Origin of the sequence: Marinobacter sp. R17, from assembly GCF_003789045.1 — a bacterium.
GTDB classification, from domain to species: domain Bacteria; phylum Pseudomonadota; class Gammaproteobacteria; order Pseudomonadales; family Oleiphilaceae; genus Marinobacter_A; species Marinobacter_A mangrovi.
On the sequence record NZ_RHGZ01000012.1, the window covers coordinates 1 to 57,671 of the forward strand.

The following is a 57,671-nucleotide window of genomic DNA, read 5'->3' on the forward strand; positions in this document are numbered from 1 at the left end:
TACCAGCGTGCTGGAGGGGATGAACAATAAAATCAAGGTGATCAAGCGGATGGCGTACGGCTACCGGGATAACGACTACTTCTTCCTGAAAATCAAAGCCGCTTTTCCCGGTAAAGTGCGATGAACCTTTTTTTATCCCCGCCAGCAAGACGCCAACGCTGAAAAACAGTCGGCACATCCCCTGTTCAATCTCTGCTCACCTCCCTGGCAGCCCTTGCGCGCACCGCTTTTGCGCATGATCGACACCCCTTGTTCCACGCTGGTTCAGCCCTGCATTCGTTGCTCTCCAAAAATATACCCAGGGGGGTATATCACGGGATTGTCACTTCTCCGTAACGTTGTATCCAAGCCAACACTGAACCGGCGAGCCGTCAGAACAGCCGGTCAAGATTCAACGATGTTTTCGGGAGCAACACCGTGCTTACAACGTCACATACCAACTCCTACTACGCGGCGTCCGCGAACGACAAGACCGTTCGCCCGACCCTGCAGGGTCACATCAAGGCCGACATCTGCGTTATCGGCGCCGGCTTTACCGGCATGTCCACGGCCCTGCATATGGCCGAAAAAGGCTACAAGGTGGTGGTGCTGGAAGGCAGCCGTATCGGGTTCGGCGCTTCCGGCCGCAACGGCGGGCAGATCGTCAACAGCTACAGCCGCGACATCGACTTCATCGAACGCAACTACGGTGAAAAAGTCGGCGCGGAGATGGGCCGGATGGCCTTCGAAGGCGGCCGCATCCTGCGCCGTTTCGTCAAAGACTACAACATTCAATGCGACCTGAAAGAAGGCGGTATTTTCGCGGCCTGCAATGGCAAACAGTTCGATGAACTGGTCGAAAAGAAAAAGCTGTGGGAGGCCCACGGTCACGAACAACTCGAACTGCTGGACCAGAACGCCATTCGCGAGCACATCGGCTCCGATCGTTACACCGGCGGCCTGATCGACCACAGCGGCGGGCATTTTCATCCGTTGAACCTGGTACTGGGCGAAGCGGCGGCCGTCGAATCCCTGGGCGGCACGATCTACGAGAACTCCCCGGCCCTGCGGATTCGCGAGGGCGACAAGCCGGTGGTGCACACCGAGGAAGGCTGTGTGGAAGCCGACTACGTGCTGGTGGCCGGCAACGCCTACCTCAACGGTCTGCTGCCCGAGCTGGAGTCCAAGGCAATTCCGTGCGGCACCCAGATCATCACCACGGAGCGGCTGCCGGAAGCCGTCCAGAAGCGCCTGCTCCCGAAAGACAACTGCGTCGAGGACTGCAACTACCTCCTCGACTACTTCCGCCTGTCCGGCGATGGCCGGCTGATCTACGGCGGCGGCGTCACCTACGGTGCTCGTGAGCCGGGCAAGGTCGAATCCCTGATCGTTCCGAAGATGCTCAAGACGTTCCCGGAGCTGAAGAACGTGAACGTGGATTACGCCTGGACCGGCAATTTCCTGTTGACGTTGATGCGCCTGCCCCAGTTCGGCCGCATCGGCAGCAACGTCTATTACGCGCAAGGCTACAGCGGCCACGGCATCACCTGCACGCACCTGGCGGGCAAGGTGATCAGTGACGCGATCCAGGGCCAGGCGGAGCGGTTCGATATTTTCGCCGGCCTGCCCCAGTACAAATTCCCCGGCGGTCGGGCGATGCGAATCCCGCTGACCGCCATGGGCGCCTGGTTCTACAACCTGCGCGACCAGCTCGGCTTTTGATTTCTCCTGCTGATGAGGCCTGAAGCGTCTCTGCGCACTCAGGACTCCGTCAGAGGCTCCATAACAAAAACCGTGGCGCAAAGGCGCTGACCCGGTGAAATCGAATTGCCATAAACCCCGCGGTGACGGCTCTCATCGCGGCTCCATAAAAAAGCAAGAGACGGGTAATATAATGACTGATGACACGATGCGTACCCAAAGCGGGATCACACCGGGGGATGACGGCTTGACGGACAGCCCCGGTCAGAAAACGTTCTATTCCATAGTCGGCTACGGCGCCATCCTGGCCGCCTTCGCTTATATGTCCACGTGGCATGTCGAAGGCGATTCATACGGTGTTTTGAGTTTGCTGCCGTCCCTGTTGATTGTTCTCGTCGCCGTCAAAACCAAACGCCCCCTGGAATCCATCTTTGCCGGTATCATCGCCGGCTCCCTCCTGATCGACCCCACCAACCTGTTCAGCAGCCTGGGCGAATTGTCCATGAACGTGGTCCAGAACGAGACCATCGCCTGGATTGTGCTGGTCTGCGGCATGATGGGTGGGCTGATCAACATGCTGGAGCGCGGCGGCAGCGTCCTGAGTTTCGGCGACATGCTGGCCAAGCGCATCAAGACCAAGCGCGGCACGATGCTGACCACGTCATTCCTGGGCCTCGCGGTCTTTATCGACGACTACCTGAATTCCCTGGCGGTATCCGCGTCCATGAAGACGCTGACGGACCGCTTCAAGATTTCCCGTGAGAAACTGGCGTTCCTGGTGGATTCCACTGCCGCACCGGTCTGCATCCTGGTTCCGATTTCCACCTGGGCGGTTTACTTTGGCGCGCTGCTGGAAGAGAACGGCGCGGCCGCTGACGGCCAGGGCATGGCGCTCTACATCGAATCGATTCCCTACATGGCCTATGGCTGGGCCGCTTTGATCGTCGTTTTCCTGGTCGCCATGGGCATCCTCAAGGACTTCGGCCCGATGAAGAAGGCCGAGGAACGCGCCAGTAAAGGCCAACCGATTCCCGATGGCGTTGAAGATCTGGGTTTTGATACCAGCAACGTCCGTCGCACTTCGACGACTGTGGGCCTGATGAATTTCCTGCTGCCGATGGCCGTGCTGATCATCGCCAGCGTCTACTACGACATCGATCTGCTGCTGGGTGCCCTGGTGGCGTCCATCTTCACCATGGTGCTGTACTTCTGGCAACGCCTGATGACCTTCGGCGAGCTGACCGATTCCATGCTGGACGGTTTCAAGGTCATGCTGCATCCGATCGCCGTCGTCTGCGCCGGGTTCATGGTCAAGGCCATCAACGATGAGCTGGGCATGACCACCTACATTATCGACACCATCACGCCGTACCTGTCCCCGGAGCTGCTGCCGGCCCTGGTCTTCGCCACCATGGCGGCCGTTGTGTTCTCCACGGGCTCCAACTGGGGTGTGTTTGTGGTGTCCCTGCCGATCGTGATCCCGATGGCTCATGCCATGGACATGTCCATGCCGCTGACCGTGGGCGCCCTGCTCTCTGCCTCGGCTTTCGGTAGCCACGCCTGCTTCTTCAGTGACTCTACGGTGCTGTCATCCACCGGTTCGGGGTGCACACCGATGCAGCACGGTCTGACACAGATCCCGTACGCCATGATTGGCGCGAGCCTGGCGTTTGTGTCCTTCCTGGTGATGGGTTACGCCATCGCCTGACGTATCGCACTTGATCGCCGGGCCAGGCCTTCGCGCCTCGCCCGGCTTTTTTGTGTCTGGCTGAAGGGTGTTCCGGATGATTCCTATGGCGCGGCGGGCGATCAGGCTCTCTGAGTCCAAGCCCAACGGACGCCGTCGCTCACGTCGCCTGAGAGGGCGTGCAAGTAGTGGCGGTTTGAAGCCTCTCTCCCCTGGCGGGGTGCAGGCGGAAACAGCGAAGCATCGCTTCGCCCGCCGGAACGCCCACAGCCTCTGGATGTGGGCCGGGGCGCGGAGCGGAGGTTTGGAGAGAGGGGGTGCGGTGAGAGTCACGCAAGACATATTGGTAGCCTGAAATAACGAGCGCCTGCCGGCGCCCCCTCTCCCCAACCCTCTCCCTCAAGGGGAGAGGGAGTATCCGTTGTGCAAACCGGCAACTTTTGGAACACTTCCTCGGCTTCGAAGGGGCTGTCGGCAACGCCGTATATCCAAAAATGGGCACCTTCGGCGCCTCAGAAGCTAAAGCATCTGCTACATGTTCGAGTGGCTGCTCCAATGTAGCCGACGCTTTAGCTTCGGAGGGCCCGGTAGGGCCCCAGGATAGTGACGCCCAAGCTGATTCAATTCGGGACCGCCGCGGGATGCAGCAGACAAAAAAAGACCGGCTCAAAAGGCCGGTCGAAGTGGAGACAAGCTATGAATTGAAAAGAAACTTAGTGCTGCGCGCCCTGCTGGAGGAACGACGCCATCCAATGAGCCACCTGAAGCGAATCGGTGTGGGCGGACTCGTCATTCAGCCCCACCAGCGCCTCGTCAGCCGCAGCCGGCGGAATCGGGTCGTCGCGACGCGACAACAGCAACTGGGTTTCAAACTCGACGTTGAACTCCGGGTGCGCCTGCAGGGTCAGGATGCGGTTGTCGTACTGCAACGCCGCAAACGGGCAGAAGGAGGAATAGGCGATCACCTCGGCCTGCTTGGGCTTGCTGAGCACCTGGTCCTGGTGCACGGCGCTCAAGGTGAATTGCCCGCCAAGACCGTCCAGCTCCGGCACGTCTCTTTCAAGTTGATAGGTGTGCAGGCCAACACCCCAACCGTCCGGATACTGGTTCACGTCGGCGCCAAAGGCTTCCGCCACAATCTGATGCCCGAAGCAGATGCCGACCATCGGACGGCCGGTATCGTAAATCTCGAGGATCAGGTCTTTCAGGCGACTCATCCACGGTGTTTTTTCGTACACGTTGGATTTGGAACCGGTAATGATCCAGGCGTCGTGCGCATCGGCGGCGCCCGGGAAAATGTCGTCCCGGACATCGTAGGTGGTGAAGGTAAAATCGTAGCCGGCGTGACCGAACAGTTTTACGAACATGTCGGCGTAGGAGCCGTGCTTTTCGAGCAGGTCATCCGGGGTGATGCCCGTGGCTAGGATGCCGATTCTCAGACTCATCGGGTACTCCTGGCGTGCGGATCAGGCGCACGCGCTGTCTGGATAAAAATTCAGAGCAGGCCCAGGTAGGCCTCGTACTCCACATCGGAAATGCGTTCGTTCAAGCGACGACGCTCCTGGCGCTTGGCTTCCGCGTATACGCGGACAAATTCCTCGCCGAGGTATTCGCGCAGAATCTCGCTCTGGTCGAAACGATTGGTCGCGTCCTGCCATTCACAGGGCAGCGGGTATTCCGGGTTCTCTTCGGCGTAGGCGTCGCCTTCGACCGGTGCGTTGGGCTCGAGCTTATTGTCCATGCCGTAAAGTGCGCCTGCCAGCACGGAGGCCAGCACCAGATACGGGTTGGCATCGGCACCCGACACGCGGTGTTCGATCCGCCGCGCAACGTTGGGGCTTTCCGGTACACGTATCGCGACGGTCCGGTTCTCGTAGCCCCAACTGGCATGCGTCGGGGCATAGGCGCCGGGCATGAAGCGGCGATAGGAATTCAAGTGCGGCGCAAACACCAGCATGCTCTCGGGCATCAACTGCATCAGGCCCGCGACGGCATGACGCAGCAGGTCACTGCCTTGCTCCGTACCATTGTCGAAGACGTTGTTGCCGTCCTGATCGAGCAGGCTGAAATGCACGTGGAAACCGTTGCCGCTTTCCTCGGCATAGGGCTTCGCCATGAAGGTGGCGGAATAGCCATGGCGACGCGACACACCGCGCACCAGGCGCTTGAACAGGATCGCCTGATCGCCGGCGTTCAACGGATCGGCCACGTGGTTGAGGTTCACCTCGAACTGGCCGGGGCCCATTTCGGCAATGATGGTGTCCGCGCCAATGCCCTGTGCCTGGCAGGCTGCCCGGACATCAGCGAAGAACGCCTCGAACCCGTCCATCTCTTCAACGGCGTAGCCTTCGGTGTTCGACAGGCGCCGGCCCTTACCGTCCGCCAGCGCCGGCGGAATCGGACGCTGGGTGCTTTCGGATTCAGCATCCATGAGATAGAACTCAAGCTCGGTGGCCATGACCGGTGTCAGGCCCTGTTCAGCAAAGCGATCCACCATGCGCTTGAGCACCTGGCGTGGATCGGCTTCAAACGGTGAGCCGTCCGGGTTGAACATCATGGCCAGCATCTGGTCCCGGGGTGCTTCCGACCAGGGTACGGGTATCGGATCTTCCGTGACGGGCATGCAAACGCCATCGCTGTCGCCGGTTTCAAAGACCAGCCCGTTTTCCAGCACGTCGGCCCCCCAGAAATCGAAGCCAACCACGGAACGAGGCAGTTTGAGCCCTTCCTTGCGCGCCTTTTTCAGTCCGCTGGCGGGCATGCGTTTTCCGCGTAGATTGCCGTTCAGGTCCGTAATAAAGAGGTCCAGGTCACGGTGCTTGTCCTGATTCTTGTTAATGGTCATACGCTTCACTCTTGAACGCTTTTTCGAAAGTCAGACCTTCACGATATCCCATCGCCAGTGGCGTGTATCTATCACCCGGGGGGTATGTGAGGCCGTTCATGCCGCCGTTTTTCCCTCTCGGACACATATACCCTTAGGGGTATATCCCCCCAATCACGACATTCCCTATGGTTAACCTGGACCCTGACCCCGCCGCGTCCGAAATAACGCTGCGAGCACTCTCATCCCTCTGGAGGCTGTCATGCCGTACACAACAATAAGCCCAACATCCGGAAACGCGGTGCGCGAATTGGACGCCCGCCACCACCTGCACCCCTTTACCGATACCCAGGCCCTGAACCGAAAAGGAGCCCGGGTGATTACCCGCGCCGACGGCGTCTATGTCTGGGATGCGGATAACAACCAGCTGATCGACGGCATGGCGGGCCTGTGGTGCGTGAATATCGGCTATGGCCGCCAGGAGCTGATCGATGCTGCGTCCAGCCAGATGCAGGTGCTGCCCTACTACAACACCTTCTTCCAGAGCACCCACGAGCCGGTCACCCAACTGGCCGAGGCCATCGCCGACATCACGCCGGGTGACCTGAACCGCGTGTTTTTCGCCAACTCCGGTTCGGAAGCCATCGACACGGTGATCCGGATGGTGCGCCACTACTGGACGCTCGAGGGCAAGCGCTATCGCAAGCTGCTGATTGCCCGTGAGAACGCCTATCACGGCAGCACCCTGGCCGGCGCCAGCCTGGGCGGCATGGGACACATGCACCGTCAGTGCGCCCCGATGCTGCCGGGCATTCACCGCATTGGTCAGCCTTACTGGTATGGCGAAGCAGACGGCCTGTCCGAGGACGAATTCGGCCTGAAGCGCGCCCGCGAACTTGAGGAAAAAATCCTGGAAGTGGGCCCGGACAACGTCGCCGCCTTTATCGGCGAGCCGATCCAGGGCGCCGGCGGCGTGATCGTACCGCCCCGCACCTACTGGCCCGAGATTCAGCGGATCTGCCGCAAGTACGACGTGCTGCTAGTGGCGGACGAAGTGATCTGTGGGTTCGGCCGCACGGGGCAGTGGTTCGGTTGCCAGACCTATGATTTCCAACCGGACATCATGTCCATGGCCAAGGGCCTGTCCTCCGGCTACCTGCCGATTTCCGCTGTCGCCGTGGGCGACCGGATTGCGGACGTTCTGACTGAACACGGCGGCGACTTCAATCACGGATTCACCTATTCCGGCCATCCGGCCGCGGCGGCGGTAGCGCTGGAAAACATCCGGTTGCTTCGTGAGGAAGGTGTCATTGAGTCCGTCGCATCCGATACGGGCCCTTACCTGCAGGCTCGCCTCAGGGACGTCCTTGGCGAGCACCCGCTGTGCGGTCACATCGAAGGCATCGGTCTGATCGCCGGACTCGCGCTGGTGAAAGACCGCCAGACCCGCACCTTCTTTGACGAGGACGTGGGCACCCTTTGCCGCGACGAATGCACCGCCGCCGGTCTGATCGCCCGGGCCTGCGGCAATCGGATTGTGCTCTCTCCGCCTCTGGTGATCCGTCGCGAGGAAATTGACGAGATGGTGGATCGCTTACGTATTGCACTGGACAGGACTTATGAGCGGGTCAGCAACCTGTCCGCGGCATGATCCTTGCGGTGGACCGGGCTGGTGCCGGTCCACCAACTGGCTTAGCCTTATAGAATCCTCGAAGAAGCCCGTGCCGTAGCGAGCCATCCTTGGGCATCGCTTTCAACGGATGACATTCCGTGGTGCGCTGAAAGAACAAAAAGGATGGTGATGAGAGATCGCGTTAATCAGATACAGGCCAATGAGAGCTGGCAGAAGAACCTGGCGGTCCTCATCGAGCACCAGCGACTACGCAGCTTTCCCTCGATGCTGGAGGCCTTCCTCTCGACCCTGTGTTTCTTCGACACCATCCTGCTGCTGACCTACAAGAAGTCGCTGCGACCTATTCTGGTCCACCCATCCGATCCCGAAGAGCAAAGCGACACACTGCGCCAGTACATCAACCACGCCTATGTGCTCGACCCGCTGTTCCACGCGATCAAGAACGGTGCGGCACCCGGCATCGTGCGGCTGGCCGAGATCATGCCGGATTCCTTCAAGAGCACGGAGTATTACCAGACCTGCTACCAGAACTTCGGCCTGGTGGACGAGATCAATCTGCTGATTCGCCTGGACGACAAGGTGACCTGCGCCATTACGCTGGGGCGCCGGGCGTCGCTCGAAAGCATTTCCCGCACCGAACTGAACGCCCTGCAGGATTTCTATCCGGTCATCAGTGCACTGGTGCGCCAGTTCTGGCAGGCCCAGTCCGGGGAATTCCTGCAATATGGACGCTCGGACGGGCCCATGAAACGGGCCCTGCGCACCTTCGCCAGCGGCGTCCTGACCCAGCGCGAGCGGGAGATCACCGACCTGATCCTGCGGGGGTTTTCATCCCAGGCGATCGCCGACCGCCTGACCATCAGCGTCGGCACAGTGAAGGTGCACCGCAAGAACATCCATGCGCGGTTGAACACCTCCACCCAGGCGGAAATCTTCACTCAGTTCATCAATCACCTGAGCCATCTGGAAGACAATTCCTAGCGGAACCGAGCGACGGGATCAAAGACTGATCCAGACGGTTTTTATGTCCGTGTACTTCTCGAGGGCATGCAGGGATTTGTCCCGGCCGAAGCCCGACGCCTTCATCCCGCCGAACGGCATGGTGCTGTCCCCCCCACCCCAACCGTTGACCCAGACCATACCGCTCTGGATTTTCCGGCTGACGCGGTGCGCCCGGGACAGGTTGCCGGTCCAGACGGAGGCGCCCAGGCCGTAGCGATTGTCGTTGGCCAGATGAATCGCTTCGGCCTCGTCACTGAACTCGCCCACGGCCAGCACCGGTCCGAAGATTTCTTCCTGTACAAACCGCATGCCGTTGTGGGCATCGCCAATGATGGTGGGCTGAACGAAATAGCCCTGCCCCGGCACCGCCTCGGGGACGCCGCCGGTCAGTACCCGGCCGCCCTCATCGATCGCCGACTGGACATAGCGGGCCACGGTTTCCAGCTGGGTTTTATCAACCAGCGCGCCCATACGGGTTTCCGGATCCAGCGGGTCCCGGGGTTGGTAGGCTTTGGCCGCTTCCAACAGGGCTTCGGTGAAACGCTCCCGGATGGACGACTGAACGTAAAGCCGCGAGCAGGCGATGCAGACTTCGCCCTGGTTGGAGAAGATCGCGGCGGCTGCGGTACCGGCGGCCTTCTCGATGTCCTCACAGTCCTCAAACACCAGCATCGGTGACTTGCCGCCCGCCTCGATCCAGACCCGCTTGAGGTTGGACTGGCCGGCGTATTCCATCAACAGACCACCGACCCGGCTGGAGCCGGTGAATGCGAGCACGTTGACATCGTTATGCAGCGCCAGCGCCTTGCCGGCCGTGTGGCCATACCCGGGCAGCACGTTGAAGACGCCGTCGGGAATGCCTGCTTCTTTGGCCAGTTCCGCCAGGCGCAGAACGCTCAGGGCGCTTTTCTCCGACGGTTTGAGAATGACCGAATTGCCCGCCGCCAGAGCTGGCGCGATCTTCCACATGGCCATCATCAGCGGGTAATTCCAGGGGGTGATGGCGGCGACCACACCAGCCGGTTCGTGGCTGATCAGACCCAGCGTGTCGCTGCCGGTGGGTGAAATCTCGCCGTACAGCTTGTCGATGGACTCGGCGGTCCAGCGCAGGCAATCGATGGAGTCCGGCACGTCGATGGCGACCATCTCGCTGATCGGCTTGCCCATGTCCAGGCTGTCCAGAACCGCCAGTTCGTCGCCATGTTGCTCAACCAGATCCGCGAAGCGCAGCAGGGCCCGCTTGCGGTCGCCCGGCGACAGATCCGACCACGCGCCGGAAACGAACGCCTTGCGGGCCGCATCGACGGCCAGGTCCACGTCGGCCGTATCACAGCTGGCAATGTCCGCCAGCCTGGTTTCCGTGGCCGGATTGATCGACGGGAAGGTCTCGCCGGACACGGCGTCCTGGAATTGACCACCGATAAAGGCCTGTCCGTGCAGGGGCACCGACTCGCTCAGGGCTTTCCATTCCGCGCTGGTTTTCATGGTCTTCTCCCGACATTGATTGACTTTGCATCAAGCCTAACCGGCCGGGACATTTCGGCTCTATATCCCCCAGTGGGTATACGGTCAGAGCCAGCCTTTTTTCTTGAAATACAGGTACGGGGCAATACCGGCCATGACCATCAGACCCAGCGCCCAGGGATAGCCGCCCAGCCAGTGCAGTTCCGGCATCACGTCGAAGTTCATGCCGTAAATGCTGGCCACCAGGGTCGGCGGCAGGAAGACGACTGCGGCGATCGAGAAGATCTTGATGATCTGGTTTTGCTCGATGTTGATGAAGCCCTGGGTGGAGTCCATCAGGAAGTTGATCTTGTCGAACAGGAAGGTGGTGTGAGACATCAGGGTTTCGATGTCGCGCATGATTTCACGCAGGGTATCGGCATGCTCGGAGGCGCTGCGCAAATGCCGCAGCAGAAAGGAGATGTCCCGTTGGGAATCCATCAGGCACAGCCGGATCTTGCCATTGCTGTCCTCCAGACGGGCCAGTTTGCCAATGGCTTCGTCCAGCTCCGCTTCCTCGTCTTCAAGCACCATGTAGGAGACGTCCTCCAGCTGACGGTGCAGGTCTTCCAGCGAATCCGCATGGTTCTCCATCTTCTGCTCGAACAGCGTCACCAGGAGCTCCTCCGGTGAGTTGGCCTCAACCTGACCCCGCCGGGCGCGCATGCGGATCAGCCGGAAGTCTGCCACGTCGTCTTCGCGAATGGTGATCAGTCGACGGCTCTGGAGAATGCAGGCGACGGAAATGGTGTCGTGGCGGCCTTCGGTCTGGGTCAGGAACAGGGAGTGCACGTGAATGCCGGCCTGATCCACAAAACAGCGGGCGGAGGCCTCGATTTCCTCCACTTCATCGAACTCTGGCACATCGGTGTGCAAAAGTCGCTGCAGCAGGTTGCGCTCGTCCTCGTCCGGCGTATGCACGTCGATCCAGTCGGCCTTCTCCAGCGCCGAGTCCGCCTCGTCCGGCGCCACATCCATCTCCCGGATCAACCCGTTATCAATCCTGAAAAATCGCAGCATTCGACAGTTACCTCTCTGATATCTCGGGGCGCTGGATTGAACGCACCGGCATTTTCCCTGTCCGGTATCTTAGGACAAATCGCTAATAACCCAAGTCCGGGATGCCGTGTAGGATGACTTTCATAAGGCTCGACACAATGAATTAGCAAGCCCCGGGAATCCATCACACATGACTTACGCTCGCATCACTGGCACCGGTTCGTACCTGCCGGACAATGTTGTTACCAACAAAGACCTGGAAAAGAAGGTCGACACCAGTGACCAGTGGATTCGTGAACGGACCGGCATCGAGCAGCGCCACATTGCCCTGGACCACCAGACCACGGTGGACCTGGCGGAGCAGGCGTCGCTGAGAGCGATTGAAGCCGCGGGGATTGATCCGCAGGAGATCGATCTCATTGTTTTCGCCACCTCCACCCCGGACAAGATCTTCCCCAGCAGCGCCTGCATTCTCCAGGCCCGCCTGGGCATCCAGGGTTGCCCGGCATTTGATATCCAGGCGGTCTGCAGCGGTTTCGTCTATGCCCTGGCGACCGCTGACAAGTTCGTCAAGACGGGCGCCAGCAAGAAAGCCCTGGTGATCGGCGCGGAAATCTTCTCCCGGATCATCGACTGGGATGATCGCGCCACCTGCGTCCTGTTCGGTGATGGCGCCGGCGCCGTCGTTCTCGAAGCGAGCGAGGAAACCGGCATTCTCTCCACCCACATCCACGCCGATGGCCGTTACGAAGAACTGCTGCATGTCCCCTGCGGTATCGCGTCGGACTTCGAGCGGGTCAAGGCCGGCCGCGCCTTTGTCGAGATGAAGGGCAACGAAGTCTTCAAGATGGCGGTCAACACCCTCGGCAAGATTGTCGACGAAACGTTGGAAGCCAACCAGATGGAGAAGTCGGACATCGATTGGCTGGTGCCTCATCAGGCCAACCTGCGCATCATTTCGGCTACGGCCAAGAAGCTGAACATGTCCATGGATCAGGTGGTGGTCACCGTCAACGAGCACGGGAATACGTCCGCCGCGTCGATTCCGCTGGCATTGGATGCGGCGGTTCGGGATGGCCGGATCCGGAAGAATGAAGTGGTGCTGCTCGAGGCCTTCGGCGGCGGGTTCACCTGGGGCGCGGCGCTGCTGCGTTTTTAAGGGTAACTTTTCAATGTAGCCGACGCTTTCGCTTCGTAGGCGCCGCAGGTGCCCGGTTTGAGATTCGCTTGAAGTCCGAGGCCGTCCTTCGGACGGCTCCGAAGCTAAAGAGGGTGTTGCAAAAGCGTCGCGAGCGATAGCCAAACAAGGCGAAAATCAACGAAAGAGCGCAGTTTACGGGTTGTAAATGAGCATCTTGATCGGACTCGCGCACGAGGCGATTTTCAACGCCGTATGGCTGAGCGCAGTAGCTTTTGCAACACCCTCTAAAGCGTCGGCTACATCACTCCCCTGAATCGGCGATGACTATTCATCCCTGTCACAAACAGAAAGGGGCGCGAAAATCGCGCCCCTTTTTCGTTTCAGCCCGGCCTACAAGGCATCCCGGGAGTAATCCCCGTCCACCAACCGCAGTAACGCCAGCGGGTTGCTGTCCCGCACTGCATCGGGCAGCGCTGCGTCCGGCATGTTCTGATAGCAGACCGGGCGCAGGTAGCGCTCGATGGCCAGGCTACCAACCGACGTGCCGCGGGCGTCGGTGGTCGCCGGATAAGGACCGCCATGGACCATGGTGTCGTTCACTTCGACCCCGGTCGGATAGCCATTGAACAGCAACCGACCGACCTTCTGTTCCAGCACCGAGAGCAGCTCCCGCTGGTCGCGCAGGTCCGCGCCACCGGCCGCAAACACCGTTGCAGTGAGCTGGCCGTTCAGGGCGCGGGCGGCAGCAACCAGTTCCTCGTCGCTGTCGACCTCGACCACGACCGTCGCCGGGCCGAATACCTCTTCCAGCAACGGTGACGCTTCGCCGCCCTGCGTTGACAGCAGCAAACTCTTGTCGGCGGTAAACAGCCGCGCACCCGCCTCACCGTCTTCCGATGGCCCCGCAGCGATCTCATCAATGCCGCCCAGGCTCACCAGGTGTTCCAGACCCTTGCCGTAGTTCGAAAGAATGCCCGCATTCAGCATCGTCTGGGCCGGCTGCTCGCGCAGCGCCGACGCCAATTTGTCGATAAAACGGGATGAGGCTTCGGAACGGCGCATCAGAATCAGACCCGGATTCGTGCAGAACTGACCGCAACCGAGGGTAACCGAACCCGCCAGGCCTTTGGCCATGTCGTCACCCTGCCCGGCCAGCGCGCTTTCCAGCATAAACATGGGGTTGATGCTCGACATCTCGGCAAAGACAGGGATGGGCTCGGGCCGGGCGTGGGCCAGATCGAACAGGGCGCGGCCGCCTTTCTGGGAGCCGGTGAAACCCACGGCCTTGATCAGCGGTTCCTGCACCAGTTGAGCCCCAACCCGATCCCCGTAGATCATGTTGAACACGCCTTTGGGCATGCCCTGGCTTTCCACGGCACGCTCAATGGCATTGGCCACGTATTCGGACGTCACCATATGCCCGGGATGAGCTTTCACCACCACCGGACAGCCCGCGGCCAGCGCCGATGCGGTGTCACCACCGGCCACCGAGAAGGCGAACGGGAAATTGCTGGCCCCAAATACCGCCACCGGTCCCAGCGCGGTTTTCATCTGGCGGATGTCCGGCTTGGGCGGTTGAGCGTCTGGCTGCCCCCGGTTGATCCGGGCGCCGAAGAAATCGCCGCGGCGCACGACCCGGGCAAACAGGCGCAACTGGTTGCTGGTTCGCGAGCGCTCGCCCTTGAGGCGGGCTTCCGGCAGCGCCGTCTCCCGCATGACTTCGGCGATCACATCGTCGCCCAAACCATCGATTTCATCGGCGATGGCCTCCAGGAAATCGGCCCGGCTGTTGGGATCGGTTTTCCGATAAATACCGAAGGCCTGGTCGGCGGCCTTCGCCGCTGAAGAGACTTCTTCAGGGGTCGCTTCGTAGAACGTCGCGGGAGAGGCCTCACCCGTTGAAGCCGAGAGACTCTGCATCGTGGATGATCCTGCGGCAACGCGCCGGCCGCCGACATACTGTTGACCAAGAATCTGCGTCATTGGATTCCTCCTGTTAAAAAGTGGCGATCAACCTAGAGTTCGCTGACCGCAACGGACTCCGCCCGGATGTGGACAAGCGGGTTGCGTAGCGTCGGGCCAAAATCCGCCACTTCGATCTCGAAAATGTCGCCGTCCCGGGTGATCACGTCATCGGCGCAACTGAGAGTTGCCGTGCCGAAGAAATGCACGTGAACGTCTCCCGGACGACGGAATTGCGGGTACTTGAAATGATGCGCTTCCAGGTTGGCGATGCTGTGGCACATGTTGGCCTCGCCGGAGAGGAATGGCTTTTCCCAAAGCACCTGGCCATTGCGGTGAATCCGGGACATACCCTGAACGTCCGATGGCAACTCGCCCAGCCGCAGTGCCGGACCGAATGAGCAGGCCCGCAACTTGGAATGAGCCAGATACAGGTAGTTCTGGCGCTCGGTCACGTGATCGGAAAACTCATTGCCGAGCACAAATCCCAGTCGCCGAGGCGTGCCGTTGGTATCGATCACGTAGATACCGGCGATTTCCGGTTCTTCGCCGCCATCCAGGGCAAAGCCGGGCTGCCCCAGCGCTTCGCCGGGAGCGACCACAATGCTGCCGTCGCCCTTGTAGAACCATTCCGGCTGCACGCCGGCCTGGCCGGATTCCGGTTTGCCGCCCTCCAACCCCATGCGGAACATGCGCATGGAATCGGTCAGGGTTTCCGGCTCGTCGAGCTGTCGATGCATCTTGTCGCGGCCTTCGGCACTGCCAAGATGGGTCAGGCCGGTGCCGCTCACCAGCAGATGAGCAGGGTCCGGATGGTCGATCGGCGTCAGCAGCCGCCCTTCGTCGGCCAGCGCATTGAGGTCGACGCGGTCCTGTCCGGGCCAGTCGGCCACCAGTACCTGCAGCGGCGTCCCCCGTTGCAGCGCCTCCAGCGCCAGTGCATAGACGCTTTTGGCGCCGTCCAGCACACGGCCTGTACTGTCGTCTCCGGTGCCGGCAATGACCAGCCGGCGTCCCGCCTCATCCTGGGCCTGGAAAAGTTGCATAACGTGCTCCTGATTCAATCCGTCAAACGAGAGGCTCAATGGGAATGGGACGGCACCTTGGCGCCGCGCTGCCCCACGAGGAAGTCGAAATCACAGCCTTCGTCCGCCTGCAGCACGTGGTCGATGTAGAGCTGCAGGTAGCCGCCGTCGCTGGCCAGCACCCTGGAGGTGCCGGGATGCACGTCTTCCATGCGGGCCGCCAGCTCGGCTTCGCTGATGTCCAGGTGCAGGCGACCGGACTCGCAATCCAGTTCGATCCAGTCGCCATCGCGCACGGCCGCGAGCGGCCCACCGTCGGCAGCCTCGGGCGCGACATGCAGGACGACTGTCCCGTAGGCCGTGCCGCTCATGCGGGCATCGGAAATGCGCACCATGTCCGTCACGCCCTGCTCCAGCAGCTTGGCGGGCAGCCCCATGTTGCCGACCTCGGCCATGCCGGGATAACCCTTGGGCCCGCAATTGCGCATGACCAGCACGCTGTTGGCGTCTACATCCAGTTCCGGATCGTTGATCCGCGCCTTGTAATGGTCGAAGTTGTCGAACACCACCGCCCGGCCCCGGTGTTTCATCAGTTCCGGCGTCGCCGCCGAGGGCTTCAGGACGGCACCACGGGGTGCCAGGTTGCCGCGCAGGACGCAAATGCCGCCGTCATCGCAAAGCGGGTTATCCAGCGGACGGATCACTTCGTCGTTGTAAAGCGGTGCGTCCTTGACGTTGTCCCACAGCGTCTGGCCGTTGGCCGTCAGCGCATCCGGATGTGGCAGCCGGTTGGCTTCGCCCAGGCGACGCAGCACTGCAGGCAGGCCGCCGGCGTAGTAGAACTCTTCCATCAGGAACCGGCCTGAGGGCTGCAAATCCACGATGGTCGGCGTGCCCCGGCCGATCCGGGTCCAGTCTTCCATGGACAGGTCGACACCGATCCGACCCGCGATGGCCTTCAGGTGGACCACAGCGTTCGTCGAGCCGCCGATGGCGGCGTTCACGCGGATCGCGTTCTCGAAGGCTTCCCGGGTCAGGATTTTCGACAGTCGCAGGTCTTCATGGACCATCTCCACAATTCGGTTACCGGACATCTGAGCCAGCACATAGCGCCGGGAATCCACCGCCGGGATGGCGGCGTTATGCGGTAGTGAGGTGCCCAGGGATTCGGCGATGCTCGCCATGGTCGACGCGGTGCCCATGGTGTTGCAAGTGCCGGCGGAGCGGGACATATCCGCCTCGGCCGACATGAAATCATGGATCGAGATCTGGCCGGCCTTGACCTGCTCGGACAGTTGCCAGACGGCCGTGCCGGAGCCGATGTCCTGGCCCTTGTGCTTGCCGTTCAGCATCGGGCCGCCACTGACGACGATGGTGGGCAGATCACAGCTTGCTGCACCCATCAGCAATGCCGGGGTGGTTTTGTCACATCCGACCAGCAGCACGACGCCGTCTACCGGGTTGCCTCGCAGGGATTCTTCCACATCCATGCTGGCCAGGTTGCGGGTCAGCATGGCCGTCGGCCGAAGGTTGGATTCGCCGTTGGAGAATACCGGGAACTCCACCGGGAAGCCGCCGGCCTCCAGGACGCCCTGACGGACCTTGTCGGCGATCCGCCGGAAATGGGCGTTGCACGGGGTCAGTTCGGACCAGGTGTTGCAGATGCCGATTACCGGCCGGCCATCGAACATGTGCTTGGGGAACCCCTGGTTCTTCATCCAGCTTCGGTACATGAAGCCGTTCTTGTCGGCCGTGCCGAACCACGCTTCCGAACGCAGCGGACGCTTTTTATCAGACATCGGATAATGCTCCTAAAGACAGATTCGGGACTCGTTCAGGACGTCAGTGTCCGGTCAGGCCCGGCTGCGACGGGTCTGTTTCCAACGGTCGAACAGCACGGCCAGCAGCAGGATGGCGCCGCGCACGAGGTATTGGTAAAAGGTCGGGACGTTGAGCAGGCCCATGGCGTTCTGCACGCTGCCCATAATCAGCACGCCCACCAGCACGCCGGTAATAGAGGCCACGCCGCCGGAAAGGGACACCCCGCCCAGTACACAGGCCGAGATCACGGCGAGCTCAAGACCCAGGGACGTGTTGGGATCGCCCAGCCCCATGCGGGAGGTCAGCAGCACCCCGGCCACGCCGGCTACCACGCCCTGCAGGGCAAAGACGGTGATTTTCAGGCGGCGTACGTTGACGCCCGCGAGGTTGGCCGCTTCCGCATTGCCGCCGGTGGCCAGCACATTGCGGCCGAAGGCGGTCATGTTGAGCAGCACGCCAAAGATCAGGAAACAGACGATCATGGTCCAGACCGGCACCGTCAGCCCCAGGAAGGAGGCGCTGCCCAGGTCGAAGAAGGACGGCACGGTGATCATGACCGCGTCACCGCCGGAGGTGATATAGGCCAGCCCGCGCACAAACTCCATCGCCGCCAGGGTGGCGATCAGCGAATTGACTCCGAACTGGGCCACCACAAAGCCGTTGAAGGCCCCAACCGCGGCGCCGGCGGCGACACCGGACATCACACCGATAAAGACACTGCCGGAGGTGGAGGTCATGACCGCGGCCACCACGCCGGTAAAGGCCACGATGGAGGCCACCGACAGGTCCACTTCACCCAGCGCCAGCACCATCATCATGGTTGTGGCGATGGTGCCGATCAGGGTGACGGATAACAGCAGGCCGACGATGTTCCGGCCGGTCAGGAAGTCGGGCACCATCACGGAGAGCCCGATGAAGAGCAGGATAAAGACGGCAATCAGTCCGGACGTATCGAGCAGGTTGCGCACGATCCGGGTCAGCCCGCCGCGGCTGGCCGAGAAGTCTGGAGTGGACTGTGCCTGAGCCAGTTTTTCCGTAGACATGGTTGTTCTCTCTTGTTTTGGTTCAGGCCGGCAACGCCAGGCCCAACAAACGTTCGGGGGTGGCCTGGTCACGCGGGACCACATCAATCACGCGCCCGTCCCGCATCACACCAATGCGATCGCAGATCGAGCTGACCTCCGCCAGGTCGCTGGAAATGACCACCACACTCTTGCCCTGCTCCGCCAGATCGTAGAGCAGCGAGTAGATGTCTCGCCGGGCCCCCACGTCGATGCCGCGCGTCGGCTCGTCCATGACGAACACGTCGATCTCCTCGGCCAGCCAGCGGGCCAGGATGGCTTTCTGCTGGTTGCCGCCGGACAGCGTGCCGATGCGGGTTTCCGGGCCTGGCGTCTTGATGCGCAGGCGCCGGATGTAGTCGTGGGCGTTGCGGGCTTCCTGGGCGGTGTTGCGGAACAGCTTCCAGCGGGAGAAAAAGCGCCGGCAGCTGATGTTGATGTTGTCGCCGACGCTGGCGATGGCAAAAATGCCCTGGGTCTTACGATCCTCCGGGCACATGGCGATGCCGGACTGGATCGCTTCCCGGGGACTGGTAAACAGGCAGTCACGCCCTTTGTAGCGCACCGACCCGGCCTCGGCCTTTTCGGCCCCGCAGACCAGTCGAAGCAGCTCACTGCGGCCGGCGCCCACCAATCCGAAGAGACCAAAAACCTCGCCCTGGCGGACATCAAAGCTGGCCGGCTCGCTGACGCCGGGCCCTTTCAGGCCTTTCACTTCGAGTTGGACCGGGCCGTGTTCGCGCTCCCGGTAACCGTAAACATCCTCTATCTCGCGACCGACCATCTCGCTGACCAGGATGTCGTGGTCGATATGCTCAAGCGTGGGGTGCGTGCTGATGTGTTTGCCGTCCCGGAACACCGTAATGGCGTCGCACATTTCAAAGACCTCATCCATTCGATGGGTCACATAAAGCACGACTTTGCCTTCATCCCGCAGCCGTTTGACAATGCGCTTGAGGTTGCGGATTTCCTGGACCGACAGACTGCTGGTCGGCTCATCGAAGGCAATAATACGGGCGTTGCGCAACAGGGCCCGGCCAATCTCGATCATCTGCTGCTGGCCGATGGACAGGTCGCGTACCCGTGTGGACGGGTCGATGCCCTCCTCGCCCAGCTCCCGCAACACGCCCAGTGCGCTCTCGCGCAACGAACGCCGGTCGACAAAGCCCTTGCGGACGGGCAACTGGCCCAGCAACAGATTTTCCGCCACGGACAGGTTGGGCGACAGGGTCAGCTCCTGGTAGATGATGGCGATGCCCTGGTCCAGCGCTTCCCGTTCATTAGCGAACACGTGACGCTCGCCGTTGATCCAGAGTGCGCCGGAAGTGACCCGGTTGACGCCGCTGAGCACCTTGAGCAAGGTCGATTTACCGGCCCCGTTCTCCCCCATCAGGGCGTGAACTTCGCCCGCCTGCGCACCAAAGGACACATCGTCGAGCGCACGCACGCCGGGAAACTCCACGGAGATGCCGTCAAACCGGAGATATGGGTCAGACATGATTGAACTCCCGAAAACCTCTGAACGGTCGGGCGCCCGGGTTGCGGCAGACACCCGACATCCGCTTAAAGCCCCAGCTCGTCGCGGACCTGTTGCCAGTTGTCACGCGTCATCAGCTTGCCGGTGGTCTGGGTATTCGCCGGCGGCTTCTCACCTTCGGTAATCCAGTTATAGAGGTTTTTGGCACTCTGGCGGCCATGCATCGTGGAGCTGACCGCGATGGTGCCGTAAAAGCCGGTGGGCTTTTCACGGGAGAACTCGGCAAAGGCCGCGCCGGACCCGTTGATACCAACGCCAATCACGTCATCGGCCGTCAGGCCATACTGCTCGCTGGCGCGGACGCCGCCCAGCACGCTTTCTTCGTTCAGCGCGTAAATCACCCAGTGCTTGTACTTGCTCTGCTTGGAGAACACCGGGGAAGCCGCGGCAAAGGCGCTGCTGGTATCGGTGTTCTGCTGGGGGGCGTCAAAGATGTTGTCTTTCTTGAAACCCGCATCCATCAGGGCGTCCGTCGCACCGTCCGTACGCTCCTTGGCGGTCGGCAGCTCGTAGTTACTGATGCGCAGCGCGGCGACATCGTCCATATCCCAACCCCGGGCCTTGATCTGCTTGGCGATGGTGTTGCCCACCTGCTGGCCGATCTTGTAACCGGACATGCCCAGGTGGGGCACGTCTTTCATCGGCTCACCATCGGCATTGACGAAGCGGTCATCGACGGTGACGACTTTCATATCGTACTGCTCGGCACGACGCTTGATCACCGGTCCCAGACGCACGTCCGGCGGGCAGATCACAAAGCCCTGGGCGCCCTGTGAATGGAGGTTGTCGATCGCGGAAAGAACTTCCTGGCCGTCCACGCCGGACAGCTTCACGACTTCGAATCCGTCTTTTTTGCCAAGTTCGGTCGCGGCGCTCTGTTCATTGATGAACCATGCCTGTTCCGGCTTCTTGACGATAAATCCAATGGTGGTGTCCTCCTGCGCCGCATGAGCGGACATCAGGGGGAGGCAGGCAAAACTGGCGCTGATAGCCAGCGTTTTCAGCTTACGAAGAGATCGCATTCAATGTCTCCTGAGTGCCTCGAAGGCACGGTTTGTTGTTGTTGCGCACACGTTCTGTGTCCTGAAGACAGTTCCACCTTAGGGCGACCAGCGATATCCTACAAATCCCAATTTTGGCTACTTTTGATACCACTTTTGATATCAATATAGGCGCACAGACACAGCCCCTTCAGAACAGCGCGCGGAATGAAAAGGCCACCGCCCGCGAGATGCCGACGATGGCCTTTCAAAACACCTCTTTTCATCAACGGGCCGAGAAGGTATACACCGTGCGCGTGTGGTAGGTGTCACCCGGTTCCAGGATGGTTGACGGGAAGTCTTTCTGGTTCGGGGAGTCCGGGAAATGCTGGGTTTCCAGCGCGAAGCCATTGCGACGGCCGTAGGCCCGACCCGACTTGCCAGTCAGGGTGCCGTCCAGGAAATTTCCGGAATAGAACTGGATACCCGGCTCGGTGGTGGCGATCTCCAGTATCCGACCGCTGTCCGGCTCGGTCACCCGTGCCGCCAGGACCAGCTCGCCGTCACGGCCATCCGGGCGGTTCAACACGAAGTTGTGGTCATATCCGGGGCCGTATTCGAGTTGGGTATTGTCGTCGTTGATCCGCTTTCCGATCGCTGTGGCTTCACGAAAATCAAACGGCGTGCCTTTCACCGGCCGGATTTCACCCGTGGGAATCAACGTCTTGTCCACGGGCGTGAACGCGTCGGCATTGATCATCAGACGATGGTCCAGAATGCTGCCGCTGCCCTCGCCTTCCAGGTTGAAATAGGAATGCTGGGTCAGGTTCACCGGCGTGGCCTTGGTGGTCGTGGCGTTGTACTCGACCGACAGCGTGTCCTGGTCACTCAGCGTATAGGTCACCGTGACGTCCAGTTTGCCCGGATAGCCTTCCTCCCCATCCGCGCTGGTGTAGCTTAGAATCACGCCCGTCCCGGTGTCATTGGAGAACGGCTTCGCATCCCACAGCACCTGGTTGAACCCCTTGTTGCCCCCATGCAGGTGATTGGGACCGTTGTTTTTCGCCAGGGTGTAGGTTTTGCCATCCAGGGTGAACTCACCGCCGGCGATCCGGTTGCCATAGCGGCCGATCAATGCCCCGAAATAGGGGTTGGAGGTCTGGTAAGCCCTGGACAGGTACCCGTCCAGGGAATCAAAACCCAGCACGATGTCATCGACATCGCCGTCACTGTCAGGGGTGCGCAGTGACACGATGATACCGCCGTAGTTGGTCACGGCCATTTCGATACCGTGGGCATTGGAAAACCGGTACAGCCGGGCCTCACGGCCATCCGGTAAGGTGCCGAAGACGGATGTCTTCACGGCGTCCGTCATTGAGGCCGGATTGTCGGCGGCCAGGGCCGGGCCACTGATCGCGGCGGCTAGAACCCAGGGTGCGGATGCGATCATCCATTTCATGTCGTAGCTCCTGCTTTCAGAATTGTTGTTGTTTGAAAAAGTGGACGCGAACGCCCGACATCACGTTAGACTAGGGATTGATACCCGACTAATACCTTTTTTCGGGTGAACCAATAACAAATCCAATATCGTTCAAGACAGGACACGGCTTATGGCCACACTCGCCAGCGATTGGTTCCTGCGTGCTCGACTCAAATTGCGCCACTTGCAACTGTTTCTCGCACTGGATGAACATCGCAACCTGCATCGGGCAGCCGAAAGCCTGTCCATGAACCAGCCCGCCGCCTCGAAACTCCTCAATGACCTGGAAGACCAGATCGGCGTGGTGCTGTTCGATCGCCACCCGCGTGGGATGACGCCCAACTGGTATGGCGAAATCATGGTGCGCCACGCCCGCAGCATCGTGTCGCAGCTCACCCACACGGGGGAGGAAATCAATGCCATGCGGGAGGGCAACGCGGGTATGGTCGCCGTCGGCGCGGTAATGGCCCCGGCGGTCACGATCCTGACCAGTGCCGTGGAACGGGTTCATCGGGACCTGCCCGGCCTCAAGGTGCGCGTCGATGTGGACGTGAGTAAGCGGCTGGTTCCACGGATGATCGAGGGCGAGTTTGATTTTGTGATCAGCCGGATTCCGGAAGGCTTCACCGCGGAGCGGTTCATCTTTGAGGAAATCGGCGAGGAGGATATCTGCATCGTCTGCCGGGAGGGGCACCCGGCGATGGGCGAGGCGCCGGTATCGCTGGACACGCTGACCGACTACCCCTGGTCCCTGCAACCACCGGGCGCACTGCTTCGTAAGCGTGTCGACAACCTGTTCCTGCACTATGGCGTGCAGCCGCCCAAGTACATCGTCGATTCGCCGGACTTCCTGGTATCCCTGGCGCTGGTCGACAAATCCGACACGCTGACGGTGACCACCCGCCAGGTGGCCGAAATGCTCTGTGCCCCGCAGCGCTTCAGTATTCTGCCGTTTGGCGAACCCATCCGGGTCCAGCCCTACGGCCTGGTGAGCCTGAGGGACAAGCGCCTGTCACCGGGTGCCTCGGCCCTTATGAAGACACTGAGGGAGATCATTCGCGAGGAGGCCTGATCCTCTCAGCAAGACGCGGCCGGTTCAGTCCGCCTCCCAGTGGAACGGGTCGACGATGACGCGACGCCCGAGCAGGAAGGCATCCGACACATGCCGCAGCGGGCTGACATCCACATCATGACGCCCGCTTTCGATCAATTCGGCGAAGTGCCGGTAAAGTCCGGGGTATTCCTGTTCGGGTGCCTCGAACTGCAACGTGCCATCGACAAAGAGCTGGCTTCCGCCTTTCGAAAGCATCAGTGTGCCCTCCTCCGTTTCGACCCGGATATCCCAGCTCTGGGGCCCTTTCTGGCGGAAGTCGAAGGCCGCATTCACCGGGTATCCGCCAGCGCTGGCAAAGCTCAAGTCCGCAGCAATGGGAGAATGCCGGTTGTCCGGCACCGCCAGGACACCTTCGCGGAAGAAAAACGCGTCGTCCAGGATGGCCGTGGCGATCGACAGCGCGTTGATGCCAGGATCAAAGACGCCCATGCCGCCGGGTTGCCAGATCCAGTCCTGGCCCGGATGCCAGACGCAGACGTCCTCTTTCCATTCGATATCCACGCCCACGATCCGACGCCCCTGAAGCCACTCCCGGGCCGGTTCGACGGCCGGCGCATGACGGGAATGCCAGGAGGCAAACAGCGTTCGACCGGCTTCCAGGGCCTGACGTTCAAGCTCGTAAACCTCGGCCAGCGTTGCACCGGGTGGCTTTTCCAGCAGGACATGCTTGCCCCGGGCCAATGCTTCGCTGGCCAACGAATAGCGAACGGTCGGCGGCACACACAGGGCCACGGCATCGATCTCCGGCATCGACTCCAGCATGGCCGTCATAGACGCGAAGTGCGGCAGGGAATCCGACGTGCTGGATGGGCTGGCTACGGCCACCAGCTCATAGGCCGGATTGGTGTTGAGGGCGGGCAGATGTTGGTCACGCGCGATCTTGCCAAAGCCCACGATTCCAATCTTTATAGCGGACATAGTGTTGTTATCCCGTCATTAAAAGCAGATGCCCTCACCTTAACCGGACACGTGAATAGCTTCTAATAGCGATTTTCGGCACCTTCGATACGCCTTTTGATATTGCAGACGCACTCATCCGACGTGTTGCTTGAAGAACGGCAACAGTCGTTGCTTCCAGAGCCGCTGCAGCACCTGAATCCAGCGCGGTTTTTGATAGAGGCGCTGCTCCTCCGCCGTGGGCTTCTCGCCGGTCATCCTGACCTTGTATTTCAGAAGGTGGGACATGTCGCTGCGCCGCATCGGCGACAGCAGAAGCCGACCAATACCCCGCCCCCGGACCGCGCCGGCAAAATCGATTAGCACGACCCGGTCCTTGCTGAGGATAATGTTGTTCCCGCGCACGTCATTATGGGTAACCGACATACCGTGCAGCGATTTCATGACGCCCATCAACTGCGCAAAGCAGAAGGGATCGCCAGCGGCCATGTGCTCGCTGAGCAGCTCGCCGGGGACGTATTCCATCATCAGCGCCAGCGTGCCCATGCAGCCCACCACTTTGGGGGAATGCGGCCAGTCTTTCAGGAATTCCAGTATACGGGCCTCGCGCCGAATCAGCAGACGCGCAAGCAATGCCCGCCAACTGCCGCGGTAACGACTGTAATCCTTGCAGATAACCGGCTGCCCATCGTGCATGTAGACGAACACATCGGCCTTGAGAAAGCCCTTGCCGTGCTGGATAGGCACCGTCTTCCCTGGATGATTCGGATGTTCTGGTGTCTGTCTCGGAGTGGAGTCGCTGGAAGCCATGACCGTCCCGTGCCTTGCCAATATGATTAGCAATCTATTCATTTGACACGAGTTTGACAATATGAAAAAACCGAACCAGGACGGCGGTTTACAGAGCAAGGCAATAAAAAAGCAGGATCAGACAACGAGGGTCGGTAAGGCGTAGGTCCCTGGCAGCGTCTTTTTTATGACTTCATTGGCAGGTCAGTGAAAACCGAAGTTATTTGCCCGTGTAATGGAGTTAACTGTCGTCCCGACGCCGCAACAGGTATCCTAGCGCGTTTTGGGGACCCGTATCCCCGACCGAACCTATTCAACGAACATCCGGTAACCGCCTGACTGAAACTGCTCCATGCCGCTTAAATCGATCCTGACCAGACGTTCCCGCCATATCCTTCTGGCCATCGCCGCCCTGTGTATCACGGTTGGCCTGATGTGGCAGTCTGAACCCACCAGCGCTGTCTCTATCCCCATCCAGCAGGTTGAGCTGCCAGCCGATCAGAGCGCTGACAATACGGCCCCACCGGCACCGGACGCGGCCGAGGATGCGAAGGCGGCCGCTGACGCATCAACAAAGGACACGGAGAACAGCGCACTGAGTCGGGCGACCGAGCCTCACCCGGTGGCCTACGAGATCCAATCCGGCGATACGCTGAGTGAAATCTTCGAGGATCACGGCATCTCCGCCAATACCCTGCACAAGCTGCTGGAAGCGGATGCCGAATTCCTGTCCCTGGAAACCATCCAGCCGGGCACAACCCTGACCTTCACGTTCGATGAGAAAAACCAGCTGCAAAAGCTTGATTTGCAAATGGATGTTGCCCGTACGGCGTCGTATTCCCGCACTGAGGATGGCGGCTTCGAGCACGAGGAAATCACCAAGCCGTTGCACTGGGAAAGCAACCGGGTCAGCGGTGATATCCACGGCAGTTTCTATGCCTCGGGTCTCAAGGCAGGCCTGGATAAAGCGCAGGTGGCCAAAGTCAGCCAACTGCTCAAGAGCAAACTCAACTTCCGCCGGGACCTGCGCGCGGGCGATACCTTCTCGGTGATCGTCGGCCATGAGCACACCGACTCCCAGGCCACGGGCAACACCCGGATCGAAGCCATCGAGCTGCACCGGGGTTCCAGAATCTATTACGCCTTCCTTTATTCGGACGGCAACTACTACGACGAAACCGGTGACAGCGTGACGCCGGCCTTCCTGCGCTGGCCCACCAAGCGCCATTATCGGGTGACGTCGCCATTCAATCCCAAACGACTGCACCCGATCACGGGCCGTCGGGCACCGCATAACGGCGTGGATCTGGGCGCGCCATCAGGCACGCCCGTCATGAGCACCGGCGACGGTATCGTCTCGCGAATCGGCAACCACCCGTACGCCGGCAAATACGTCGAAATCGAGCACAGCGGTACTTACAAGACCCGTTACCTGCATCTGAGCAAGATTCTGGTCCGTCGGGGCGAAGCCGTTAAACGGGGTGAGAAGATTGCCCTGTCCGGCGCGACCGGCCGGGTGACAGGCCCGCACCTGCACTTCGAACTGCACGTCCGGCACCATCCGGTCAACCCGCTGACCGCCAAGATTCCGACTTCAGCCCGGGTTCCCGCGGATCGGATCGCCGCTTTCCGGCAGCATATTCGTCCGCTGCTGGCGCGACTGAATGTGCCCAGCCACCTGCCTGCCAAGGCCTCTGGCAATCCGCAAGGCGACAATGGGCCGACGCAGGCCAATAACAGCGATTGGACGCAACAATGCTTGCGTCCCGGACAATGCCGATTCAACTGAGCGGCAGGTACCCGCGGTTGAAAAAAAGGGGCGTCATGAAGACGCCCCTTTTTTCGTTTAACCGCCGTGCTTTGTCAGTGTGCCGTAGAGGGTGTCTTTGAGCTGAGCCCGCTCCATCTTCATCTGGTTAAAGTGCTCGTCGTCGGTGGGAACCTCTCGGAATTCAAGTCCACGTATTGACTTGTCCAACTTGTCGTAGTGGTCGCTCATTTCCTTGAACGTGGCGTCTGATTGCCGTAATTCGCGGATGAGTTCCTTGTACTGGGGAAAATCCACGTTTAAAGCGTGATCACTAATCGACATGTTGCCCCTCCTCTAGGAAGTGTCGGTGAGCCCATACAGGTGAGAATTCGAAAACAGCGGCCAAACAGGTTGGCCGCCTTCTTCCGCAATACTTTCCAAACCCTCAATCAAGCATAGCATTCCTGCCGCCGCGCCGTGGCGCAGCCCGTTTTCCGGCTTTGACGACCGGCACCGGCCCCGAGTTCCCGCCATTCATGACTTGCAAAACGCGAAATTTCAGACAGGCTGAGAGTATGGCCTCAAGGCGCTCCAAAGACCCCGACCACAAGGAGAACAGCCGGCCCGATGCCCTGGTTCGAGTACCTCCTGCCCTATGATTTCTCGCCGCTGACCGTCGCCGCCTACCTGGGTGCGCTCATTGTCTACGGTCTGGCCTTACCACGCCTGCCTGAAGCCGAACGGCCCGACCCCTGGCGGATAACCGCCTTCCTGGTGGGTCTTTTGGCGTGTTATGTCGTGATGCAGACCCGGTTCGATTACTACGCCCAGTACACGTTTTTCATTCATCGGGGGCAGCACCTGGCCCTGCATCATGTCGGGCCCTTCCTGATCGCGTTGTCCAACCCGTTGCCGGTGCTGCGCTACTGGCGGCACCGTCTTCCCGCAGGACAATCGCGCCTCGCTGTGCCCCTGGCCTGGATCTATCGCGCGCTCCAGCAACCGGCCGTCGCCACCGTGTTGTTCGTCGGTCTCATCTACTTCTGGTTATGGCCGGCCGTCCACTTCGATGCCATGCTCAATCGCCAGCTCTACTGGACCATGAACTGGAGCATGCTGCTTGACGGTTTGCTGTTCTGGTGGCTGATGCTCGACCCTCGCCCGCCGGCCCGGGGCCGCACGCTGGGTCACGGCACCCGCATCCTGATGATGGCCCTGGTGGCCCTGCCGCAGCTGGTGCTGGGAGCCGTGATCGTCTTCGCCCACGAATCGCTTTACGACATCTACGACGTGTGCGGTCGCGCCTGGCCCATTGCCCCACGCACGGATCAGCTGCTGGGCGGCTTGCTGACCTGGATCCCGCCCGCCATGATGAGCATTATCGGCATTCTGTTGATGTTGCAACGGATCATGAATGACGGTCGCCCACAACAAAAACAGGCCGACCTGGCACACTCGTCCAACGGAGGCATGGCATCATGAGCGAATCCCGGCATACAACAACGCTCGCCGCTTTCCTGCTAGGCCTGGCAATGCTGTTATCCGGATGCTCCGGCGAAAAGCCCCACTGGAACGGCAAGGACATCAGCGGCGTGATGCCGGACCTCGAGTTCGAGCTCCGTAGCGTGCAGGGTGACACCGTCACCCCGGGCGATTCAGCCGGCCAGGTCCGAATCCTGTTCTTTGGCTACACCTCCTGCCCCGACGTCTGCCCGACCACACTGGCCTATCTGCATCAGGTGCTGGAGAAAATGCCGGCCGAAGCCCGGGACGATGTCACGGCCCTGTTCATCAGCGTGGATCCCAAGCGGGACACTCCGGAACGCCTGGGGAGCTATGTGTCGTATTTTGACAGCCACATTGTCGGCCTGACCGGCTCGGAAGACACGTTGCGCAAGCTGGCCAAGCGCTACCGCACCACATTCGGCTATGGGGACGCTGACAACGACGGCAACTACGCCGTGTCCCACAGCAGCGCAATCTACGTCTTCGATGGAAAAGGCAGGATCCGCCTGCTACTGAAGCAGGATATGCCCCAGCAGCAGGCGGCGGAGGATCTCACCCGGCTGGCGCGTCAGGATCTCTCCTGATCGCAAAGGGACCGCAACGCATCGGCGGCGATGGAGAACGATTTCACCCGGGCGGCATGATCGTAGATCTGCCCGGTCACAATCACCTCGTCGACGCCGGTCCTGGCCACAAACGCTTCCAGACCGGCCGCCACGGTGGCCGGTGAACCAGCCGCGGACTCCGCCAGCGCGTTCTCGACCTGTTTGCGCTCGAATACGCTGCCCACCTGCTCCGGATCGTCCACCGGTGGCTTCAGCGGCCCGGGCGTGCCTCGCCGCAGCGCGATAAATTGCTGCTCCATGGACGTCATCAGGCGACGGCCCTCGTCGTCGGTGTCGGCGGCAAACACGTTGAAACCGGCGGCGGCGTATGGCGCGTCCAGATATTGCGACGGCTCGAATCGCTCACGATAGACTCGCAGCGCATCCCCCAGCATATCCGGGGCGAAATGGGAGGCGAAAGCAAACGGCAGCCCCAGCGCCGCCGCCAACTGAGCGCTGTAGAGACTGGAACCAAGCAGCCAGACGGGTACGTTCAGCCCCATACCGGGAACCGCCCTTACCTTCTGACCGGGTTGCTCGGGTTGGAAATAGTGCAGGAGCTCCTGGACATCCCGTGGGAACTGATTGGCGCCGTCAATCTGGTCCCGGCGCAGTGCCATCATGGTGGCTCCATCCGTGCCGGGCGCCCGGCCGAGCCCGAGATCCACCCGATCCGGGTACAGGGAAGCCAATGTGCCGAATTGCTCGGCAATCACCAGCGGCGCGTGGTTGGGCAACATCACCCCGCCGGCAGCGACACGGATCGTCCGGGTGCCCTCGGCGACGAACCCCAGTGCCACGGCGGTCGCCGCGCTGGCAATACCGGTCATGTTGTGGTGCTCGGCCATCCAGAAGCGTTTATAGCCCTGCCGTTCGGCATGCTGTGCGAGATCGCGGGAATTTCGCAAGGCACGGCCGGCATCGCTGCCTTGAGCGATGGGCGAAAGATCGAGCACGGAGAATGCGCGCATGTACACTCCTATTGATCAATGGATACAGCGCCGGCTCTACCGACTGACCATGAGGTTAACCTGCGGCAGCGGCAGGCTGGTTGCCTGATTCTGCTGAAGCCTTGCGCTGCCGCATGTCATGACGGGATGGGGCTTCAGGAACCCAGGATATGACTGAACAGGCTGGTCAGGATGATCAGCCCGGCGATCCAGCCAATCGCCGCCGGCCAGAAACTGGTCGTCGACTGGTGGTGCTCCCGGCCTTCCGTGTCTTCGGAGGGTGTGGCACCCGGTCCGCGATGCAGAGGGTCATCGAATGGATCGTTGGTCGTCTGGATCTCATTCGAGGTCGACTCATCAAGCTCGCTCCACCCGAACCACTGGGACAGGAACGCCCTGACCGGCTGAGGCAGGGAGCCATCGTCCAGGTAGGGCTTGAGGCGGGGATACAGCGCCTCACTGGCCGCCTCGCGTATGCCGTCCCGATCAGCCGGCGGCTCGGTCAGGATAGCCCGCCAGATGTTGGCGTCCGAGCGCCGATAGCTGTCGTTGAGCATGGCTTCGACCTGGATCACGATCTCGCGCACCACCTGCTGGTCCCTTGCGCTGAGTGCAGGCGTGGGGCCGGATGCCGGTGCGGTGTGCGCCGCCTGGTGCTCCGGTTCCGGTGTAGGCTCTGCCACGGCGAAGCCACCCTCACGAAGGGCCTGGCGATAGGCTTCGTCCAGATCGGAAAGCGATTCCCCGCTGGCGAATTTTCGCTGCGACGCGTAGGCCTTTTCGATGCGTTCGCGGTTGTTGGTCGGTGAAATACCCAGGACTTCCCAACACGTCATAAATTCAAACTCCGGCAAAATTTGGTCGAAGTCGAGAGACAGCCGCCGCCGACTTCACTATCATGAAATACTTGTAATCTAAAACAGAATAAAGCTGCGAAACCTACTGCAGCATCAAGCGCTCGGCAAAGTATTTCTAACGATGACAAAATCTACCTTACTCAGATGGCATCAGGGCCTGCTGGTCCTTTTGGCCAGCGTGGCCGTCAACGTCTACGCACAGGATAACACGACCTACTCCACCATCCCGTCCGGATCCACAGACAGCAGTATGTCCGGCGGGTTCGACCAGGGCTACGATTTCGTCCTTGAACAGCCTATTCCGGAGGTGCTTTCCACCACCAAGCTGCGCCAGCCGAAATCCCGGGTCCCCGGCACCACCACGGTGATCCAGGGCGAGCTGATTCGCGACCTGGGCATTCTCAACATCTGGGAAGTTTTCCGCCTGGTCCCGGGTATGACCGTAGGCTTTGTGCAAAGTAACCGTCCGGTGGTCAGTTACCACGGCACCGTCGCCGATGAACAGCGGCGCCTGCAGGTCCAGATCGATGGCCGGACGGCCTACCAGCCCAACCTGGCGGATGTGGACTGGCATGCCATGCCCGTGCCCCTGGAAAACATTGAGCGGATCGAAGTGACCCGTGGTCCGAATGCCGCTGCCTACGGCATCAATGCCTTCCTGGCGACGATCAATATCATCACCAAATCGCCCCAGGATACGCACGGGGTCAATCTGCGAGTGCGTGCCGGTGACCACGGTTACAAGCAGGCCTATGGTTCGGTTGGCGACCAGGTCGGCCATTATGACTGGCGACTGTCCTACAGCCGTCGCGAGTCGGAAGGCTTCGACTACCGTTTCTACAATCCGGACGATACGTCGGTAAAGGAAGGTGAACGCAAGACCTTCAACGACAGCTACCGGTTCAACACACTCAACTACGATTCGATCCTGAATATCGATCCCGACAATGCCCTCGATATCCGGCTGGGTTACAGCGACGTCTATGACGAGGAAGACGCCCAGCAGTACGGTGAGGAATTCGGCATCCAGGGCATCCCGGCCGAGACCGGTGACGACTACTACCTGCAGGCCAAGTGGACCCACACCCTGAGCGATCGGCATTTCTTCCACGTCCAGGCCAGCTACCAGGATTATAATCGTCGCCAGCGCTGGCGCAGTTGTATCCCGGCCGGAACCAACGTTGGCGGGACCGTGCTGCCGCTGGAGCTCTGTGCCAATTCAAACCAGGACATCGACGAGAACCGGCTTGAATTCGAGATTCAGGACACCTTCGCCCTGAACGACAACCTGCGTTTCGTCAACGGTGGTGGCTACCGGGAAGACCGGTTCGATTCGGACACCTATTTCAATGGCGAAGGCAGCAACTACCAGACGCTGCTGTTCTCCAACATCGAATACACCCCCATCCACTGGGTGACCTTCAACGCCGGCGCCAGTTGGGAACAGACAACCGCGCTGGATGACGACTTCATCTCACCCCGGTTTGCCATCAACTTCCAGTTGACCGAAAACCAGACGCTGCGATTTGTCTTCTCCAAGGCCGTTCGAACGCCGGATGCCTTTGAACAGGGCGCCGATTGGGGCTACCGCGCAACCGACGTCACTCCCGAGGCCGCTTACGGATTCCTTGAGGGCCAGCGCCTGCTCGACTTCCAGGCCCCGGGCGATCTCCACGAAGAAACCATCATTTCCCGCGAAATCAGTTACTTCATCCAGCATCGGATGGGAATGGGACTCTTCTCCACGGAGGTGAAGTTCTTCCACGACAGCCTCCGGGACATCATCAGCGGCGTCATCTCCGCCGATGGCAGCTGGGATCTGTGCAACTGCGTTGCCCTCGACCAACAGGGGATCGAGATCGAAAGCTCGCTGGAATACCAGCAAAGCCAGTTCCGGCTGACTTACGCCTACATGGACCAGAACTCGGAATACCGCGGGCCGCCCCCTCCCCTGGGTGAAAACCAGGAAAAACGCTACATCCGTCTGCAAAACCGGCTAACAGCGGAAAATTCGGGCAGCTTTGCCTGGATCCAGCGCTTTCCTCGATCCGTGACCACATCCGCGGCATACTACATCGCCTCCGATCTGGGCGAGTATCTCTATGACCGGATCGATGCAAGGGTCGCCAAATCCTTCTATTTACCGCACTCGACGGTCGAGTTAGCGGCCATCATGCACTATTATCCGCATGACGACCCAATCATGTATCCCGACAACCAGTATGAGAATCAGACCCAGTTCTTTTTCGAGGCGTCCGTTAAATTCTGACGCCGTGCAGTTCAGGTAAAGGCCTATGGCACCAGGGATGGATGCCGTCCGCAGGGGCGGCAGTTAATCGGATGTTTTTCAGACGACGGCTGTCCATCGTCCGGCGCCTCCGGAACGTGGCCCAGCGGGTACTGTGCCCGCTGCTGGCCGTGCTGTGGCTCTCGCCTGTCTGGGCCCAGGGGCCGCTTTACGCGGCCAGCGACAGCCCATCCCATGTCGTGTTCCTGGCCGGCTCCGAGAATATTTCTTTCAACCTGGTGTTTCGCAAGCGTCTTGAGGACGCCCTGCCCAAAGGCATCAAGCTCGCCCGCTATACCACCGACGCAGCCATCAAGAGCCCGGACTCGCTGATCATCACCCTCGGGGCCTCCAGCCTCAACGACGTTGTCCAGCAGAACCCCCGCTCGCCGGTCCTGGCGCTGATGGTGACGGAAAGCCAGTTCGCTCAGTATCAGACGATTGAAGAGCAAACCATCACCGCGCTCTACCTGAATCCGCCCCTCAAACGGCAGGCCCTGCTGGGGCAACAGATCCTGCCTCAGGCCACTCAGGTGGCCCTGTTGGCCAGGGCCGGCGACGAGCAACAATTCCGGGAACTGGCCGAAGAACTGGCCCGTTACGGACTGGAGCTGCGTGTCTTTACGGTGGATAACCCGCAAAGCCTGGTATCGACGCTGAGCCGGGCGCTCAATTTTGGTGACTTCCTGCTGGGCACGCCCGACCCCGAGATCTATAACCGGCAGACCATCAAACACATCCTGCTGACCACCTATCGCCATAATCGAATCCTGATCGGTCCGGAACGGGCCTTCGTGCAAGCCGGCGCCCTGGCGTCGACCTATGCCCCCACCGATACGATTGTCACAGATACGGCGCAGATTATTTTGGAGTACGTGCGTTCAGGACAGCTCCCCCGGGCCCATTATCCGGACGATTTTGCGGTGCTGTTCAATGAACAGGTCGCGCGCTCCCTGAATATTCCTCTTCCCGACCGGGATTCGGTTCTGCAGGCGCTGAAGCGTCTCGAGTCATCATCGACAGGAGTGGGTAATGAGTAACCGGCAACGCCCGCTGAATCGCCAATTACTGTTGCTGGGCACCGTACCGGCAATACTCATGTTCCTTGTGCTGCTGATATTCTTCACTTCGGTACGCCTGGAAGATGTGCGTCGGGATCTGTTCCGCTCGACCCAGGTCATCGCCGATAACCTGGCGCCGGCGGTTGAATACGCCGTCGTCTCCGGCAACCACAAAGCGTTGCAGCAAATTCTGGAACGGACGCTGCGCCGCAGTGACGTCGCCTGGATCCGAGTGAAGGATATCGGTGACACGGTTGTCGGCCTGGAGACCGGTAAAGGCGTATTCCCCGACACCGGTGACTTCTTTGTCTTCAATGCCGATATCCTGCAACAGCCGCTGGAAATGGACAGCGAAAGTGACCTGGACTGGTTCGAACCGGGGCTCTCCAGCAATTCCGGCGCGCTGCGGGTGGGGTCGGTGTCCGTCGCCGTTTCCGGCTCGCGACTGACGGCCCAGCGCCAGGAAATCATATTCACGTCCTTCGCCGTGGCGGTCTCGGTCCTGATCGTCACACTACTGATCATCAACCAGATCGCCCATCGGATTTCCCGGCCGATCCAGAACCTCAGCGGCAACGTCAAAAAGTTAATGGACGGGCACTATGAACAGCCCGACCGTTCCTCTCACGCCGCCCGCGAGATACAGGACCTGGAGCAGAATCTCAGTGCCCTGGCCTATCATCTGGAACATCTGCGCTCGTCCCGGGAAAAGACACTGAAAGCCTCCGAGCAGGCCCGTGAGCGGGCGGAGTCGGCAAGCCACGCCAAGTCCGAATTCCTGGCGATGATGAGCCACGAGTTGCGCACACCGCTGAACGGGGTTCTGGGCATGCTGGAACTGGTGGCCGAGGAGCCCATGACGGCCCGCCAGAAGGACTACATGCAGACCGCGCGACGAGCCACGGAAGATCTGCTGACCGTTATCAGCGATATCCTGGATTATTCCCGGGTGGAACGCGGCACGCTGACGCTCGAGCACCGCAGCTTTGACCTGCGCCAGCTGATCGAGAACTGCGTCGCCACTCACCGCCATGACTGCGAAAGCAAAGGCCTGGAGCTGGACTTGCGGTTTATCGGCAACTGGTCGGACCACCCTCGCGTGCGCGGCGATTCCGGGCGACTGCGCCAGGTTCTCGCCGGCTTGCTGGAAAACGCCATCAAGTTCACCGAACAAGGACACGTGGGCGTGCGCAGCGAATGGCTGGCCATGGAGGGCAACTCCATCTACCTGAGCTGTGAGGTGCGGGACTCCGGCTCCGGTATTCCTTCCGAGTATCTGACCGGTATTTTCAACAGTTTCGAGCAGGTGGACAGTTCCGCGTCCCGCCGCTATGGCGGCACCGGGATGGGGCTGGCGCTGATACAACGCCTGATTGAACTGATGGGCGGGCACATCCGGGTGGATTCGAGCCTCGGATCAGGCTCGGCGTTCTATTTCGAGCTGCCGTTCGAGTGCGCCGGAGCCGCGGAGCTGGAGAGTTCGACAGACTATCCGGCCGCCAACCGGACCATCACCGCAACTCCGCCAGAAACGCCGGCCGAACCGGCTCGCGCGGGTCAGAACGCGCCGCTGGCGTTGGTGGTGGAAGACAACGAGGTCAACCAGCGGGTGGCCTGCGCCCTTCTCCGTCGCTTCGGTTTCGAAACCATCAGTGCGGAAAACGGCGAGGTGGCAGTCAAGCTGGTCACCGAGAGCAACCACACCTACGACATCATCCTGATGGATTGCCAGATGCCGGTGATGGACGGTTATGAAGCGACCCGCTGCATCCGGGCCTGGGAGACGGCCCACGGGCACGATCCGTTGCCGATCATCGCCCTGACAGCGGATGCCCTGCCTGGAACCGACCGGGCCTGCCATACGGCCGGTATGAACGACTACCTCGCCAAACCGGTCCGAAAGGAGAAACTGCGCAACGTGATCAATCGCTGGATCCGGTTGCCGGAAACCGGTGCCGATCTGCCATAAGCTGGCCGGCACCGGGTCTCTAAAAACGCTCTATCCGACGATGCGTTCCGGCTCGCGCATGGTGACGAACTCTTCCGCCGACGTGGGGTGAATGCCCACAGTACTGTCGAACACCGCCTTGGTCGCTCCGGCCTTGATCGCCACCGCAATCCCCTGCAGCATTTCACCCGCCTCGGGGCCGACCATATGGGCTGCAACGACCCGGTCCGACGCATCGTCGACGATCAGCTTCATCAGGCAACGCTCATCGCGACCGGACAACGTGTGCTTCATGGGCCGGAATTCTGTGCGGTAGATTCGCAGGCGACCGTACTGCTCCCGGGCTTCGGCTTCGGTGGGGCCCACCGTGCCGATATTAGGCTGGCAGAAAACCGCCGTCGGGATGGCCGAATAGTCCATGGTGCCCTCGCCGTCTCCAAACAGCCGACGGGACAGTACCATGCCCTGGCCGATGGCCACCGGCGTCAGCTGCGGCGTTCCGATGACGTCGCCCAGTGCCGTGATGGACGGCACGGCGGTCTGGAAATGCTCGTCCACGTCAATGTGTCCGGAGTCGGTCAGCTGCACACCCAGTGTGTCCAGCCCCAGACCATCGACCAGCGCCCGGCGCCCGGTCGCGGCCATGACCAGGCCGGTATTCAGGCGGGAGCCGTCACTCAGGTCCAGACGATAGTGGACCCCTTCCGGTTTCACCGCATCGATGTTGACGCCGAAACGCACATCGATGCCTTTCTTGCGCAATTCGGCTGCGGTGAATTCGCGAATGTCGTCATCAAACCCGCGCAGGAACAGGCTGCCCCGATACAGCAGCGTGGTCCTGACACCCAATCCAGCGAGAATGCCGGCGAACTCGACGGCGATGTAGCCGCCGCCCCAGATCACCGCCTCGCCGGGCAACTGCGGCAGGTAGAACATGTCATTGGAAGTCACCACGTGTTCCTTGCCGGGAATCTCCGGCACCACCGGCCAGCTTCCCGTCGCAACGGTGATGTGCCTGGCGCTGATGCGGCGATCGCCGACCGACAGGGTATGGGCATCCTCAAAACGCGCACTGCCGTTGATGATGGTGACACCGGCATTTTCCAGCAGCCGCTGGTAGATGCCGTTCAGCCGGTGAATCTCGGCATTCTTGTTGGCCACCAGGGTTGGCCAGTCGAATTTGACCTGATCTTCGGGAATGGTCCAGCCGTAACCGGCCGCGTCGGCCATGTCTTCACCGACGTGGGAGCCGTAGACGAAGAGTTTCTTGGGAACACAGCCCACATTGACGCAGGTCCCTCCCAGATAGCGGGATTCGACGATGGCGACACGAGCGCCGCGCTGGGCGGACATGCGGGCCAGACGGACACCGCCGGACCCGGCCCCGATGACCACCAGATCAAACTCATAATGCTCCGACACAATGACTCCTCGACTGTCGATGTTCAGTATGCTTTCAGGCTGACGTCCCGGTAGAGGACGTACTCCGTCAGGTCGCCCATCCGGACTTCGCCCAGGTTGCGGAAACCCAGGGACTCGTAGAACGGCAGATATCGGCTATTGCCCGTGTCGAGCACCAGCCCCTGCCCGCGGGGGTTATCCTCACACAATCGTTCTACCGCCTCCAATAGAAGACGTCCATAACCACGATTCTGATACTGGGGATGCACGCCCATCAGCGGCAACTGATGTATCTGCTCGCCGGGCAGGCAGGCACGAATCTGCTCATGGTAATCGATGTAGCGGCGGGTTGAGGCGAAGCCTGCGGTCAGCATCATCCGCAGGCGCCAGGACAACTGGCGGGTCAGGTCCAGGCGCATTTCCGGGTCGCCCAGGAAAGCCACCGCCACCAGGGTGTCGTCCGTCATCAGGCCGATGGCGTCCTGATCCATTTCGAAGTAAAGGTCGATAAGCTCGCGCACCGTGGCCCTGACCCGCCGGTCATAGCCCGGTTTGCGTTCGTCGAACAGATAGTGAAACGTGGGTTCGTTCCGGTAAGCCTTGTAGAGAATGGATCGGGCTTCATTAACCGCGGTCCGGTCCAGCCGCACGACGGTCGGCTCGGCCCGCGGATCCATTTCGCTTGCGGTGGCTGTCTCCATGGTTCACCTCGCCCCTGTGTGGTGCTTCACACCGGGCGACGCGATCACCCGGATCAGATTTCGAACGAAAGCCGGACGCTGACAATACCCGGCTTGTCCTCCCGGTCGATCGCTGCCTGGTCGATGACGATGCCGTGCTCACGGGTCAATTGTTCAAGCCAGTTCGAGACCTGGTTGAACGGCGCGTCTTCCAGCCAGACCCGCATGCCATCCTCACCACTGGGCTCAAAGCGCTGCAGGGAGAGGCCGGCTTTTCCCGCGCTGGCCGTCACGGTCGACATCAAAGAGCGCACGTCCGTGATCTGAGTGGCTCCGGCTGGCCGTTCACCGGCCGCCGCCATGCCCCGGACCTCATCTTCATTCTGTTGCATCCAGGCCAGCAGATCCGCCGCGGACTGGCGCTCGGACAGTGCGTCATCGTGATAGGCCGCCACCGGCCGCCAGATAAGGAAATAGATCAGAAACAGCGCAACTGCAACCATCAGGATCTGGAGAGCCAACTGATCACGCCTGGGCAGATGATCGTACTGGGTAATCAATTTCTGCACGGAGGGACTTTTCTTGAGCTGATTCAACATGTCAGGACCCTCCACTGACGGTCAGGCGCGCGCGGGCGCCGCTGCTGTCGTTCACCACCGAGCCGATCCGGGCTTCCAGCCCCCGGTCGCCAATCGCACTGCGCAACGCGCTCAGGCGGTCGTAATTGTCGGCACGCAGCTCGACCACCAGCTCGCCCCGCTGACGGCTGTAATTGACGGAATCGAACTGCAGGTTCTGGCCGCCGCCCAGCTTGTCGTATTCGGCGCCCGCCTGCGCCATCAATGACAGGAAATCCGCCTGCGGGCCCTGCTGACGCGCCACCCGAAGGCGACCTTCCAATACGCGACGCACATTGGCGGCAGTCGCGCGGGTGTCCTGCGGAAACACCTCATGGTAGAGCGACATGGCCTGGTTCTCGAGATCGGCGGCCTGCTGGTGATGGTAATAGCCCAGCCCCAGTTCGACGCCCACCTGCAGCGCCAACCATAGCCCGGCCACGATGGCCGCCGGACGCCAGACGCGCCAGACGCCACCGCTCTTATCGGCGTTCTCGAAGGTGCCCTGACACAGGTTGATGGGCTCGCAAAGCGCGTTGTGCTGGGCATGGGCCAGTAACTCCAGCGGCGTCATCTGCAGCACTTCACGGGTGACGCGCAGCCGATCTTCCGTTTCGATCGGCCGGATGTTGTCGGCGTATCGCGCGAAGTCTTCTTCACGGCCATAGAGGGTCACCGGGATTTCCGCGACCACCTCATCCTTGTCTGGCTGAGCCAGGGTATAGGAGAAGATACTCAGGTTCTCGGTCTTCATGCGGAACCATTCGCCCCGGGAGCCAGCCACCAATGTGTCCTCGCCCGCAAGGCAGATACACCAGCGGGATTCGCTCACCGGCAGCAGTGCTGCATCCGGATACAGTGCCTCCAGATCCGCACCCTGGAAGGCATCGAACAGTTCGTGCCAGATCGCCATGCGCTGCTGGTCGATAGCCGCGACGCGGAAGCCCTCTTCGCTGCGCTTGCCCAGGGCCAGATGGACCGAATCGATGTCCTGGGCGATCTGCTCTTCCACGGCGAACGGCAACGCCTGACGGACATAACGGGCCTGTTTGGCCGGTATCTCGGCAAAGCAGAACAGCACGTCGTCCCCGGGCAGCAGGCCCACCAGCAGCACATGCTCAAGATCATTCTGGGTCAGGGTCTGCTCGATCACCGATCGGTCGTCATCCTGGCCGCTGGCCTGGAACACGCCGCTGGCATCGATCAGCGCCCAGTCGAAGCGCTGGCCGTCCATATCGCCATGCAACGCACTGAAGGGCGCAGCCGGTTGAACGTAGAGTCGATATGACATGAATCCGTAGTTCCTTGTTGTTTTCCGGAAGCGGCTGGCCGTAGACGCCTGACTCAGTCAGATAGGCCGAGCGCGTCGGCGGCGTCCCTGGCCTCCTGACTCTGGCTGTCGCCCGAAACCTGATAGCGCTCCTTGGTAATCAGCTGCGTCTGGCTTTCGTCCCGACGGACCGTGAACATCTCGCCCTGGGGGTTCCGGTAAATGGTCGTCACCAACCGGAACACCCGATCATTGAACGTGATGCGCGAGGCGACATCAAAAAAATTCGTACTGACCCCCAGCCCATTGCTGTTCAGCCCCAGTCCGGCAAACGCCGGCAGCGCCAGGAAATCCTGGACGGTCTCAAACGGCTCGTCCTCGCGCTGTTCGACCACCGTTTCCACCTGCGCGGCCGTAAGATTTTCGTTCAGCGCCTGTAATACGGGCGCTGGTGCCATATTAACATTGATTGTCGTGCCCGATACCGGCAAAGCCGCCACATACGGCAACAGTTTACGATAGGCCTCTTCGGTCATGCCGTTGATCAGTCGCAATTCCGAAACACTGGCGAACGGCTGGTTGGCAGCCCGGTAGGGTGGGTCCATGCCAAGATAAACGCCGTCCTCGGCACCGTAGGCATTGACCGTTTCATCATTATCGTCGATCCAGTCGATCAGGGCTTCCACGTGTACCGAAGAAATATCGAGAACCAAAAGCAGTCTAGCCAACCGGTCCCGGGTCAACTCATTGACCGCGCCGGTGGCATCCACCAGATTATTGAGGTTGATGCGCCCGCCCAGATCGTTGATCTGCACTTCGACCACGCCGTTTTCTTCATACGGCAGCACGGCCGAGTATTTGGCCCAGACTTCATCGGGGCTGTCGACGTGGGCGCCGTCCTCCTCGTCGTCTTCAAAATCCTTGGACAGGATCTGCTCCGCGAAGGCTTCCGCGCCGAAGGCGATACTCTTGCCCTGACTCTGGGCCAGGTAGTGGCTCGCCTTGTAGATACGCAGTTGCTGCAACTGGGTCATGCCGGCGACCAGCGTTACCACCAACGCCATGGCCAGCAGTACCATGATCAGGGCCACGCCTTGCTGCCTGCCCCATGCGTTCGGTCGCCTCATGACCCCGAGTCCTCCGACGTACCCGAGCCGGAATCGGACTGACTGCCCTCTTCTTCGCTGTCCGACTCGCTGCTCGACTCCGTTGAGTTGGTCATCGTGGTCTGGGCGGATTCCGGATCGAAATCGGGCAGGACGAAAACGCGCTGCAACTCACCATAATCCGACTGTTTGATCACGATCGCCACGCCCTTCGGCAGGGGTACGGATGCCAGCGCTGACGGCGAATCACTGGTTTGAGCCGCCGCCTGGTCGGTAGTCGGCCACTCGTCCTGCCAGGTGCCCTGGTCGTCCAGAAAACGCACGTTGACATCTTCGACATTGGAAAGCAGCAGCTGATCACGACCCTTGGCATCCTCCGCCAGATCCAGCGTGCCCCAGTAGCGACGATGCAGTTCGTCACCCGTGAACTCGTAGCTCACCCGCTGCAGGTCGCTGCGCCGGGCGCCGATGGGGTTACGCCAGCCCTGGCGGGTCAACGCCAGCTCGACCCCGTCCTCACGGCTGGTCATGGCGTAGCGGGCGTCGCCGTAGATATCGCGAATCGGCCGGTTAACCACCTGGTCCAGGTCGCGTTCAATGACCAGCATAGCCCGCTGGATTTGCTCGAATTGCTCGGCGGCGGCATTGACTCGATCCCGGGCCTGGATCACGCCGCTGATCATCTGCCAGACACCGACACCGATCAGGGCCGTGATGCCGACAGCAATCAGCACTTCCAGCAAGGTAAAGCCGCACTGCTGCGACCGGACGGGCGTGCGATCAATAATCACCAATGAACCCCGTCAAGCTGGATAGTTGCCGCTTCTCCCCGTCTTCCGGAGCGAGAAAGATGGTGACTTCAACCCGACGCACGTTTTCATCCTGGGTGCCGCTAACCACCGTTTCCACCTGCCAGTGGCGGTTGGCGTAGTCCAGGTCATCGGTTTCCTCGGACACTTGCGGGAGATCGGATTGCAGGCGCAACTGGGCCACCTCGTTCTCGGCAATCCAGGTGGCCATGGTGCGGTCACGGACCCGTTCAAAGGTGCCGATATAATTGCTGGCTACTTCAGACGCCGCCGTGGCGATCAGGCCGAAGACCAGCACGGCAACCAGAACTTCGATCAGGGTAAAGCCTCGTTGCCGGAGGCGCGGAGAACACACCGTCACAGCGGCTCCTCCTCACCCGGCGGATGCCATTTGAGGCCGTTCAGTCCATCGGTATCGATGCGATAGACCGGCTCCTCGTCGCTGCCGACGGCCAGTTCCATATCGAACGGTGTGGTTTCTCCAGAGGAATAGAACACAATATCCGGTCGCGGCTTGTCTTCGTCGTCTTCCGTTCCGGGTAATTTGGGCAGGTCGTCTTCGGTGTGGTACGCAACCGCCAGCCAATCCGGGAGCTGCCGCGGCGCAAACAGACGCTCTTTCTGGCGCTCCCAGGTCTGTTCGACGTCGTCATACACCAAAAAGCGGTAGGCGTTGTCGTCGATCAGCAAGCCCAGTTCCTGGTTATTCAGAACCGCCTGCTCAGAGGCGGTCTGCATCAACAGGAACAATTCGCGGGCGTTATTTTCCAGCTCCCGCTGCTGGGCGCCGCCGCCCAGGTTCACCACGGCAATGACGGCAAGCAGGCCCACCAGGACCAGCACCACCATAATCTCGATCAGGGTAAACCCGCGCGAGCGGCTCATTGAACCACCCGCTTATTGGTCAGGATTGTCCTGAACACTGATGTCCGCTGCGTCGCCCTCGCCCCCTTCGCGGCCGTCGGAGCCGTAAGAGAACAGATCGTAAGGCCCATTCACGCCTGGGCTGATGTACTGGTAGTCGTTATCCCACGGATCCTGGGGCACGTTCTTCAGGTAGCCGTCCGGGTTCCAGTTCTTGGGCTCGGGGCTGCCACTGGGCTTGCTGACCAGGGCCTGTAGACCCTGCTGGGTTGAGGGATAGGAGCCGTTGTCGAGCCGGTACAGATCCAGCGCATTGGCGATGTTACTCATCTGGGTCTGGGCTACGGTCACCCGGGCCTGGTCGCTCCGGCCCAGGATGTTGGGCGCCACGATGGCGACCAGCAAACCCAGAATGACCATCACGACCATGATCTCGATCAGTGTAAAACCGGCATTCCTGTTCAGTTGTTTCATCGTCATCCGTCTCGTTTGCATCGTCGTCGGTTATTGTCTCAGGGACGTCCCTGTTTCCAGATTGTGGGTAAGCTTCCGGTTTCTTAAGACCGACTTGTTCAGCCCACCAGGTTACTCATGTTGAGGATCGGCAGCATGATCGCCATCACGATGATCAGCACCACGCCGCCCATGACCAGCAACATCAGCGGTTCAAACAGCCCCACCATGGTCTGGATCTTGGCCTGCAAGGTGTTCTCCTGCATGGTGGCGGTGCGTTCCAGCATGCTGTCCAACTCACCGCTGGCTTCGCCGCTGGCAATCATATGCAACATCATCGGGGGAAAATAGCCCGTCGCATCCAGCGATTTGTGTAGGCTGGCCCCCTCGCTCACTGATTGCGCCGCCTCTTTGAGCCGCAATCGCAGGTAGTCATTGGACAGCACTTCGCCAGCGATCCGCATGGCTTCCACCAACGGTACGCCACTGGTGGTCAATATCGACAGCGTGCTGGCATAGCGCGCGGTATTCACGCCCCGCGTCATGCCGGAGATCCCCGGCATGTGCAGCAGCGAACGGTGAAAGCGCAAGCGGTTGGCTTCCTTGCGCAACGCCATCCGGAACGCAAAGAAGATGGCCGCCAGGATAATGGCGAGGAAAATCCCGTACTGCATCAGGAAGTCGGACATCACCAGCAGCCCGCGGGTCAGCACCGGCAGCTCCTGACCCTGTTTGACGAAGACCTCGATGATGTCCGGCACCACGTAGGTCAACAGGAACACCACGATAGACAGCGCCACGACGGTCAGGATGATCGGGTAAATGGCCGCCAGCTGGATTTTCTGGCGCGATTCCTGACGGGTCTCGGTGTAGTCTGCCAACCGGTTCAGCACCAGGTCGAGGTGACCGGCGTGTTCACCCGCGGCGACCGTGGAACGGAACAGCCGGGGAAAAGCCCGCGGAAACTCTCCCAGGCTGTCCGCCAGCGAATGACCTTCCATGACCTTCGAGCGGATGGCAATCATCATGCTCTTGATGCGTGGCTTCTCGGACTGTTGCGCCGCTGCCCCCAGCGCCTGCTCCACCGGGATCCCCGACTGGATCAGGGTCGCGATCTGCCGGGTCACCAGCGCCAGGTCCGAGGCGCTGAGACCGCGACCTTTTCGGCTCGTCCCGCCACCCTTGGTTTCCCGCTCTGACGCGGTGTCCACCGACAATGGCGTCAGCTTGCGTTCCCGCAGCTGTTGCCGCACTGCCCTGGCGCTATCCGCTTCGACAACGCCCTGCTTCTGTTTGCCCCGCGCGTCCAGCGCCTTGTAGTTGAATGCTGGCATACGCCCCTTAGCTCCGGTGCGTCACGCGCAGGACTTCTTCAACCGTCGTCCGGCCGGCCAGCACCTTGGCCACGCCGTCGGCATGGATGCTGGGACCATGCTGCCGGGCCACCTTCTCCAGCTCCAGCTCGCCGGCCTGGCGGTGAATCAGGGTGCTCAGATCCTCATCGACGCGCACCACCTCGTAGATCCCCATACGTCCACGATAACCCAGATTATTGCACTCGTTGCAGCCAACAGCGCGGTAGATGTCCGGCGGGTTCTCGGGATCGAGCTGCAGGAATTCGCAATGCTCGACCGAGGGTGAATAGGATTCCTTGCAATGGGGACACAGCACACGTACCAGCCGCTGGGCCACGATGCCGATCAGACTGGAGGCAATCAGGAAAGGCTCGATGCCCATATCGATCAGACGCGCTATGGCGCCGACGGCCGTGTTGGTGTGCAGCGTGGACAGCACCAGGTGACCGGTCAAACTCGCCTGGACCGCGATCTCGGCGGTTTCCAGGTCCCGGATCTCACCGATCATGACCACGTCCGGATCCTGACGCAGGATGGCACGCAAGCCCCGGGCAAAGGTCATGTCGACCTTGGGGTTAACCTGGGTCTGGCCGATGCCGGACAGGTTGTACTCGATCGGATCTTCAACCGTCAGGATGTTGCGGCTGCGATCGTTGATTTCCTGCAGCGCGCCGTAAAGCGTGGTGGACTTACCGGAACCGGTGGGACCGGTGACCAGGATGATGCCGTAAGGCCGGAATATCAGCTCCCGCAATACTTTGAAATCACGCTCCGCCATCCCTAACGAGGCGAGACGCAAACGGCCGGCCTGCTTGTCCAGCAGACGCAGCACGATTCGCTCGCCGTTGGAAGACGGCATGGTGGACACCCGCAGATCCACTTCCCGACCGGCCACGCGCAGTGAAATCCGGCCGTCCTGGGGCACCCGCTTCTCGGCGATATCAAGCCTGGACATCACCTTGATCCTAGACACCAGCAGCGGCGCCAGCGCCCGTTTGGGCTCAACCACCTCACGCAGGATGCCGTCGACCCGGAACCGCACAACCAGCCGCTTCTCGTAGGTTTCGATGTGAACGTCGGAAGCGTTGGTGTTGACGGCTTCGGTGAGGATGGCGTTGATCAGCCGGATAATCGGCGCATCGTCTTCCTGTTCGAGCAGGTCCTCGGTTTCCGGTACGGATTCCGCCAGGCTGGCCAGGTCCATGTCGTCACCGATGCCTTCAACCATCTGCATGGCTTCGGTGGAATCGTTCTGGTAAGCGGCATTGAGGGCTTCGTCGAAATCTTCCGGTGCGATGGGCTCGAACTTGGCCCGCCCGCCACTGACACGGTTGGCTTCCGCCAGCGCCATGGGCGTGGCTCCGGGTCGTACGAGAACCTTCACGGCGCCGCTGTCGCCGCGGGTCAGGATGACGCCGTGACGTTTGGCGAAGGTAAAAGGCAGGCGCCCGATCGGGGCGTCCTGAGCCTGCATGTCGAGGTCTTGTTCCACGCTGGTTCTCACCTGTTCCTGTCACCGAAGAAGGCAAAGGCTATCATAGCTCGTCCGGGAGTATGTGGTCTCTGACGAGTTATCGGGAAAATTGGGACATTCGTCAAGCACGTCACGGTGCTAATCGCTTATTTTTGCATCATTTTTGGTCGAATATGACAATTCCCGCCCTTATAATCCACCGTCTGCGAAGACCGCTGAGTATTTACCGGGTGTTTGTCTAAACTGTTACAGTGCGGTCGGCCACCGTAGCGTCCTTCCGGAAACCAGGTGCATCGCCTAACCCCGATGAACCGGAAGCGCTCAAGATTAGACCGTATCCAGGGACGGTAATTCCGCTACGCTATCTATCAGGAGATCAGGGCTACCCATGACCGGCATCTATTCCCGACTACCCCAGATTACCGCCCTATTACTGGTGGTGGCCATGCTGGCATCGCTGGGCTGGCAGGGGTGGCAGTTTTACCAGGCCGAACAGGCACGACAGGCCGGCGGTGGGGCCGTGGTCACCCGGCAGGCCCCAACGGGCAACGCCGGTGCGCAGGACATCAACCTGTCCGCCATTGATCTCTTCGGCAAAGCCGGCGCCCAGGCCGCACAACAGCCCCAGTCCACCGAGAATCTGCCCGAGACCAACCTGCGCCTCTATTTGCGCGGCGTGATGGCCGGCGGTGAAAAAAGTGTCGCCAGCGCCCTGATCGAAGACGCCAACAACGATACCGAAGCCTACCTGATTGGCGACGAATTGCCCGGCAACGCCACCCTGCGCTCGGTCTATCCCAACCGGGTCATTATCGAACGCAGTGGCAAGCTCGAAAACCTCTATTTTCCTGAAACCGCAGACACCAGCGGTATCGATCTGAGTAACGGCAACGAGGCCCAGGGCGCGGAAAGCACCCCGGCGGAACCCCGGCCCCAGCCTCGCGCCGTCCAACCTCCCGGTTCTGCGCCGGCGGTAACCAGCGACAGACGGGAAGAGATTCGTCGCCGACTGGAGGCTCTCCGGGAGCGATTGCGCCAGAACAGTAACTGAGGCCATGGATGAGTCCGACGCGCATCAGGCAGGGATTTCAAATCTGTGCCCTGGCCCTGTCATTGACGGTCACCGCCGTTATTGGCATCGAGCTGAGCTCGCGTCTGCTTGATTATGTCCAGAATGAGTTCGGCGACGCCGCCCGGGAACGTTTGGTTCAGTGGCAGCAACTGCAGAAGCTGGCCAGCCATGCCCCGGTCCGACGCCAACTGCGGCTGGTGAATTCCTTCTTCAACCAGGTCAAATTCGTCAACGACATCGAACACTGGGGAATGGAGGATTACTGGGCCACGCCGGTCGAGATGCTCGCCACCGACGGCGGTGACTGCGAGGACTTCTCCATCGCAAAATACCTCACCCTGCGCGCGCTGGGCGTGCCCGACGACCAACTGCGCATCACCTACGTCAAAGCCCTGGAGCTCAACCAGGCCCATATGGTGCTGGCCTGGTACAAGACGCCGAATGCCGATCCGCTGATCCTCGACAACCTCATCAACGAAATCCGCCCGGCCTCTGAGCGCGACGACCTGGAGCCGGTCTACAGCTTCAACGGCGAAGGCTTGTGGCTGCAACAAAAAGGAGGCGGTGCGGACGCCGAACGCATCGGCAATGCCGACAAACTCAAAAACTGGACCGACCTGAACAACCGCCTCATCGACTCCCTCCGGTAGGAAACCCCATCGAAACGGTTGACACATCTCTGTCGCCGGAATTACCTTTACGTTAACGTCAACGTGAGCAAGTCGATATGAGTGACCTGAACGTCAAGCGAACCCACTCCATCAGCGATCTGGCCCGGGAATTCGACATCACCACCCGGACCATTCGTTTCTATGAAGAAGCCGGCATGATTACGCCGGAGCGCGATGGCCAGACTCGGATCTATACTGATCAGGACCGGGTGAAACTGAAGCTGATCCTGCGCGGTAAACGCCTCGGTTTCAGCCTGGCGGAATCCCGTGAGCTGATCGAGATGTACGATCCTTCTTCCGACAATGCTCATCAGCTCAATGCCCTACAACAAAAAATCAACGAGCGACGTGACGCCTTGAAGCAGCAGCTTGCAGACATCGAGATCATGCAGAAGGAACTCGACGACGCCGAAACACGGTGCCAGGCCGCCATGGCCGCCCTGAACAACTGAACCGTATCGCGTCCCGAGCCAGACACACCACAACAAAGACAAGATTTCAGGTGGGTTATGACGATGCAGAAGAGCTATGTCAGCGGGGTCAGCGAAACGCCCCTGCTGGGTATGACCATCGGTGAGAAATTTGACGACACAGCCCGTCGCTTCCCGGACACGGACGCGCTGATCGTCCATCATCAGGATCGCCGTTACAGCTACCGTGAACTGCAGGCTGCCGTGGATGAATGCGCCCGGGCCATGATGGCCATGGGCATCGAGAAAGGCGACCGGGTGGGCATCTGGTCCCCCAACAACGCCGAATGGTGCATCACCCAGTTTGCCACCGCCCAGATTGGCGCCATCCTGGTCAACATCAATCCCAGCTACCGGGTGCATGAAGTGCAGTACGCGCTCAGGCATTCGGGCGCCTCCGTGCTCATCCTGCAGGGTCAGTTCAAGACGTCGGATTACGTGGGCATGATGACCGAACTGGTTCCGGCCCTGAATGACGCCCGCCAGGAGCGCATCCACAGTGACACCCTGCCCGACCTGAAGCAGGTGATCTGCCTCGACGCCAGCCACAAGGCGCCGGGCATGTGGCACTGGGATGAGGTGATCGCCCTGGCGCCGCAAACGTCAGATGCCGACTACCGTGCCCGCCAGGCCAAACTTCAGTTCGACGACCCGATCAACATCCAGTACACCTCCGGCACCACCGGCGCGCCCAAGGGCGCCACGCTTTCTCACCACAACATTCTCAACAACGGGTTGTTCGTTGCTCGCCGGATGAACCTCACCGAGAAGGACCGGCTGGTCATTCCGGTACCGCTCTATCACTGCTTCGGCATGGTCATGGGCAACCTGGGTTGCATTACCCACGGCGCCACCATGATCTACCCCAGCGAAGGCTTTGAACCGGTGGCCGCCCTCACCGCGGTGCAGAGGGAGAAAGCCACGGCCCTTTACGGCGTACCCACGATGTTCATCGCCGAGCTGGAACACCCGGATTTCGCGAGCTTCGACCTGTCGACGCTGCGCACCGGCATCATGGCCGGCTCCAACTGCCCGGCCGAGATCATGCGCAAGGTGATCGACCAGATGCACATGACCGACGTGACCATCTGCTACGGCATGACCGAGACCAGTCCGGTCAGTCTGCAGACCGAGCCGGACGCGCCGCTGGACAAACGCGTGACCACCGTGGGCACCATCCACCCGCACCTGGAGATCAAGATCGTCGATCCGGCAACCGGCGACCTGGTGCCCCGCGGCGAGAAAGGGGAACTCTGTACCCGCGGCTACAGCGTGGTGTTGGGTTACTGGAACAACGACGAAGCCACCCGCAAGTCCATCGACGTGACCCGCTGGATGCACACCGGCGACCTGGCCACGATGGACGAGGACGGCTACGTTGCGATTACCGGCCGCATCAAGGATCTGATCATTCGCGGCGGTGAGAACATCTACCCCCGCGAGATTGAAGAATTCCTCTACACCCACGACGCCATTTCCGACGCCCAGGTGATCGGCATTCCCGACGAAAAATTCGGCGAGGAAGTGATGGCTTGGATCAAGCTGGCCGAAGGCAAACAGGCCACGGAAGACGAGATCCGCGAATTCTGTAAGGGCAAGATCGCCCACTACAAAGTCCCCCGATACATCAAGCTGGTGGACGAGTTCCCCATGACCGTCACCGGCAAGATCCAGAAGTTCCGGATGCGGGAAATCAGCATCGATGAATTGAACCTCGGCGGTTGATGCCGGGCGGTCATTGCGATCGCCTTCGCCCCAAGGTTGACGTTAACGTAAACGACAGATTTTACCGGCAGGAGTCAGAACCACCATGAAAAGCCAGTACACCTCCCTCAACTTCGGACTCGGCGAGACCGTCGACATGCTTCGGGACCAGGTCAACCAGTTTTCCACCGACCGCATCGCGCCCCGGGCCGCCGACGTGGACCGGGACAACCTGTTCCCCAACGAACTCTGGCCACAGCTTGGCGAGATGGGCCTGCTCGGCATGACCGTCAGCGAAGAGTACGGCGGCAGCGGCATGGGCTACCTCGCCCACACGGTGGCCATGGAAGAAATCAGCCGGGCCTCCGCCAGTATCGGACTGAGCTACGGCGCCCACTCCAACCTGTGCGTGAACCAGATTTTCCGCAACGGTAACGACGAGCAGAAAGCCAAATACCTGCCCAAGCTGGTCAGCGGTGAGCACATCGGCGCCCTCGCCATGAGCGAACCCAACGCCGGTTCCGACGTGGTCAGCATGAAGCTGCGCGCCGACAAGAAAGGCGACCGCTATATCCTCAACGGCAACAAGATGTGGATCACCAACGGGCCCGACGCGAACACCTATGTGATCTATGCCAAGACCGACACCAGCAAAGGCCCCCATGGTATCACGGCCTTTATCGTCGAGCGGGACTGGAAAGGCTTCTCCCGCGGCCAGAAGCTGGACAAGCTGGGCATGCGCGGTTCCAACACCTGTGAGCTGATCTTCGAGGACGTGGAAGTCCCGGAAGAAAACATCCTCGGCCAGGAAAACGGCGGCGTGCGCGTGCTGATGTCCGGCCTGGACTACGAGCGTGTCGTTCTCTCCGGCGGCCCCATCGGCATCATGCAGGCTTGCCTGGACAACGTGGTGCCCTATGTCCACGAGCGCAAGCAGTTCGACCAGCCCATCGGCGAGTTCCAGCTGATCCAGGGCAAACTGGCGGACATGTATACCGAGCTGGCTGCCTGCCGGGCGTATCTCTATTCCGTGGCCCAGGCCTGCGACCGCGGCGAGACCACCCGCAAGGATGCCGCCGGCGTGATCCTCTACACTTCAGAGCGGGCTACCAAAATGGCGCTGGAAGCCATCCAGATCCTCGGCGGCAACGGCTACATCAACGAGTTCCCCACCGGTCGCCTGCTGCGGGATGCCAAGCTCTATGAGATCGGTGCCGGCACCCAGGAAGTCCGCCGCATGCTGATTGGTCGCGAACTGTTCAACGAATCACGGTAAGGGGTCCCATGGCTATCCTCCATTCCAAGATCCAGACCGAATCGCCGGAGTTCAGCGAGCGTCAGGCCGCGATGCAGGCGCTCTGCGACGAACGCCGGGACCGTCATGACACCATCGCCAAAGGCGGCGGCGAACAGGCCCAAAAGCGCCACACCGACCGCGGCAAAATGCTGCCTCGGGAGCGCATCCACCGGCTGCTGGACCCGGGCTCGCCGTTCCTGGAGATCGGCGCGTTTGCCGCGGACGACGTCTATGGAGAGGATGTTCCGGCTGCGGGCGTGATCGCCGGCATCGGGCAGGTCCACGGCATCGAGTGCATGATCGTCGCCAACGATTCCACCGTGAAAGGCGGCACCTACTATCCGCTGACGGTCAAGAAGCACATCCGCGCACAGACCATCGCCGAGGAAAACCACCTGCCCTGCATCTACCTGGTGGATTCCGGCGGCGCCAACCTGCCGCGCCAGGACGAAGTGTTCCCGGACCAGGAGGACTTCGGCCACATTTTCTATCGCCAGGCCAACATGTCCGCCAAGGGCATCGCGCAGATTGCCGTGGTGATGGGCCTGTGCACCGCCGGCGGCGCCTATGTGCCGGCCATGGCGGATGAGAGCATCATGGTGCGCGAACAGAGTTCGATCTTCCTCGCGGGCCCGCCGCTGGTCAAAGCCGCTACGGGCGAGACCGTCAGCGCGGAGGAACTCGGTGGCGCGGATGTGCATACCGGCATTTCCGGCGTGGCGGATCACTACGCCAACACCGAGGCGGAGGCTCTGGAACGGGCCCGCCAGTGTATTGCCAACCTCAATTTCCGGCGCCCGGAGACGGTTCGCCTGCGCGAGCCGGCCGAACCGCTGTATTCGCCGGATGAGTTGTACGGCGTCGTCCCGAGCGACCTGAAAACCCCCTACGACGTACATGAAGTCATCGCGCGACTCGTCGACGGTTCCGAATTCGATGAGTTCAAGGCCCGCTACGGATCGACCCTGGTCTGTGGCTTTGCCCACCTCTACGGCATGCCGGTGGGCATCATCGCCAACAACGGCATCCTGTTCTCCGAATCCGCCCAGAAAGGCGCCCACTTCGTGGAACTGTGCTGCCAGCGCGGTATTCCGCTGATTTTCCTGCAGAACATCACCGGGTTCATGGTAGGCAAGCAGGCCGAACACGACGGCATCGCCAAGCACGGCGCCAAGTTGGTCACCGCCGTCGCCTGCGCCCGGGTGCCGAAGCTGACGGTCATCATCGGAGGCAGCTTCGGGGCCGGTAACTACGGCATGTGCGGCCGGGCCTACAAACCCCGTTTCCTGTGGATGTGGCCCAACGCCCGTATCGCGGTCATGGGCGGCGAACAGGCCGCTGGCGTGCTGGCCGACGTCAAGCGCGCCGGCAAGGAGCGTCGCGGCGAAAGCTGGAGTGACGACGAAGAACAGGCGTTCAAGCAGCCGATCATCGACCAGTTCGAGCACCAGTCGAGCCCCTACTACGCCAGCGCGCGCCTGTGGGACGACGGCGTCATCGACCCGGCCGACACCCGCCGGGTGCTGGGGCTGAGCTTGTCGGCCGCCCTCAATGCGCCGCCCGAAGACACCCGCTTCGGCCTCTTCCGGATGTAACCAGGAGATCACCATGACTGAACAGGCTGTACGCACCGAAACCGACGGTCGCGGGGTCACCCGGATTACCCTGGCGCGGCCGGGCAAGCGCAATGCTTTTAACGACAGCGTGATGCGCGACTTGCGGGATGCGCTGATCGCGGCCGGCGACGATCCCGCCTGCCGGGTCGTGGTCCTGCAGGGCGACGGCAAGCACTTCTCCGCCGGCGCCGACCTGAACTACATGCAACAGACTGCCGAACTGAGCCGCGACGCCAATGTGGACGATGCCCTGGCCCTCGCCGGCTTGATGCAGACGCTGGACCAGTTACCCAAGCCGACCATTGCCCGCGTCCAGGGCGCGGCCTTCGGCGGTGCCCTGGGACTGATCTGCGCCTGCGATATCGCCATCGCCACCGACAATGCCCGCTTCTGCCTGAGCGAAGCACGCCTGGGTCTGGCGCCGGCGGCTATCGGTCCCTACGTGGTCCGCGCCATCGGTCCGCGTCAGGCGCGCAGGTACTTCCTCACCACCGAGGAAATTCCGGCAAACGACGCCGTACAACTGGGGATCGTTCATGAAGTCGTCGCCGCCGAGGACATCGACGAGACCATCAACACCCTCGTGGAACGTCTGCTGCGCAATGGTCCGGTCGCCCTCGAGGCCTGCAAGTCGCTGGTGGCCCGCACCCAGATGGACGGGCCGGACGAGGCGCTGATCCGCTATACCGCCGAACTGATCGCCGGACTGCGGACCGGTGACGAGGGTCAGGAGGGTCTGCGGGCCTTCCTGGAAAAACGCCAACCTGCCTGGATCCAGGAGTAACCCGATGACTGAACACGCCATTCGCACCCTCCTGGTTGCCAACCGGGGCGAGATCGCCCTGCGCGTGATGCGCACGGCGCAGACCATGGGCATTCGCTGTATTGCGGTCTACTCGGAAGCCGATCGCAACGCGCCGTTCGTGCGCCAGGCCGATGTGGCCGTCGCCATCGGCCCGGCCGCCGCCGCCGAGAGCTATCTGAAAGTCGACCGCATCCTCGCGGCCGCCAAAGAACACGGGGCAGACGCCATCCATCCCGGCTACGGTTTCCTGTCGGAAAACACCTCGCTGGCCGAGCAATGCCAGGCGGAAGGCATCCGCTTTATCGGGCCTCCGGCGTCGGCCATCGCCGCCATGGGCTCCAAGAGCGCGGCCAAGGCGCTGATCGCCGAAGCCGGCGTGCCACTGGTGCCGGGCTATCACGGCGACGGCCAGAGCCTGGCCCGCTTCCGTGAAGAAGCGGAGAACACCGGCTTCCCCATGCTCATCAAGGCCAGCGCCGGGGGCGGTGGCAAAGGCATGCGGGTCGTTCGCGGGATGGATGAACTGGAAGAAGCCATCGCCGCCGCCCAGCGGGAGGCCAGTTCCAGCTTCGGCGACGATCACTTGTTGATGGAGCGTTACCTGGAAAACCCGCGCCACGTGGAAGTCCAGGTGATGTTCGACAGCCACGGCAAGGGGCTGTACCTGTTCGACCGGGACTGCTCCGTCCAGCGTCGCCACCAGAAGATCATCGAGGAAGCCCCGGCACCGGGCATTCCCGAGGCCGTGCGCAAGGCCATGGGCGAGGCCGCGGTGCGCTGCGGCGAAGCCATTGGCTATGTGGGCGCAGGGACAGTGGAGTTCCTTTACGAGCCTGGCGGCTATTTCTATTTCATGGAGATGAACACGCGGCTGCAGGTGGAGCACCCGGTCACCGAGCTGATCACCGGACTGGACCTGGTGGAATGGCAGATCCGTGTCGCCAAAGGCGAAGCCCTGCCCTGGGCCCAGGACGAACTGACCTGCCGTGGCCATGCCTTGGAAGCGCGCGTCTATGCGGAGGACCCGGATAACGATTTCCTGCCCGTTACCGGTCGGCTTCACCATCTACGAGAACCTGTCGATTTGCCGTATGTCCGGATCGATTCCGGCGTCGCCGAAGGTCAGGACATCACCCCCTGGTACGATCCCATGTTGGCCAAGGTGATCACCTGGGGCGAGGATCGGGACACGGCTCGCCTGCGTCTGATCGACGCGCTGGCCCGATACGAGGTCATGGGTGTGACGCTCAACACCGATTTCGTTGCCCGCGTCCTGCGCGAACCCGATTTCGCCAACGGCGAATTGACGACCCACTTCATCGAGACCCACGCTGACGCCTTGCGCACCCCGGAATTCACACCGGAGGAACAGCAGGCCCTGAGCTGGCTCGCCTGGCAGCAGGACGCCCGGTCAGAAAGTGCCCCCGGCCCATGGTCGATGCAGGACAGCTTCCGCCTCGGCGGGCCCCGCCAACAACGCTGTGAGTTGCGCATTGGCGATCAGGACAGCACGCTGGGCTATGAGATGATCAGTGATCGACAGGCCCGACTCCATTCCGAAGGCGATTCACCGGAGCTGACGCTCTCCTGGCATCCGGCCGATCACGCGGCCCTGGTCGTTCAGCTGAATGGTCGCCAGGTCCGTCTGTCCTGGGCCAGTCACGGCGAAAAGCTCGGACTCTTCGCCGGCAACATGTCCTGGACGGCCTTGGTCAACCACCCCGAGGAGCAGGTCCAGGACGCCGACAGCGACGCTCACCTGACCGCGCCGATGCACGGCCGGGTGATTGCGGTGAACTGCACCGAGGGAGAGACGGTCGAACCGGGTAAGACCCTGGTCGTCATGGAAGCCATGAAAATGGAGCACAGCCTGAAAGCTCCGGCACAGGGCCGCGTCGTCGCGCTGCACTGCGCCGAGGGCGACAGTGTGGGTGCCGGCCAGGTCCTGGTGGACTTTGAAGCGGAGGAAGACGCATGACGGGCGAGAAAGTAACGCTGGTGGAAGTGGGCCTGCGGGACGGGCTGCAGAACGAGTCAACGGCGGTTTCCCATGAGGACCGGGCCCGCTGGTTCAACGCGCTGGCCGATACGGGGCTGTCGCGAATCGAGGCCGGCAGCTTCGTTTCCCCCAAGTGGGTCCCGCAGATGGCCAATACCGATGCGGTCATGCAGGCCATCCGCCGCCGGGACGACGTCTCGGCGGAGGTCCTGGTGCCCAACAGCAAGGGGCTGGAAGCGGCGCTGGCTGCCGATGCCGATGTGATCGCCGTATTCACCGCGGCATCCGAAAGCTTCAACCGCAAGAACATCAACTGCTCCATCGAGGAGAGCGTCGCGCGCTTCGAACCGGTGGTCAGCGGCGCCAAATCTGCGGGCAAGCGGGTGCGGGCCTATGTTTCCTGCGTCGTGTGGTGTCCTTATGAAGGCCCGATCGCACCGGGTCAGGTGGCCGATGTGGTCCAGAAGCTCCTGGAACTGGGCGCGGACGAAGTCTCCCTGGGTGACACCATCGGCGTGGCCCGTCCCCGTGAAATCCACGCCCTGCTGGATGCCACCCTGCCGCTGATGCCCACCGAGAACCTGGCCCTGCATTGTCACGATACCCGCGGCCAGGCCATCGCCAACATCTACGCCGGCCTGGAGCGGGGCATCCGCATCTTCGACAGCGCCGTGGCCGGTCTCGGCGGTTGTCCTTACGCCAAAGGCGCCACCGGCAATGTCGCCACCGAAGATGTGCTTTACTTGCTGCAGGGAGAGGGCTTCGAATCCGGCGTCGATCTTCATGCCGTCGCCCGGGTGGGCCAGGAAATCTGCGAAATGCTGGGCCGCCCCAACCCATCGCGCACCGGCAAAGCTCTGACAACGCACCTGACCGAAGACGATTTGACCACGGGGTAGAATTCATGACCAAAACGCCGCTCTGGCAACCCAGTGACGATCGCATCGCACACACCCGCCTGACGCAGTTTGAAGACCGATTGCGCCGGCAATACCCGGGCATGGCGCCGGGTTACGAAGGACTTCACGCCTGGAGTGTCGAACACGCCGACCGGTTCTGGGAGAACCTGGTGGATGAATTCGGCGTTCTCGGGGATTGGGACGGTCCGGTATCGGAGGACGGTTTTCCGGTCGTGGGCCGGCGCTTTTTCCCCCAGAGCCGACTCAACTTCGCAGAAAACCTGCTGGCCCGGGGCAATCCGGACGGCGTGGCCATCATTGAGCACCGTGAGGATGGCCGCCGGCGGATCGTCACTTTCGACGACCTGCGCCACAAGTCCCAGGCCCTGGCCGGGGCCCTGAAATCGGCCGGTGTGGGCGAAGGCGACCGGGTCGCCGGATTCGTCCCCAATGGCATCGAGGCGGTTGTGGGCATGCTCGCCGCCAGCCAACTGGGCGCCGTGTGGTCCTCCTGCTCCCCGGATTTCGGACTCAACGGCGTGATCGATCGATTCGGTCAGATCGAGCCCAAGGTGCTGATCGCCATCAACGGCTACCACTACAACGGCAAGGTGATCGATACCCGCAACCGGGTCCGGGACATTGTCGATTCACTGCCCTCCCTTGCCCGGCTGATCCGCATCGACAACTGCGACGACTGTCCCTGGCCGGACGATATCGTCGGCATGACCTGGGACGAGGCTCTTCGAGCCGACCGGGAATGTCACTACACCCGCCTGCCGTTCAATGCACCGCTCTATATTCTCTATTCGTCCGGCACCACCGGCGTTCCCAAGTGCATCGTTCACGGCATTGGCGGCACCCTGCTCCAGCACGTCAAGGAACACGCTCTGCACACCGACGTCCACGCCGGCGACCGGGTGTTCTACTACACCACCTGCGGCTGGATGATGTGGAACTGGCTGGTCAGCAGCCTGAGCCTGGGAGCCACCCTGGTGCTGTTTGACGGC

The 57,671-nt window shown here is 61.2% G+C and carries 50 protein-coding genes (1 of these 50 running past the window's edge); 23 read left to right on the top strand and 27 right to left on the bottom strand.

The genetic code is table 11. The features are described 5' to 3' along the window. The 3 genes from EB809_RS10185 to EB809_RS10195 form a co-directional block, all read left to right on the top strand. Positions 1-124 (top strand): transposase (locus tag EB809_RS10185; RefSeq protein WP_148079180.1); only part of this gene is annotated, 124 nt, incomplete at its 5' end. A 293-nt stretch (positions 125-417) separates the two neighbouring features. Beyond that, complete coding sequence (locus tag EB809_RS10190; protein ID WP_123634715.1) at positions 418-1,701, top strand: NAD(P)/FAD-dependent oxidoreductase; 1,284 nt, start codon at positions 418-420, stop codon at positions 1,699-1,701. Between the two features lie 172 nt (positions 1,702-1,873). Continuing rightward, positions 1,874-3,388: a Na+/H+ antiporter NhaC family protein gene (locus tag EB809_RS10195; protein WP_223807908.1), complete on the top strand. Its 1,515-nt coding sequence runs from the start codon at positions 1,874-1,876 to the stop codon at positions 3,386-3,388. A 692-nt stretch (positions 3,389-4,080) separates the two neighbouring features. Here the strand turns inward: EB809_RS10195 and EB809_RS10200 are convergent. After that, on the bottom strand, positions 4,081-4,812 hold the full coding sequence (locus EB809_RS10200) for a glutamine amidotransferase-related protein (RefSeq protein WP_123634716.1): 732 nt from the start codon (positions 4,810-4,812) through the stop codon (positions 4,081-4,083). Between the two features lie 50 nt (positions 4,813-4,862). Further along, positions 4,863-6,212 carry a glutamine synthetase family protein gene (locus EB809_RS10205; RefSeq protein ID WP_123634717.1) on the bottom strand — a complete coding sequence of 450 codons (1,350 nt, stop codon included), beginning with the start codon at positions 6,210-6,212 and terminating at the stop codon, positions 4,863-4,865. Between the two features lie 241 nt (positions 6,213-6,453). Between EB809_RS10205 and EB809_RS10210 the strand changes: the two genes are divergently transcribed. Both EB809_RS10210 and EB809_RS10215 read left to right on the top strand, forming a co-directional pair. Beyond that, positions 6,454-7,842, top strand: coding sequence for an aspartate aminotransferase family protein (locus tag EB809_RS10210; protein WP_123634718.1), 1,389 nt, complete (start codon positions 6,454-6,456; stop codon positions 7,840-7,842). A gap of 150 nt (positions 7,843-7,992) precedes the next feature. Then, positions 7,993-8,805 (top strand): response regulator transcription factor, encoded by an 813-nt coding sequence (locus EB809_RS10215; protein ID WP_123634719.1) that lies wholly within the window; start codon positions 7,993-7,995, stop codon positions 8,803-8,805. Positions 8,806-8,823: 18 nt separating this feature from the next. On the opposite strand, the gene EB809_RS10220 is transcribed toward EB809_RS10215, so the two are convergent. After that, on the bottom strand, positions 8,824-10,311 hold the full coding sequence (locus EB809_RS10220; RefSeq protein WP_123634720.1) for an aldehyde dehydrogenase: 1,488 nt from the start codon (positions 10,309-10,311) through the stop codon (positions 8,824-8,826). Positions 10,312-10,395: 84 nt separating this feature from the next. Then, positions 10,396-11,349 (bottom strand): magnesium/cobalt transporter CorA, encoded by a 954-nt coding sequence (gene corA / locus EB809_RS10225; RefSeq protein WP_123634721.1) that lies wholly within the window; start codon positions 11,347-11,349, stop codon positions 10,396-10,398. 169 nt (positions 11,350-11,518) lie between these two features. On the opposite strand from corA, the gene EB809_RS10230 reads away from it, so the two are divergent. After that, positions 11,519-12,487, top strand: coding sequence for a beta-ketoacyl-ACP synthase III (locus EB809_RS10230; protein WP_123634722.1), 969 nt, complete (start codon positions 11,519-11,521; stop codon positions 12,485-12,487). A gap of 372 nt (positions 12,488-12,859) precedes the next feature. Here EB809_RS10230 and EB809_RS10235 read toward each other — a convergent pair whose 3' ends face one another. From EB809_RS10235 to EB809_RS10265, 7 genes are all read right to left on the bottom strand, one after another. Continuing rightward, positions 12,860-14,452: an aldehyde dehydrogenase (NADP(+)) gene (locus EB809_RS10235; protein ID WP_123634723.1), complete on the bottom strand. Its 1,593-nt coding sequence runs from the start codon at positions 14,450-14,452 to the stop codon at positions 12,860-12,862. 32 nt (positions 14,453-14,484) lie between these two features. Beyond that, positions 14,485-15,477: an AraD1 family protein gene (araD1, locus tag EB809_RS10240; RefSeq protein ID WP_123634724.1), complete on the bottom strand. Its 993-nt coding sequence runs from the start codon at positions 15,475-15,477 to the stop codon at positions 14,485-14,487. Positions 15,478-15,512: 35 nt separating this feature from the next. After that, positions 15,513-17,255 carry an IlvD/Edd family dehydratase gene (locus tag EB809_RS10245; protein ID WP_123634725.1) on the bottom strand — a complete coding sequence of 581 codons (1,743 nt, stop codon included), beginning with the start codon at positions 17,253-17,255 and terminating at the stop codon, positions 15,513-15,515. A gap of 54 nt (positions 17,256-17,309) precedes the next feature. Next, positions 17,310-18,320, bottom strand: a complete 1,011-nt coding sequence (araH, locus tag EB809_RS10250) for an L-arabinose ABC transporter permease AraH (RefSeq protein WP_123634726.1) — start codon at positions 18,318-18,320, stop codon at positions 17,310-17,312. A gap of 22 nt (positions 18,321-18,342) precedes the next feature. Next, entirely contained in the window at positions 18,343-19,836 is a 1,494-nt protein-coding gene (gene araG, locus EB809_RS10255; protein WP_123634727.1) for an L-arabinose ABC transporter ATP-binding protein AraG, read from the bottom strand. Positions 19,837-19,901: 65 nt separating this feature from the next. Then, complete coding sequence (locus tag EB809_RS10260) at positions 19,902-20,897, bottom strand: arabinose ABC transporter substrate-binding protein (protein ID WP_123634728.1); 996 nt, start codon at positions 20,895-20,897, stop codon at positions 19,902-19,904. Between the two features lie 244 nt (positions 20,898-21,141). After that, positions 21,142-22,314, bottom strand: a complete 1,173-nt coding sequence (locus tag EB809_RS10265; RefSeq protein WP_123634729.1) for an aldose epimerase family protein — start codon at positions 22,312-22,314, stop codon at positions 21,142-21,144. Between the two features lie 151 nt (positions 22,315-22,465). On the opposite strand from EB809_RS10265, the gene EB809_RS10270 reads away from it, so the two are divergent. Beyond that, positions 22,466-23,407, top strand: coding sequence for a LysR family transcriptional regulator (locus EB809_RS10270; RefSeq protein WP_123634730.1), 942 nt, complete (start codon positions 22,466-22,468; stop codon positions 23,405-23,407). 24 nt (positions 23,408-23,431) lie between these two features. On the opposite strand, the gene EB809_RS10275 is transcribed toward EB809_RS10270, so the two are convergent. Together EB809_RS10275 and EB809_RS10280 are read right to left on the bottom strand one after the other, a co-directional pair. Then, complete coding sequence (locus tag EB809_RS10275) at positions 23,432-24,367, bottom strand: Gfo/Idh/MocA family protein (RefSeq protein WP_123634731.1); 936 nt, start codon at positions 24,365-24,367, stop codon at positions 23,432-23,434. A gap of 114 nt (positions 24,368-24,481) precedes the next feature. Then, positions 24,482-25,093, bottom strand: a complete 612-nt coding sequence (locus tag EB809_RS10280; RefSeq protein ID WP_190294868.1) for an RIO1 family regulatory kinase/ATPase — start codon at positions 25,091-25,093, stop codon at positions 24,482-24,484. A gap of 394 nt (positions 25,094-25,487) precedes the next feature. Here EB809_RS10280 and EB809_RS10285 point away from each other — a divergent pair, with 394 nt between their 5' ends. After that, entirely contained in the window at positions 25,488-26,924 is a 1,437-nt protein-coding gene (locus EB809_RS10285; protein ID WP_123634733.1) for a peptidoglycan DD-metalloendopeptidase family protein, read from the top strand. Positions 26,925-26,981: 57 nt separating this feature from the next. Here EB809_RS10285 and EB809_RS10290 read toward each other — a convergent pair whose 3' ends face one another. Beyond that, positions 26,982-27,227 (bottom strand): YdcH family protein, encoded by a 246-nt coding sequence (locus EB809_RS10290; RefSeq protein WP_123634734.1) that lies wholly within the window; start codon positions 27,225-27,227, stop codon positions 26,982-26,984. 285 nt (positions 27,228-27,512) lie between these two features. Between EB809_RS10290 and EB809_RS10295 the strand changes: the two genes are divergently transcribed. Both EB809_RS10295 and EB809_RS10300 read left to right on the top strand, forming a co-directional pair. Further along, entirely contained in the window at positions 27,513-28,367 is an 855-nt protein-coding gene (locus tag EB809_RS10295) for a cytochrome c oxidase assembly protein (protein ID WP_123634735.1), read from the top strand. Beyond that, positions 28,364-28,975 carry an SCO family protein gene (locus tag EB809_RS10300; protein ID WP_123634736.1) on the top strand — a complete coding sequence of 204 codons (612 nt, stop codon included), beginning with the start codon at positions 28,364-28,366 and terminating at the stop codon, positions 28,973-28,975. The genes EB809_RS10295 and EB809_RS10300 overlap by 4 nt, the downstream gene beginning before the upstream one ends. Here EB809_RS10300 and EB809_RS10305 read toward each other — a convergent pair. Beyond that, positions 28,960-29,967 (bottom strand): LLM class flavin-dependent oxidoreductase, encoded by a 1,008-nt coding sequence (locus EB809_RS10305; protein WP_123634737.1) that lies wholly within the window; start codon positions 29,965-29,967, stop codon positions 28,960-28,962. The two genes, EB809_RS10300 and EB809_RS10305, sit on opposite strands and share 16 nt — an antisense overlap. Positions 29,968-30,101: 134 nt before the next feature. Next, entirely contained in the window at positions 30,102-30,782 is a 681-nt protein-coding gene (locus EB809_RS10310) for a J domain-containing protein (protein WP_123634738.1), read from the bottom strand. Positions 30,783-30,924: 142 nt separating this feature from the next. Between EB809_RS10310 and EB809_RS10315 the strand changes: the two genes are divergently transcribed. The 3 genes from EB809_RS10315 (at position 30,925) to EB809_RS10325 (ending at position 36,120) form a co-directional block, all read left to right on the top strand. After that, on the top strand, positions 30,925-33,072 hold the full coding sequence (locus EB809_RS10315) for a TonB-dependent receptor plug domain-containing protein (RefSeq protein ID WP_123634739.1): 2,148 nt from the start codon (positions 30,925-30,927) through the stop codon (positions 33,070-33,072). Between the two features lie 71 nt (positions 33,073-33,143). After that, complete coding sequence (locus tag EB809_RS10320) at positions 33,144-34,130, top strand: ABC transporter substrate-binding protein (RefSeq protein ID WP_123634740.1); 987 nt, start codon at positions 33,144-33,146, stop codon at positions 34,128-34,130. Continuing rightward, positions 34,123-36,120, top strand: a complete 1,998-nt coding sequence (locus EB809_RS10325) for an ATP-binding protein (protein WP_123634741.1) — start codon at positions 34,123-34,125, stop codon at positions 36,118-36,120. The genes EB809_RS10320 and EB809_RS10325 overlap by 8 nt, the downstream gene beginning before the upstream one ends. A gap of 30 nt (positions 36,121-36,150) precedes the next feature. Here EB809_RS10325 and gorA read toward each other — a convergent pair whose 3' ends face one another. The 11 genes from gorA to gspE form a co-directional block, all read right to left on the bottom strand. After that, positions 36,151-37,521 carry a glutathione-disulfide reductase gene (gorA, locus tag EB809_RS10330; protein WP_123634742.1) on the bottom strand — a complete coding sequence of 457 codons (1,371 nt, stop codon included), beginning with the start codon at positions 37,519-37,521 and terminating at the stop codon, positions 36,151-36,153. A gap of 23 nt (positions 37,522-37,544) precedes the next feature. Continuing rightward, positions 37,545-38,201, bottom strand: coding sequence for a GNAT family N-acetyltransferase (locus EB809_RS10335; protein WP_123634743.1), 657 nt, complete (start codon positions 38,199-38,201; stop codon positions 37,545-37,547). Between the two features lie 53 nt (positions 38,202-38,254). Beyond that, on the bottom strand, positions 38,255-38,779 hold the full coding sequence (gene gspM, locus EB809_RS10340) for a type II secretion system protein GspM (RefSeq protein ID WP_123634744.1): 525 nt from the start codon (positions 38,777-38,779) through the stop codon (positions 38,255-38,257). Position 38,780: 1 nt separating this feature from the next. After that, positions 38,781-40,088, bottom strand: a complete 1,308-nt coding sequence (gene gspL, locus EB809_RS10345; protein ID WP_123634745.1) for a type II secretion system protein GspL — start codon at positions 40,086-40,088, stop codon at positions 38,781-38,783. Between the two features lie 53 nt (positions 40,089-40,141). Next, positions 40,142-41,194 (bottom strand): type II secretion system minor pseudopilin GspK, encoded by a 1,053-nt coding sequence (gene gspK / locus EB809_RS10350; protein ID WP_190294869.1) that lies wholly within the window; start codon positions 41,192-41,194, stop codon positions 40,142-40,144. Beyond that, complete coding sequence (gene gspJ / locus EB809_RS10355; RefSeq protein WP_223807909.1) at positions 41,191-41,964, bottom strand: type II secretion system minor pseudopilin GspJ; 774 nt, start codon at positions 41,962-41,964, stop codon at positions 41,191-41,193. The genes gspK and gspJ overlap by 4 nt, the downstream gene beginning before the upstream one ends. Then, a complete protein-coding gene (gene gspI, locus EB809_RS10360) occupies positions 41,954-42,343 on the bottom strand; it encodes a type II secretion system minor pseudopilin GspI (RefSeq protein WP_223807910.1) in 390 nt (129 codons plus the stop codon). Before gspI ends, gspJ begins: the two co-directional genes overlap by 11 nt. Further along, a complete protein-coding gene (gspH, locus tag EB809_RS10365) occupies positions 42,340-42,867 on the bottom strand; it encodes a type II secretion system minor pseudopilin GspH (RefSeq protein ID WP_123634747.1) in 528 nt (175 codons plus the stop codon). The genes gspI and gspH overlap by 4 nt, the downstream gene beginning before the upstream one ends. A 12-nt stretch (positions 42,868-42,879) precedes the next feature. Further along, positions 42,880-43,326, bottom strand: coding sequence for a type II secretion system major pseudopilin GspG (gene gspG, locus EB809_RS10370; RefSeq protein WP_411711067.1), 447 nt, complete (start codon positions 43,324-43,326; stop codon positions 42,880-42,882). A 92-nt stretch (positions 43,327-43,418) separates the two neighbouring features. Continuing rightward, complete coding sequence (gspF, locus tag EB809_RS10375) at positions 43,419-44,633, bottom strand: type II secretion system inner membrane protein GspF (RefSeq protein WP_123634749.1); 1,215 nt, start codon at positions 44,631-44,633, stop codon at positions 43,419-43,421. Positions 44,634-44,640: 7 nt separating this feature from the next. Then, entirely contained in the window at positions 44,641-46,128 is a 1,488-nt protein-coding gene (gene gspE / locus EB809_RS10380; protein ID WP_190294871.1) for a type II secretion system ATPase GspE, read from the bottom strand. A 388-nt stretch (positions 46,129-46,516) separates the two neighbouring features. On the opposite strand from gspE, the gene EB809_RS10385 reads away from it, so the two are divergent. The 10 genes from EB809_RS10385 to EB809_RS10430 all read left to right on the top strand — a co-directional run. Then, entirely contained in the window at positions 46,517-47,179 is a 663-nt protein-coding gene (locus EB809_RS10385; protein ID WP_123634751.1) for a type II secretion system protein N, read from the top strand. A gap of 8 nt (positions 47,180-47,187) precedes the next feature. After that, complete coding sequence (locus EB809_RS10390) at positions 47,188-47,850, top strand: transglutaminase-like cysteine peptidase (protein ID WP_123634752.1); 663 nt, start codon at positions 47,188-47,190, stop codon at positions 47,848-47,850. A gap of 77 nt (positions 47,851-47,927) precedes the next feature. Next, entirely contained in the window at positions 47,928-48,323 is a 396-nt protein-coding gene (locus EB809_RS10395) for a MerR family transcriptional regulator (RefSeq protein WP_123634753.1), read from the top strand. A gap of 57 nt (positions 48,324-48,380) precedes the next feature. After that, complete coding sequence (locus EB809_RS10400) at positions 48,381-50,066, top strand: AMP-binding protein (protein WP_123634754.1); 1,686 nt, start codon at positions 48,381-48,383, stop codon at positions 50,064-50,066. An 85-nt stretch (positions 50,067-50,151) separates the two neighbouring features. Beyond that, on the top strand, positions 50,152-51,321 hold the full coding sequence (locus EB809_RS10405; RefSeq protein ID WP_123634755.1) for an isovaleryl-CoA dehydrogenase: 1,170 nt from the start codon (positions 50,152-50,154) through the stop codon (positions 51,319-51,321). A gap of 71 nt (positions 51,322-51,392) precedes the next feature. Next, positions 51,393-52,937: a carboxyl transferase domain-containing protein gene (locus tag EB809_RS10410; RefSeq protein WP_407944044.1), complete on the top strand. Its 1,545-nt coding sequence runs from the start codon at positions 51,393-51,395 to the stop codon at positions 52,935-52,937. Between the two features lie 13 nt (positions 52,938-52,950). Further along, on the top strand, positions 52,951-53,742 hold the full coding sequence (locus EB809_RS10415) for an enoyl-CoA hydratase-related protein (RefSeq protein ID WP_123634757.1): 792 nt from the start codon (positions 52,951-52,953) through the stop codon (positions 53,740-53,742). A gap of 4 nt (positions 53,743-53,746) precedes the next feature. After that, on the top strand, positions 53,747-55,741 hold the full coding sequence (locus EB809_RS10420) for an acetyl/propionyl/methylcrotonyl-CoA carboxylase subunit alpha (protein WP_123634758.1): 1,995 nt from the start codon (positions 53,747-53,749) through the stop codon (positions 55,739-55,741). Continuing rightward, positions 55,738-56,661, top strand: a complete 924-nt coding sequence (locus EB809_RS10425; protein ID WP_123634759.1) for a hydroxymethylglutaryl-CoA lyase — start codon at positions 55,738-55,740, stop codon at positions 56,659-56,661. The genes EB809_RS10420 and EB809_RS10425 overlap by 4 nt, the downstream gene beginning before the upstream one ends. Positions 56,662-56,666: 5 nt before the next feature. Beyond that, on the top strand, positions 56,667-57,671 hold the 5' portion of the coding sequence (locus EB809_RS10430; protein ID WP_123634760.1) for an acetoacetate--CoA ligase. The gene runs 969 nt beyond the window's last position; 1,005 of the gene's 1,974 nt are visible here — the first part of the coding sequence; the start codon lies at positions 56,667-56,669; the stop codon falls past the right edge of the window.

Excerpts from the sequence above, each read along its gene's own strand:
- EB809_RS10230 (WP_123634722.1), top strand. The coding sequence starts at position 11,519 with ATGACTTACGCTCGCATCACTGGCACCGGTTCGTACCTGCCGGACAAT.
- EB809_RS10220 (WP_123634720.1), bottom strand. The coding sequence starts at position 10,311 with ATGAAAACCAGCGCGGAATGGAAAGCCCTGAGCGAGTCGGTGCCCCTG.
- EB809_RS10285 (WP_123634733.1), top strand. The coding sequence starts at position 25,488 with ATGCCGCTTAAATCGATCCTGACCAGACGTTCCCGCCATATCCTTCTG.
- gspL (WP_123634745.1), bottom strand. The coding sequence starts at position 40,088 with ATGTCATATCGACTCTACGTTCAACCGGCTGCGCCCTTCAGTGCGTTG.
- gspM (WP_123634744.1), bottom strand. The coding sequence starts at position 38,779 with ATGTTGAATCAGCTCAAGAAAAGTCCCTCCGTGCAGAAATTGATTACC.
- EB809_RS10405 (WP_123634755.1), top strand. The coding sequence starts at position 50,152 with ATGAAAAGCCAGTACACCTCCCTCAACTTCGGACTCGGCGAGACCGTC.
- gspE (WP_190294871.1), bottom strand. The coding sequence starts at position 46,128 with ATGCAGGCTCAGGACGCCCCGATCGGGCGCCTGCCTTTTACCTTCGCC.
- EB809_RS10300 (WP_123634736.1), top strand. The coding sequence starts at position 28,364 with ATGAGCGAATCCCGGCATACAACAACGCTCGCCGCTTTCCTGCTAGGC.
- EB809_RS10270 (WP_123634730.1), top strand. The coding sequence starts at position 22,466 with ATGGCCACACTCGCCAGCGATTGGTTCCTGCGTGCTCGACTCAAATTG.
- EB809_RS10200 (WP_123634716.1), bottom strand. The coding sequence starts at position 4,812 with ATGAGTCTGAGAATCGGCATCCTAGCCACGGGCATCACCCCGGATGAC.
- EB809_RS10385 (WP_123634751.1), top strand. The coding sequence starts at position 46,517 with ATGACCGGCATCTATTCCCGACTACCCCAGATTACCGCCCTATTACTG.
- EB809_RS10335 (WP_123634743.1), bottom strand. The coding sequence starts at position 38,201 with ATGGAGACAGCCACCGCAAGCGAAATGGATCCGCGGGCCGAGCCGACC.
- EB809_RS10205 (WP_123634717.1), bottom strand. The coding sequence starts at position 6,212 with ATGACCATTAACAAGAATCAGGACAAGCACCGTGACCTGGACCTCTTT.
- gspF (WP_123634749.1), bottom strand. The coding sequence starts at position 44,633 with ATGCCAGCATTCAACTACAAGGCGCTGGACGCGCGGGGCAAACAGAAG.
- EB809_RS10390 (WP_123634752.1), top strand. The coding sequence starts at position 47,188 with ATGAGTCCGACGCGCATCAGGCAGGGATTTCAAATCTGTGCCCTGGCC.
- EB809_RS10400 (WP_123634754.1), top strand. The coding sequence starts at position 48,381 with ATGACGATGCAGAAGAGCTATGTCAGCGGGGTCAGCGAAACGCCCCTG.
- EB809_RS10215 (WP_123634719.1), top strand. The coding sequence starts at position 7,993 with ATGAGAGATCGCGTTAATCAGATACAGGCCAATGAGAGCTGGCAGAAG.
- EB809_RS10315 (WP_123634739.1), top strand. The coding sequence starts at position 30,925 with ATGACAAAATCTACCTTACTCAGATGGCATCAGGGCCTGCTGGTCCTT.
- EB809_RS10310 (WP_123634738.1), bottom strand. The coding sequence starts at position 30,782 with ATGACGTGTTGGGAAGTCCTGGGTATTTCACCGACCAACAACCGCGAA.
- EB809_RS10245 (WP_123634725.1), bottom strand. The coding sequence starts at position 17,255 with ATGTCTGATAAAAAGCGTCCGCTGCGTTCGGAAGCGTGGTTCGGCACG.
- EB809_RS10320 (WP_123634740.1), top strand. The coding sequence starts at position 33,144 with ATGTTTTTCAGACGACGGCTGTCCATCGTCCGGCGCCTCCGGAACGTG.
- EB809_RS10290 (WP_123634734.1), bottom strand. The coding sequence starts at position 27,227 with ATGTCGATTAGTGATCACGCTTTAAACGTGGATTTTCCCCAGTACAAG.
- EB809_RS10235 (WP_123634723.1), bottom strand. The coding sequence starts at position 14,452 with ATGACGCAGATTCTTGGTCAACAGTATGTCGGCGGCCGGCGCGTTGCC.
- EB809_RS10420 (WP_123634758.1), top strand. The coding sequence starts at position 53,747 with ATGACTGAACACGCCATTCGCACCCTCCTGGTTGCCAACCGGGGCGAG.
- EB809_RS10415 (WP_123634757.1), top strand. The coding sequence starts at position 52,951 with ATGACTGAACAGGCTGTACGCACCGAAACCGACGGTCGCGGGGTCACC.
- EB809_RS10260 (WP_123634728.1), bottom strand. The coding sequence starts at position 20,897 with ATGCGATCTCTTCGTAAGCTGAAAACGCTGGCTATCAGCGCCAGTTTT.
- EB809_RS10305 (WP_123634737.1), bottom strand. The coding sequence starts at position 29,967 with ATGCGCGCATTCTCCGTGCTCGATCTTTCGCCCATCGCTCAAGGCAGC.
- EB809_RS10265 (WP_123634729.1), bottom strand. The coding sequence starts at position 22,314 with ATGAAATGGATGATCGCATCCGCACCCTGGGTTCTAGCCGCCGCGATC.
- EB809_RS10395 (WP_123634753.1), top strand. The coding sequence starts at position 47,928 with ATGAGTGACCTGAACGTCAAGCGAACCCACTCCATCAGCGATCTGGCC.
- gspG (WP_411711067.1), bottom strand. The coding sequence starts at position 43,326 with ATGACGATGAAACAACTGAACAGGAATGCCGGTTTTACACTGATCGAG.
- EB809_RS10275 (WP_123634731.1), bottom strand. The coding sequence starts at position 24,367 with ATGTCCGCTATAAAGATTGGAATCGTGGGCTTTGGCAAGATCGCGCGT.
- EB809_RS10210 (WP_123634718.1), top strand. The coding sequence starts at position 6,454 with ATGCCGTACACAACAATAAGCCCAACATCCGGAAACGCGGTGCGCGAA.
- gspK (WP_190294869.1), bottom strand. The coding sequence starts at position 41,194 with ATGAGGCGACCGAACGCATGGGGCAGGCAGCAAGGCGTGGCCCTGATC.
- gspH (WP_123634747.1), bottom strand. The coding sequence starts at position 42,867 with ATGAGCCGCTCGCGCGGGTTTACCCTGATCGAGATTATGGTGGTGCTG.
- EB809_RS10295 (WP_123634735.1), top strand. The coding sequence starts at position 27,513 with ATGCCCTGGTTCGAGTACCTCCTGCCCTATGATTTCTCGCCGCTGACC.
- EB809_RS10325 (WP_123634741.1), top strand. The coding sequence starts at position 34,123 with ATGAGTAACCGGCAACGCCCGCTGAATCGCCAATTACTGTTGCTGGGC.
- araH (WP_123634726.1), bottom strand. The coding sequence starts at position 18,320 with ATGTCTACGGAAAAACTGGCTCAGGCACAGTCCACTCCAGACTTCTCG.
- araD1 (WP_123634724.1), bottom strand. The coding sequence starts at position 15,477 with ATGCAACTTTTCCAGGCCCAGGATGAGGCGGGACGCCGGCTGGTCATT.
- araG (WP_123634727.1), bottom strand. The coding sequence starts at position 19,836 with ATGTCTGACCCATATCTCCGGTTTGACGGCATCTCCGTGGAGTTTCCC.
- EB809_RS10425 (WP_123634759.1), top strand. The coding sequence starts at position 55,738 with ATGACGGGCGAGAAAGTAACGCTGGTGGAAGTGGGCCTGCGGGACGGG.
- EB809_RS10410 (WP_407944044.1), top strand. The coding sequence starts at position 51,393 with ATGCAGGCGCTCTGCGACGAACGCCGGGACCGTCATGACACCATCGCC.
- EB809_RS10195 (WP_223807908.1), top strand. The coding sequence starts at position 1,874 with ATGACTGATGACACGATGCGTACCCAAAGCGGGATCACACCGGGGGAT.
- corA (WP_123634721.1), bottom strand. The coding sequence starts at position 11,349 with ATGCTGCGATTTTTCAGGATTGATAACGGGTTGATCCGGGAGATGGAT.